Source organism: Streptomyces sp. NPDC007205 (assembly GCF_040634095.1).
Lineage (GTDB): Bacteria > Actinomycetota > Actinomycetes > Streptomycetales > Streptomycetaceae > Streptomyces.
On sequence record NZ_JBEYEW010000039.1, the window covers coordinates 1 to 53,769 of the forward strand.

43 protein-coding genes are annotated in these 53,769 nt (G+C 70.1%); 23 read left to right on the forward strand and 20 right to left on the reverse strand.

Going from position 1 to position 53,769, the window contains the following annotated elements:
• Positions 1-153: 153 nt before the first annotated feature.
• Positions 154-525: a hypothetical protein gene (locus ABZ624_RS35890; RefSeq protein WP_360098646.1), complete on the forward strand. Its 372-nt coding sequence runs from the start codon at positions 154-156 to the stop codon at positions 523-525.
• A 33-nt stretch (positions 526-558) separates the two neighbouring features.
• Here the strand turns inward: ABZ624_RS35890 and ABZ624_RS35895 are convergent, their stop codons facing one another.
• Together ABZ624_RS35895 and ABZ624_RS35900 are read right to left on the reverse strand one after the other, a co-directional pair.
• On the reverse strand, positions 559-1,680 hold the full coding sequence (locus ABZ624_RS35895) for a tyrosine-type recombinase/integrase (RefSeq protein WP_360098648.1): 1,122 nt from the start codon (positions 1,678-1,680) through the stop codon (positions 559-561).
• On the reverse strand, positions 1,677-2,648 hold the full coding sequence (locus ABZ624_RS35900; protein WP_360098650.1) for a helix-turn-helix transcriptional regulator: 972 nt from the start codon (positions 2,646-2,648) through the stop codon (positions 1,677-1,679). The genes ABZ624_RS35895 and ABZ624_RS35900 overlap by 4 nt, the downstream gene beginning before the upstream one ends.
• Before the next feature lie 113 nt (positions 2,649-2,761).
• Between ABZ624_RS35900 and ABZ624_RS35905 the strand changes: the two genes are divergently transcribed.
• From ABZ624_RS35905 to ABZ624_RS35915, 3 genes are all read left to right on the forward strand, one after another.
• On the forward strand, positions 2,762-3,142 hold the full coding sequence (locus ABZ624_RS35905) for a hypothetical protein (protein WP_360098652.1): 381 nt from the start codon (positions 2,762-2,764) through the stop codon (positions 3,140-3,142).
• Positions 3,143-3,554: 412 nt separating this feature from the next.
• Positions 3,555-4,490, forward strand: a complete 936-nt coding sequence (locus ABZ624_RS35910) for a sigma factor-like helix-turn-helix DNA-binding protein (RefSeq protein ID WP_360098654.1) — start codon at positions 3,555-3,557, stop codon at positions 4,488-4,490.
• 568 nt (positions 4,491-5,058) lie between these two features.
• Positions 5,059-6,444, forward strand: coding sequence for a hypothetical protein (locus ABZ624_RS35915; RefSeq protein ID WP_360098656.1), 1,386 nt, complete (start codon positions 5,059-5,061; stop codon positions 6,442-6,444).
• Positions 6,445-6,572: 128 nt separating this feature from the next.
• On the opposite strand, the gene ABZ624_RS35920 is transcribed toward ABZ624_RS35915, so the two are convergent.
• Together ABZ624_RS35920 and ABZ624_RS35925 are read right to left on the reverse strand one after the other, a co-directional pair.
• Positions 6,573-7,223, reverse strand: coding sequence for a helix-turn-helix domain-containing protein (locus ABZ624_RS35920; protein WP_360098658.1), 651 nt, complete (start codon positions 7,221-7,223; stop codon positions 6,573-6,575).
• Complete coding sequence (locus ABZ624_RS35925) at positions 7,220-7,522, reverse strand: hypothetical protein (protein ID WP_360098660.1); 303 nt, start codon at positions 7,520-7,522, stop codon at positions 7,220-7,222. Before ABZ624_RS35925 ends, ABZ624_RS35920 begins: the two co-directional genes overlap by 4 nt.
• Positions 7,523-8,487: 965 nt before the next feature.
• Between ABZ624_RS35925 and ABZ624_RS35930 the strand changes: the two genes are divergently transcribed.
• Both ABZ624_RS35930 and ABZ624_RS35935 read left to right on the forward strand, forming a co-directional pair.
• The gene (locus tag ABZ624_RS35930; protein WP_360098662.1) at positions 8,488-8,775 is read left to right on the forward strand and encodes a hypothetical protein; all 288 of its coding nucleotides are present in this window, start codon (positions 8,488-8,490) and stop codon (positions 8,773-8,775) included.
• Positions 8,776-8,863: 88 nt separating this feature from the next.
• Complete coding sequence (locus ABZ624_RS35935) at positions 8,864-9,088, forward strand: hypothetical protein (protein WP_360098664.1); 225 nt, start codon at positions 8,864-8,866, stop codon at positions 9,086-9,088.
• A 108-nt stretch (positions 9,089-9,196) separates the two neighbouring features.
• On the opposite strand, the gene ABZ624_RS35940 is transcribed toward ABZ624_RS35935, so the two are convergent.
• From ABZ624_RS35940 to ABZ624_RS35955, 4 genes are all read right to left on the reverse strand, one after another.
• A complete protein-coding gene (locus tag ABZ624_RS35940) occupies positions 9,197-9,403 on the reverse strand; it encodes a hypothetical protein (protein WP_360098666.1) in 207 nt (68 codons plus the stop codon).
• A 432-nt stretch (positions 9,404-9,835) separates the two neighbouring features.
• Positions 9,836-10,243, reverse strand: coding sequence for a hypothetical protein (locus ABZ624_RS35945; protein WP_360098668.1), 408 nt, complete (start codon positions 10,241-10,243; stop codon positions 9,836-9,838).
• Positions 10,244-10,415: 172 nt separating this feature from the next.
• Positions 10,416-10,976 carry a flavoprotein gene (locus ABZ624_RS35950; protein WP_360098670.1) on the reverse strand — a complete coding sequence of 187 codons (561 nt, stop codon included), beginning with the start codon at positions 10,974-10,976 and terminating at the stop codon, positions 10,416-10,418.
• Positions 10,973-12,223, reverse strand: a complete 1,251-nt coding sequence (locus ABZ624_RS35955) for a helix-turn-helix transcriptional regulator (RefSeq protein ID WP_360098672.1) — start codon at positions 12,221-12,223, stop codon at positions 10,973-10,975. The genes ABZ624_RS35950 and ABZ624_RS35955 overlap by 4 nt, the downstream gene beginning before the upstream one ends.
• 719 nt (positions 12,224-12,942) lie before the next feature.
• On the opposite strand from ABZ624_RS35955, the gene ABZ624_RS35960 reads away from it, so the two are divergent.
• The 5 genes from ABZ624_RS35960 to ABZ624_RS35980 all read left to right on the forward strand — a co-directional run bounded on the left by ABZ624_RS35960 (position 12,943) and on the right by ABZ624_RS35980 (position 27,501).
• Entirely contained in the window at positions 12,943-13,392 is a 450-nt protein-coding gene (locus tag ABZ624_RS35960) for a hypothetical protein (RefSeq protein WP_360098673.1), read from the forward strand.
• Positions 13,389-13,637 carry a hypothetical protein gene (locus ABZ624_RS35965; RefSeq protein ID WP_360098675.1) on the forward strand — a complete coding sequence of 83 codons (249 nt, stop codon included), beginning with the start codon at positions 13,389-13,391 and terminating at the stop codon, positions 13,635-13,637. The genes ABZ624_RS35960 and ABZ624_RS35965 overlap by 4 nt, the downstream gene beginning before the upstream one ends.
• Positions 13,638-13,997: 360 nt before the next feature.
• Positions 13,998-14,393, forward strand: a complete 396-nt coding sequence (locus tag ABZ624_RS35970) for a hypothetical protein (protein ID WP_360098677.1) — start codon at positions 13,998-14,000, stop codon at positions 14,391-14,393.
• 675 nt (positions 14,394-15,068) lie between these two features.
• Complete coding sequence (locus ABZ624_RS35975) at positions 15,069-27,077, forward strand: hypothetical protein (RefSeq protein WP_360098679.1); 12,009 nt, start codon at positions 15,069-15,071, stop codon at positions 27,075-27,077.
• 256 nt (positions 27,078-27,333) lie between these two features.
• Positions 27,334-27,501, forward strand: coding sequence for a hypothetical protein (locus ABZ624_RS35980; RefSeq protein ID WP_360098681.1), 168 nt, complete (start codon positions 27,334-27,336; stop codon positions 27,499-27,501).
• A gap of 93 nt (positions 27,502-27,594) precedes the next feature.
• Here ABZ624_RS35980 and ABZ624_RS35985 read toward each other — a convergent pair whose 3' ends face one another.
• Positions 27,595-28,461: a recombinase family protein gene (locus ABZ624_RS35985; protein ID WP_360098683.1), complete on the reverse strand. Its 867-nt coding sequence runs from the start codon at positions 28,459-28,461 to the stop codon at positions 27,595-27,597.
• Between the two features lie 232 nt (positions 28,462-28,693).
• Between ABZ624_RS35985 and ABZ624_RS35990 the strand changes: the two genes are divergently transcribed.
• Both ABZ624_RS35990 and ABZ624_RS35995 read left to right on the forward strand, forming a co-directional pair.
• Positions 28,694-29,560 carry a hypothetical protein gene (locus tag ABZ624_RS35990; RefSeq protein WP_360098685.1) on the forward strand — a complete coding sequence of 289 codons (867 nt, stop codon included), beginning with the start codon at positions 28,694-28,696 and terminating at the stop codon, positions 29,558-29,560.
• Positions 29,561-29,684: 124 nt separating this feature from the next.
• Positions 29,685-29,915 (forward strand): hypothetical protein, encoded by a 231-nt coding sequence (locus ABZ624_RS35995; RefSeq protein ID WP_360098687.1) that lies wholly within the window; start codon positions 29,685-29,687, stop codon positions 29,913-29,915.
• A 39-nt stretch (positions 29,916-29,954) separates the two neighbouring features.
• On the opposite strand, the gene ABZ624_RS36000 is transcribed toward ABZ624_RS35995, so the two are convergent.
• From ABZ624_RS36000 to ABZ624_RS36015, 4 genes are all read right to left on the reverse strand, one after another.
• Positions 29,955-30,719 (reverse strand): hypothetical protein, encoded by a 765-nt coding sequence (locus tag ABZ624_RS36000; RefSeq protein ID WP_360098689.1) that lies wholly within the window; start codon positions 30,717-30,719, stop codon positions 29,955-29,957.
• A gap of 337 nt (positions 30,720-31,056) precedes the next feature.
• Positions 31,057-31,758, reverse strand: coding sequence for a hypothetical protein (locus ABZ624_RS36005; RefSeq protein ID WP_360098691.1), 702 nt, complete (start codon positions 31,756-31,758; stop codon positions 31,057-31,059).
• 10 nt (positions 31,759-31,768) lie between these two features.
• Positions 31,769-32,392 carry a hypothetical protein gene (locus ABZ624_RS36010; protein ID WP_360098693.1) on the reverse strand — a complete coding sequence of 208 codons (624 nt, stop codon included), beginning with the start codon at positions 32,390-32,392 and terminating at the stop codon, positions 31,769-31,771.
• On the reverse strand, positions 32,389-33,387 hold the full coding sequence (locus ABZ624_RS36015) for an NlpC/P60 family protein (protein ID WP_360098695.1): 999 nt from the start codon (positions 33,385-33,387) through the stop codon (positions 32,389-32,391). Before ABZ624_RS36015 ends, ABZ624_RS36010 begins: the two co-directional genes overlap by 4 nt.
• Before the next feature lie 442 nt (positions 33,388-33,829).
• Between ABZ624_RS36015 and ABZ624_RS36020 the strand changes: the two genes are divergently transcribed.
• From ABZ624_RS36020 to ABZ624_RS36055, 8 genes are read left to right on the forward strand one after another with little or no spacing between them, the layout of a single operon-like run.
• A complete protein-coding gene (locus ABZ624_RS36020; RefSeq protein ID WP_360098697.1) occupies positions 33,830-34,252 on the forward strand; it encodes a DUF6668 family protein in 423 nt (140 codons plus the stop codon).
• Positions 34,245-34,556: a hypothetical protein gene (locus ABZ624_RS36025; protein ID WP_360098699.1), complete on the forward strand. Its 312-nt coding sequence runs from the start codon at positions 34,245-34,247 to the stop codon at positions 34,554-34,556. The genes ABZ624_RS36020 and ABZ624_RS36025 overlap by 8 nt, the downstream gene beginning before the upstream one ends.
• A 23-nt stretch (positions 34,557-34,579) precedes the next feature.
• Positions 34,580-35,341, forward strand: a complete 762-nt coding sequence (locus tag ABZ624_RS36030; protein ID WP_360098701.1) for a hypothetical protein — start codon at positions 34,580-34,582, stop codon at positions 35,339-35,341.
• 34 nt (positions 35,342-35,375) lie between these two features.
• Complete coding sequence (locus ABZ624_RS36035; RefSeq protein WP_360098703.1) at positions 35,376-36,785, forward strand: hypothetical protein; 1,410 nt, start codon at positions 35,376-35,378, stop codon at positions 36,783-36,785.
• Positions 36,775-38,265: an SCO6880 family protein gene (locus ABZ624_RS36040; RefSeq protein ID WP_360098705.1), complete on the forward strand. Its 1,491-nt coding sequence runs from the start codon at positions 36,775-36,777 to the stop codon at positions 38,263-38,265. Before ABZ624_RS36035 ends, ABZ624_RS36040 begins: the two co-directional genes overlap by 11 nt.
• 15 nt (positions 38,266-38,280) lie before the next feature.
• Positions 38,281-39,753 carry an ATP/GTP-binding protein gene (locus tag ABZ624_RS36045; RefSeq protein WP_360098707.1) on the forward strand — a complete coding sequence of 491 codons (1,473 nt, stop codon included), beginning with the start codon at positions 38,281-38,283 and terminating at the stop codon, positions 39,751-39,753.
• Positions 39,750-41,528: a TraM recognition domain-containing protein gene (locus ABZ624_RS36050; RefSeq protein ID WP_360098709.1), complete on the forward strand. Its 1,779-nt coding sequence runs from the start codon at positions 39,750-39,752 to the stop codon at positions 41,526-41,528. The genes ABZ624_RS36045 and ABZ624_RS36050 overlap by 4 nt, the downstream gene beginning before the upstream one ends.
• The gene (locus ABZ624_RS36055) at positions 41,515-42,042 is read left to right on the forward strand and encodes a DUF4913 domain-containing protein (RefSeq protein ID WP_360098711.1); all 528 of its coding nucleotides are present in this window, start codon (positions 41,515-41,517) and stop codon (positions 42,040-42,042) included. Before ABZ624_RS36050 ends, ABZ624_RS36055 begins: the two co-directional genes overlap by 14 nt.
• Here ABZ624_RS36055 and ABZ624_RS36060 read toward each other — a convergent pair.
• The 3 genes from ABZ624_RS36060 to ABZ624_RS36070 are packed head-to-tail and all read right to left on the reverse strand — an operon-like array spanning position 41,960 to position 45,978.
• Positions 41,960-43,954, reverse strand: coding sequence for a hypothetical protein (locus tag ABZ624_RS36060; RefSeq protein WP_360098713.1), 1,995 nt, complete (start codon positions 43,952-43,954; stop codon positions 41,960-41,962). The genes ABZ624_RS36055 and ABZ624_RS36060 overlap by 83 nt on opposite strands.
• Before the next feature lie 33 nt (positions 43,955-43,987).
• Positions 43,988-45,514 carry a relaxase/mobilization nuclease domain-containing protein gene (locus tag ABZ624_RS36065; RefSeq protein WP_360098715.1) on the reverse strand — a complete coding sequence of 509 codons (1,527 nt, stop codon included), beginning with the start codon at positions 45,512-45,514 and terminating at the stop codon, positions 43,988-43,990.
• Positions 45,511-45,978, reverse strand: coding sequence for a hypothetical protein (locus tag ABZ624_RS36070; RefSeq protein ID WP_360098717.1), 468 nt, complete (start codon positions 45,976-45,978; stop codon positions 45,511-45,513). The genes ABZ624_RS36065 and ABZ624_RS36070 overlap by 4 nt, the downstream gene beginning before the upstream one ends.
• A gap of 258 nt (positions 45,979-46,236) precedes the next feature.
• On the opposite strand from ABZ624_RS36070, the gene ABZ624_RS36075 reads away from it, so the two are divergent.
• A complete protein-coding gene (locus ABZ624_RS36075; RefSeq protein WP_360098719.1) occupies positions 46,237-46,674 on the forward strand; it encodes a hypothetical protein in 438 nt (145 codons plus the stop codon).
• A 486-nt stretch (positions 46,675-47,160) separates the two neighbouring features.
• Here the strand turns inward: ABZ624_RS36075 and ABZ624_RS36080 are convergent, their stop codons facing one another.
• Positions 47,161-47,553 (reverse strand): hypothetical protein, encoded by a 393-nt coding sequence (locus ABZ624_RS36080; protein ID WP_360098721.1) that lies wholly within the window; start codon positions 47,551-47,553, stop codon positions 47,161-47,163.
• A gap of 449 nt (positions 47,554-48,002) precedes the next feature.
• Between ABZ624_RS36080 and ABZ624_RS36085 the strand changes: the two genes are divergently transcribed.
• Positions 48,003-48,443 carry a VOC family protein gene (locus tag ABZ624_RS36085; RefSeq protein WP_360098723.1) on the forward strand — a complete coding sequence of 147 codons (441 nt, stop codon included), beginning with the start codon at positions 48,003-48,005 and terminating at the stop codon, positions 48,441-48,443.
• A 799-nt stretch (positions 48,444-49,242) separates the two neighbouring features.
• Here the strand turns inward: ABZ624_RS36085 and ABZ624_RS36090 are convergent.
• The 3 genes from ABZ624_RS36090 to ABZ624_RS36100 all read right to left on the reverse strand — a co-directional run bounded on the left by ABZ624_RS36090 (position 49,243) and on the right by ABZ624_RS36100 (position 53,370).
• The gene (locus ABZ624_RS36090) at positions 49,243-50,058 is read right to left on the reverse strand and encodes a hypothetical protein (RefSeq protein ID WP_360098725.1); all 816 of its coding nucleotides are present in this window, start codon (positions 50,056-50,058) and stop codon (positions 49,243-49,245) included.
• A gap of 1,186 nt (positions 50,059-51,244) precedes the next feature.
• Positions 51,245-51,844 carry a class IV adenylate cyclase gene (gene cyaB, locus ABZ624_RS36095; protein WP_360098727.1) on the reverse strand — a complete coding sequence of 200 codons (600 nt, stop codon included), beginning with the start codon at positions 51,842-51,844 and terminating at the stop codon, positions 51,245-51,247.
• A gap of 122 nt (positions 51,845-51,966) precedes the next feature.
• Positions 51,967-53,370: a hypothetical protein gene (locus ABZ624_RS36100; RefSeq protein ID WP_360098729.1), complete on the reverse strand. Its 1,404-nt coding sequence runs from the start codon at positions 53,368-53,370 to the stop codon at positions 51,967-51,969.
• Between the last annotated feature and the right edge of the window lie 399 nt (positions 53,371-53,769).

Sequence of the window (53,769 nt, forward strand, 5' to 3'; positions counted from 1 at the left end):
CAGATGCACGGCCGCGCCGGCTTCCCGCTCCTACGCCAGCGGATCCTGCTCCAATGATCAACACGAAGCGTTACCACCGATTACGGGCCAGAGCCCAATTCCTTACGGTCCTGGCTCAATGGAGAGAGGTTCACCGATCTGTCCACAACTGGGGTGACGAGCTTCTTCACCGACTCGGCAGCCCGGTGGGCCAACAGTCTCGGCTACGACGTCCAGCGGGAAGTCCGGCTCCCCGACAGCATCTCCCGCGCTGGGCGTCCGGGTCGGCTAGATCTGCAGCTCAGGCACCGCACAGGCAAAGGACGACTGATCAGTATCGAGATTGACCGAGGCAGCAAGCTCTGGTCCCTGGACAAACTCACCCAGGCCGCCGAACTCGGCGACCTCGCCCTGTGGATCCGCTGGAGCCGCGAGCCCGTACAGGTCCGGATTCCGCCGACTGTCCGGCTCATCCGTGCTCACGTGCTTCGCCGCCGCAGTGGTAGCCAGTACCGGTACTCACTTCAGGCCGACAATTGCGGTTGAGGGCCATGAACACGTTGGCGGACGCGCAGAAGCTCAGGCGCTGCCGTGCTCCAGGGCGCCGGCGAGGTCGGCTCCGAGGCCGTAGCCGGGGCTGTCGTCCAGCAGCTCCTTGCGCCGGTTGTATCGCTGGGTGGTGCGGGAGTCCTTGTGGTCGGCCCAGCGCTGGACCTTGTCCGGGCGGGCGTCCTTCTTGGCCAGGGCGTGGGTGACGGCATCACCCTTGGTGCCGTGCGGCCCGCGCACCGGAAGCCCAGCGCGCTTGGCCAGCGACGCGCACAGCCGCCACACGGCCGGTTCGTCCAGCTGGCCACCGGTGGCGGTGCAGAACAGCCAGCCCTCGGTGCGGCCGCCGAGGTAGTCCTGGAGCGCGTCCCAGGCCACTGGCGGGATCGGCTTCTTCTTCCGCCCGCCGCCCTTCATCTTCTCCAGCAACAGCACGCGGTGGCCCTTGTCGTACCCGAGATCCTCGACACGGGCGTTGAGCAGGGAGTCGATGCGCAGGCAGCAGGTGTAGAGCATGAGCAGCAGGGCGTAGGCGCGCTTGCGGTACGCCGCGACCCGGTGGTGGTCCCGGGCGGTGGCCAGTAGCCGGGCCCACTCCTCCTCGGTGTAGCCAGGGGTGGGTGAGTAGTCCGGGTCGATGTACGGCCGCTGCACCGCGTCGAAGGGGTTCTTCACCCCGTCGTCGCTGACCTTGTCCAGGTAGGTGAAGAAGGAGGAGGCCGCCGACAGGGCGTTCGCCCGCGAGGCTTCCGAGTACGGTTTTCCGGCCCGCACCATTTCGCCGCGCCGGCCGCCCTTGACCCGCACCCACGTCGGCGTCGTCTCCAGGTACAGCCGGAAAGTGTCGGCGAGCGGGAACTTCACCGCCATGGGGTGCGCGCCGTGCTCCCGGGCGAACTCCTCGAAGACGTGGAAGCCGCGGGCGTACGACTTCTGCGTGTTGACCGAGCGCTGGTGGGCGATCCAGGCTGCGGCCAGGGTGGGCAGCGGGTCGTCCTCGCCGTACAGCCCCACCAGGTGGTCGTAGAGCTTGCGGGCGCGCTCGGGCCAGAGGACGCGCGGATCGCGCCGCGTCGTGGCCGGTGCCGCCTGCGCCTCGGCCACCGAGACCATCGCGGACGGGACCGTCGCGGACGGGACCGTCGCGGTCATGACGCCTCCCCGGCGTTCGTCGCCGGAGAAGACCCGCTCGTGTCCTGACGGCGCACATCGCCCTCGTCGGAGTCCTCCGTCATCACATACCAGAGATCGTCTTCCTCCGGTGGGGCGCTCTGTCCTCCGGTGCCTGGGAGCTCCGGCCATGCCGATGCACTGGTATCCACAACAGCCCTACCGGTCGCGGCTGCCGCTTCGATGGTCATCTGAAGCTTCAACACCTGGACGGCGAGCTGCGGACTGAGTTCAACCTCGCCGTGCACGGCGAGGTTCCGCAGCTGCCTGAGCGCTCGCATGAACTCGGCGACCACCCGCTCCGCCCGCTGAGCCGCATCACCCTGCGCAACTTTGAACAGCGCCTCTACCGGGGCGGGGGTGCTAGGGGGCGAACCGAAGACGGCGTTGACCCGGTCCTCCCAGGTCCCGCGGCTGCGCGGCGGGATGTAGGAGAGCAGGGCCTCGGCGATGTCCGCCGCGCCGGTCGCGGACCGCCCTGTGATTGTGCGATGGACGGTGGAGCGCGGACGTCCGGACTTGTCCGCCAGCTCGCGCAGCGTGGGCCTGCCCACGGCCTCGTACAGCTCCCTCAGGGTGGCGGAACGGTTGACGGCTCGGAAGTGCTCCTTAAGCCCGGCCGTGTCGTCCAGGGCTGCGGGGTTCTTTGCTGCCCTCGTTTCTGTTCTTGCCTCCTCCCACAGCACCCTCAGCTCGGCGAGGGCTGTCGCATCGGCCTGGCAGGCGTCGGCGAAGGCGCTGACGACCTGCCAGCTCGCCAGACTCCGGCCGGAGGAGACCCGTGACAGGGTCGACGGGTTCGTAGGGATCCGGTCGGCCAACTGCTGGAGGGTCAGGCCCGACGCGGCGCGCATCTCCCGCAGACGCAGAGCCAACTCCCGCAAGGCCGACGGGCTGTCGGGCGCGATGGGCCTCTGGGGGCGGCCCGGCAGGTACTGCTGTCCCGCCATGAGCGATGACCTCCTCGTTTGTCGGAATTATTGCGCCGTCCCTATTATTGCGGGACGCCTATGTTGCGGGGGTGTCCGACCGCCCTCGCGGGTGTGCCCGCCCAGGGGGACGGATGACGGTGTTCCAGATCGAGTACTTGACCTTCGCCGTGGTTGCCGCAGCGATGGTGGCGTTCGTGGGCTTTCAACTGGCCCCGGCCGACCCCCGCGGGACCGTGCCACCCAAGCGGGCATGGAGCTGGGCCGGCGGAGGGGCCGCGGCCGTGCTGGTCGACCTTGGCATGCTGCAGGACCTGCTGGGGCTGCACGGGGGTCCGCCGGACGCTGGCCGGGCCGGTGCGGTCTTCATTGGCGTGCTGTGCGCCGGTTTCTGCGCGCTGTTCGCGTACGCTCTGGACCGTGGAGCCGAGCGCGGACCGCGCTGGCGCACTGCGGCCGCCACCTTCACCACGGCCGTGGGCGTGCTCGACGTGGTGATGCACATGGTGACCTGACGGCCACGCTGATGATCGAGTCCCCGATGCCGGGCGGAGCGGATGCTCTGCCCGGCACGTGCGTTCCTGGACTCCGCACCGTCGCACGGTGCCCCGGCCGGTGGCCGGCTGAGCGCTCACCCCCACTGGTCCCCTCCCCACGGCATCGTGGTGCGCGCGGGCCGTCCGGCAACGAACCAGCCCCGCATGTCTGTCGATTCGCCCGAAACCATCACATTCTGACGAGGTATCGGACTACGCACAGGATAACCGTAATTATCCTGTGCCTACCTGAACTGCCGTCACCCAGTGCACGGCCCCGATGCCGCCGGGCGATCCGGGTCCAGAACCTTTCGCGAATCACGCGCGATGTTTTTCCGTCTCCCCGCTACGCCGTGCCGAAGGCAACGCGATACAACAGGGGGTGGGGTTCATGACACCACAACGAATGATCGAACAGCTCAAGAGGGCTGAATCGGCGCGCATCGGCATGATTCCGGACGAGGACCCAAGGGTTCGGGCGGAGCGGCAGCGGGCCGAGGACTCCGCGCTCATCGAGCGGCTGCGCCGGACCGAGTTCAGCGGCCCGGAGATGAGCCTGACCCAGGAGCGGCTGTGGGCGTACGCCACGGTCTCGTTGAACTCCTGGTGCTCCAACAGCAAGATCGTGGAACGCGTCCGCGCGTCGGCACCCGCCCACGCGAAATTCGAGATCGACTCCCGGCACGGCGACGTCCTGCGCACCGACCCGCAGGAGCGCATCGACCTCGTCCTCACCACGGTCAGCGGCGCCTGGCCGGCCTTCGTCGAGCACGCGCTGCACGGCGGCGGATGGAACCCGCAGTGGGAACCGGAGGTCCCGGAGACCACCGGCAGGCGGCGCCCGTCGGCCGCCGGCCTGCGGACCTACTTCACCCGGGGCGTCCTGCAGTCCTTCCCGCGCCACTACTGGAGGTGGTGCCGGGACCGCGACCGGAGGCTCGCGGAACTGGGCGTGCTGGACGACTGGAGTGTGGAACTGACGCCCTGGTGGCCCGGCGTCTCTTTCTTCGAGGATGAGTCCGTGCTGGTGAACGACTGGTTGAACAGCTTCCTGGCGTCCCTGCCGGAGCACACCAGGCACATGTTCCGCATGGTCTACGACGGGTACGACTACGCGCAGATCGGCGAAACGCTCGGCATCACCGCCAAGATGGTCGCCGACCGGATCTACCGGGCCCGTCGGCGCCTGCGAGAAGACGGGGACCTCTTCCGGAAGCAGATCCGGGACCTCACGGGCCACCTCCCTTCGCCCGGCGCGGACGACCGCATGGCCGCAGCCCTTCAGCAGCGCGCACAGCAGGCGCGGCAGGCGGGGGTGCGGCGATGACCGAGCCACACGACTTCGAGCACGTCCCAACCGTGCAGACGGTCGACCGAGCAGTGAACCGACCGCGCGCACGTGTACCCGCGCGAATCACGGGCCTACTCGGGGGCGGAGCCGCGATCGGCCTCTCGGCCTTCGCCCATGCCCCCTGGTGGGTCTACCTCACTGGCGTCCTGGTCACACTCGTCCCGGCGACCCTACCGCAGGAGTCCGAGCACCGGCGCGACTTCTACCGCGACTACTTCCGTCACCGCGAGCGGATGGTGCGGATCCGACAGGAGTCGCCGCGACGCCTCCTCACTCCCCCGCCTACCAACGCGCCGGAACCGCCTGGCGATCACCGGAGCGAAAGAGTGCCCGGAGGGTAGCGGACAGAAGCTCGCCGCACCCTGGGTCACCTCGGGTAACGAGGGCTTATCCGACGTGATCACCGCTGTCCGCGATTCACGGACGCCCATCGGGCAGGTTGGCCGATTTTCGCTGCACGAAGAGGATTGGAGTGCATGTATAAGGGGAGTAGGTCAGTGCTGTACGAAGTGTGCAGCACTTGGAGCAAAACGAGGAATCAGCCTTGAGTCACGTTGTTCCGCTCGCCAACGGCCTGCGCACCGACCACCCGGTGCCGGGCCTGCCCTTCGTCGACGACTCCCACATCCCTCTCGACGACGGCCCGGAGGCGATCGAGGCCGTCGGCCGCAACCAGGGCCCGGGCATGTGGGGCCGCTTCGACAAGAACCGCACCGGCGGCGGCTGGCGCGCCTTCACCACCGACCCGCTCAACCACTCCCTCGGCTGGGCGGTGCGCCACCACCCCGAGCACGGCCGGACCGTGCTGCTCGTGCGCGACGGCGACACCTCCGGCCTGCACACCGACTGGGACGGCGAGACGCTGCTGTTCCGCGCCGGCGGCTACTGGTGGGACGGCACCACCTGGTACCGGCCCGGCCAGGTCTGGGACCCCGTCGAGCAGGAATTCGAGAAGCGCAAGGCCCGCATGGCCGTCACCGTCACCGCCTCCGACATGCTCGACGGCCGCGCCGACCCGGCCAAGGCGTACGTCGGCAAGGTGGCCACCTTCGACCCGGAGGCCGCGCGGCCGGACAACTGGCTCGACCACCTGGCGCTGTGGGCCGCCCGCCACCAGGAGCATGACAGCGCCCTGCCGCTGGAGCGGTGCGTGGTCGACGTCTCCAGCCCCGAGCTGACGGGGGCGCAGCTGATCGGCGCCCCGGAGATGGCCGAGCTGGGCGGCATCACCGCCTCGACGCTGCGGGCCTACATCTCGCGCGGCAACAGCGAGGTCCCGCGGCCGCAGGCCACCGTCGGCGGCCGCGACCAGTGGGCCCGCGCGGTGGCCGACGACTGGGTGGAGGCCCGTAAGCGCTCCTACACAGGGGTCGGGGAGGCGATGTCCGCCGGCGACCGTGACGCCCTCTCGCCCGGCGCGGCCGAGGTGCGCGACCGGTTCGCCGCCGACTTCCAGCACGCCCTGTACGACCGGCCCGACGTGCGCAAGCGGTGGGTGCTGCGTCACCGCAACAAGGAGTCCGTCACCCAGATCGCGGGCGAGCTCGCCTGGTCGGTGGGCGCTGGCCTCGACCAGATCGTCCCCACCGAACACCTCGGGCGCACCGTGCGGGCCGCGGTGCTGCACGACTTCGCCGAGAACGTCGAGATGTTCGCCGACGACGAGGACGGCAAGGCATCCCCGCAGTGGTGGCACCTCAACCTGACGCCGTCGGTGGCCAAGACGCTCGACTGGTACATCCGGTGCTTCCCCGGCGAGGCGTACGCCACCATCGGGGACATCCAGCGCCAGGCCCACACGATGTGGGCCGTGCCGGCGGCGGACACGCTGAGCGCGCTGCGGTCGGCGCTCTCGCTCGACGGCGAGCTGACCGAGCAGCAGCGCGAGACGTACTTCGCCCTGCTCGAACCGCACGCGGATACCGACTGACCCGTCCTCGCGCCGCCAGACACAGGGGGCCGGAGCCAATGCCAGTGGCTCCGGCCCCCTGCCGCGTGACTGTAGCCGCGGGCGGCAGCCGGAGCCGCCGCCGTTGGCCCGATCCCTGTCGTTGCGAGTCAGGCGCCGATCTGGTCGCGGCGCTCGAGCAGCTTCAGCCGTCGCCAGGTGAACACCCACGGGTCAAGGTTCGTGATGCCGCAGAGCTCCAGGAAGACCCGGTAGCGGTCGTACGGAGGCAGCTTCGGCCGCTTGAGCATCTCGCTGAGTGTGCTCTTGCTCAAGTAGTAGCTGGACCGCCCGCTTCGGGCTGCAAGCTCGCGCAGAGACGGCGCCCCGGCCCAGACCAGGACCTCGTTCAGGGCCTCCCGCATCTCCTCCGGCGACGAGACGGCCATCGGGTCGGGTTCGTGCAGCGCCGTGTCGTCCCGGGCCACGGGAACAAGCTGAGGTCCCCAGGGCCGCTGCAGGTGGGCGTTCGCCTGGATGGCCTTTCCGGGCGCGGTCACCACCGTGGTGATCCCCGGGTGCTCCTCGCTCGCCTTCCGCAGCAGCTCGTGCCACAGCCTGGAGTCCACCGTTACTCCCCTGCTCTGCAGCACGAGCACGAGCTTCTTCAGCTGCTCCGCGCTGGGGAGGCGGGTGGCATCCTCGATGCGGCTGAGGACGCCCGGGTTCATCTCGACCGCTTCGGCCAGCCTGCGCTGGGAGAGCTTCGCCTCCTCGCGGGCCTCGATGATGCGGCCGGCCAACCGCACCCGGGTACTCATCGGCCACCGCCCACGGTCTTGCCGTCGGCGGCCTCACCGGACCCGCGACCCAGGATCGAGCGAGCCAGGTCGACAACCGCGCCGACCAGCCAGGCGGCGAAAACTGCGCCGAGAACCTCGACCTCGTGTCCGAGGAGGTACAGCCCCACCAGGATGAGGCCCGACAGCACGCCGACCGTCCAGTACAGCGCGCGTGCGAGCCCGAACGAGCGCGGCTTTCCCCGGGTGATCACACACCCCGGGGACGATGCAAACGGCCAGGGGCGCAACACCCACTGCCCGCCGTCGTAGATCCACAACAAGTTGACCTCCGGTATGACTAGCCAGGACGGGGACGAGGGGTTCGCGGCCCCCCACGCACGTATGGAGTACGTGCGCGCCATGAGCGTCCCTTGGCCATGAAGATGCGGTCAACCCCTCCAGACGACCCCGGACACCTAAGGTCTTCGAGGCGGATTCCCTGCCATGCGCAGGCTGTTAGCGGGGTAACGGGCAGCTCATGCCGCCGCCCCGTACGGCCGCTGAGACGTCACCGTCCCACACCGTCCAGCATCGTCCGGAGCCGTCCGGACACGGGAAGGAGCTCGCGCGAGGACGCGGCTTCCAGCGGGACAAGTCCCAGTCTTCGTCCGGATCCGTCCGCAACCGTTCCGTAACACCCTGGGCAGCTAGGACCGTGGTTGAGCCGGACCTAGCCAGGACGGTTACTTAGGGTGCTCGCGTTCGCGGCGTGAGTCCCGACTGACATTTATTACATGTCATGTAAGCCCGTGTCCCCTGGACACGGGCTTCCTGGCGTTCGGGGAAGATGCCCCGGCTCCCGCCCAGACCTGCGTCGAGTCCCTGAGCGGTCTGGAGGAACCCGCCCGCCGCCGCGTCCTGCGGTACCTCAACGACCGTTTCGGCGGCTCCTGACGGCCTCTCGGTGAGCAGCGCTGCAGGCGGCCGACCGCCCGTTGGCCCTGTTGGACCTAACGGCCCTGATAGGGCATGACCTGTGACGACGGCGTCCGGACAGCTCGCATCCCCGGGTCCGGACAGCCGTCTCCCGGGGCGACGCCACCGCGCCCTGTGCTCGCGTGCGCATCCCTCCCTCACAATCCCCACCGTCTGAGCCACCCGGCACGGGCTGGGCTACGCCCAGAACGATCCTCCGGAGAAATCTCCCCGTCGCTTCCTGTGCCCTGCGGGGCTTCCACCCCGAAGGGCTGGAGGGCAGGGCGCCCTTCGCGGGCTCTGCCCGGAGGCCGAGGGAGACGCGGCGATGGAGTGGATAGACGCGGTGCGGGCGCTGGCGGAGGACCCGTTGGTGCGCCTGGTGGCGGGGGAGGTCGTCCGGGGGAGCGCCCGGCGTGTGCGGCGCGGCCGCGGGTCGGCGGCGGCGCACAGTGAGGCGGGGCCGGCCACCACGGCCCGGGACGCCGAGGGAACGGAGATAGCGGTGACGACGGTCGCGGACGACAGGACGGGCGAGCAGCTCGCGGAGGGCCTGCTGCAAGGCGTGGGCAACGAGTGGATGCGGGCCGCCACCCGGCTGCTGCAAGCACCGTGACGGGTACTGGCTGCGGCGGTTCCTGGACGAGCAGGACGCTCAGCCGGAACCCCTGCACTACGTCGACCGCAGCGGCACGCATCCCAGCGTGAACTGGATCGGCATCGCCCACCGCCTGATGAACGAGTTCCCCTTGACGGAGACCCCGCCGATCCAGGGCTCGCGCAGCGAGCTGGCCGTCCTGCGCATCGCCACCTCGCTGACCGGGGCCACGCCCCTGAACCTCAAGGCAGCGCTGGACGCGTTGGACGAGACGGAGCTCCGCCTCGTCCAGCGGGCGATCACGGAGGCAGCCACCGGCGAGGAACGCTGACCCTCCGGGCGGCGATGGCGCCGGATACGGGGTGGCAACGGGCGCGAGCTGCACGTTATCCACCCCGTATCCACCTGGCTGGTCACCGTGCGGCGGCCGTCAGCGGGGCTATCGGCGGGTGTTGCGGAGGTTCGCCGTGCCGCCGACCGTCACCGCGCCGCCAATGGTGCCGACGGCGGTCGCTGCCTCCGCGTTGTGCGTCAGCGCCAGCACGACCACCGCGACGATGGAGACGAGCGGGGTGAGGGTGGTCACCCACACGAGCAGCTGGGGGTGGCGCGGTAAGTCGTTTGGGGTACGGTCAATGGTCGTCACGGTTTCCGGTCTCCTCACAGTGAGCGGGCACCCGACATCAAGCGAGTGGGAGATCCCAGCGGAGCCAGGCCGGCAAGCATCGGCTCCGCGAGGCGGGGTCTCCCTTCGCCGTTCTGAAGGGCGTTTGGTGCCCAACCACGTTACTGGTGGTCATGTAGTGCTCCGGCCCAGCGTCGCCACGGGCATTGCTCCGGCCGCGTCCACCCGGAACACGCTTCCCCGTCCGCCTAACACGCGCGCGGGACAGGCGGACTGATCCGGTTTCAGAAAAAAGGCCAGGTCAGGGCTCATTCTGTGGATAACTCGCCCGCGCATCACTCCACGGTCTCTGCGTGACGCAGGTCACCAACTTTCCTGCGGCCGGAGCGTCCCAACCGCCTTTGACGGCTCCGTAGTTGCCTGGCATGGCACCCCTCCGGCGAAGGTCCACCGTCACCGGCGCTGTGCGTGCCGCGCGGCCTGGCGGTCGACGGCGGGGTCGCCGACGGCGAACCGCCGGACGCGCAGGAGTCCGCCGGTGCCCGGGTCTGGCCCTCCGGGCGGGAGCAGCCCGACGTCCTGGGCGACACCGTCGATCCACCGTCCGTCCGGGCTGGGGCGGCCCTGCAGCTGGCGGACGACCGGATCGGTGCCCAGGTACAGCACCCGGCGCCGCGCCTGTCCGTACGCCCGCAGGATTCGCCGGAGCGCGCTGGGGGTCTTCGCGGTGAGCTCCACCTCGACGGCGCCGATGCCCTCGCCGGGCAGCACCAGGACCAGGTCGGGCCAGTGCACCGCACGGACGCCGGCGGACACCGCGAACAGGGGTTCGCGGGGAGATCCCTCGTGCACTCCGGGCACGCCGTGGTCCGCCAGGAGTTCCGCCGCCCGGCCAGAGGCTTCGGCGCCGTCGTATCCACCCCCTCACCGCCGGTAAGCACTGGCCTGAGGGCTCCGGACGGCTACCGTCCGGAGCCCTCAGGCTCCGCTCCTCTACCCGACAGTCCAGGGCCGGAACGTCGTCAGCAGTGGGTCACGATGCTGGCGGTAGGGCGTCGAGGGCGAGTTCCCAGGGGTAGGCATCGACATTGCCCCGCTTGGGCTGGTGCGGGTGGAAGCCTTCACCGTGGCCCTGGCCGTCGTCGAGGAGGACCTGTACCCCAGCTTCGCGCAGGGTGGCCACGGCACGGGGCAGGGCAGGGTGCTTGGCCTGTGCGGCGTTGATGTACGGCAGGGCGACTATCGGCAAGCCGAGTCCGATCCCCTCGGTCAGCAGTCCAAGGGCGAGCGTGTCCGCGTGGCCGTCGGCCCACTTGGTCAACGTGTTGAGCGTGGCAGGCGCGGCGAGCAGTGCGTCAGCGTCCGGCAGCACGTCCTCCCCCGACGGGAGCTTGTAGAGGTGGCGTACGGGGTGGCCGGTGATCTTTCGAAGTTCGTCGAGTTCGCCTTCGGCGTCCTCGGTCGCCCACCTGTGCGCGGACGGCGTGAGGATCAGGCAGACGTCCCAGCCCCGCCCTTGCGCGGCGCGGATACCGGTTTCAACGCGGCGGGCGGGCGGGGCGGCGCTGGAGATCAGATACAGGGTGCTAGTCACCCGGGCAGTCCACAGCGAACGGCGAGCGCCCGCAAGCGCCCCTCTGCGCCACCGACGCCCAAAAGCCGCAGGTCGTCCACGAGTTGCCTTGTCCGGGGGCGGCAGTGGACTTCCTCCTCTGCCTCCTTCTCCGCGGCCAGGAGTGTCTCCACCGCTTTCTCCCGCTGTCCGGCCTGCGCGTACGCGCGGGCGAGATCGGCGAGGTAGTGCGCGCGCCGCTCGCGCGGGAGAGCGGCGCGGGCGTCGTCGGTGATCTCCAGCGCGACGGCGACAGCATCCGCGCCCTCCGACAGCTGCACGTGCGCCGCGACCCGGTACAGCTTAACGTTGGCCGCCGAGAATGCGGTGAACAGGGCATTGCCGTCGCCGGCGTCGCCAAGCTCGGCCGCGTGCTCGCCCGCCTGATCCAGGAGTTCGGGGACCGCGCGGGCGTCGTGGGCGGCACGGCGGTCGTCGCGTTCGGCTGCCACGGCCCGCGCCATCGAAGCCTTGAGATACAGCATCCCGAGGGTGGACAACCCCTCGGCGCCCCGGGCCCTGAGATCGGGTTCGAGACGGGCGGCGGCTGCCACGGCGAAGTCGGCGGCGGCGCGGGCCTGCCCGTCGGCCGTCATCGCGTCGGCCAGATGCCGGCAGGCCGACGCCATGATGACCGGGCAGCCCGACCGTTCGGCCGCGGTGACGGCGCGGTGGCCGGCGATCGTGGCGAGGGCGCCATCACCGAACTTGATCGAGGTGGCCTCGGTCAACTGCAACACCATGGACAGCGACCGGTACGCCGCTAGTTGGTCGTCGCCCTGGTGGCGGGCGGCGGCCCGGTTGGCGACGACGAGGAGTTCGGGCACCAGGCGGCCGAGGCTGGCGAAGTGGGAGGCCTGGAACGACGTCCAGCCGTAGCGGACCCGGGCACGCAGGACGTCGATCGGCAGGGGGTCGGCGGGGCCGGAGTCGTCGGTGCCCGTGATCACGTCGTGGCTCTGCAGGACGGTTCGGATGCGCTCCAACTCGGCCGCGTCCACGCATTCGACGGCGGGCCCATCGGTGAGGAGGACGAGCAGATCGACGCTCAGGACGCGGGCCGCGTCCTCGAGTACGGATAAGCGCGGGTCGGCGTGCCGGTCACCCGCTTCGAGGAACTGCACCCACCGTTTGCTCTTGCCGCCCATGAGGCGGCCGAACTCGGTCTGCGTGAAGCGGCGGCGCTCGCGCCAGTAGGCTATGCGGCGGCCGACGGCCCTGGTGTCCATCTGGGTCTCCGGGACGGGCGGAACAAGGCGAACAGTCTGTTCGCCTACCTTCTGTTCTACGCCCTCTACCGTGCGCATATGGCCAGTTCCGAGAACACCACCGCTTCGGGGTGGGTTGCCTCCTTCCGTGACCCGGATGCCGAGACGGAACGCCGGCTACGCGTCGGCGAGCTGTCCGCCACGGCCTTAGCCGCGGCGGGGACGTCGTGGGATGCGGTGGTGATCGCCCCGCTCGAACGCGGCCTCGCCGCGCTCGATGCCCTCGACGTCCCCCTCGACTCGGGGTATGGCGTGTACGCCGACTACCGGCGGTACGAGCTGATCGTGCACGTCGCCCCGGGGACGGCGGCCGCCGAGGTCGCCGATGTCCAGGGCGTGCGGGTGCTCTCGCGCGGATCATGGGTCCTAATGCCGACGAACGGCGACGGAACCTGGGAGGCCGCTTGCCTCAGCCGCCCAACCGGGTTCCGTCCCCGCTATGTCGACCCCGCCCGGTTGTGTGCGGCCGTCCTCGCGGTCGACGAGGAGCGCGGCGCCCACGCCTGCCCCCACAGGCAGCTCCTCCCCCCCGTGGGAGCCGCCTGTGGCCCCTCGACCCCCGGAACCTCCCGCGCCTGGTTCCGGGGGTCTGCCATGTCCGACAGAAGCACGGCGGCGGCCCGCACAAGGCGAACATTCTGTTCGTCCTCGCCGGGCCCGTCCGCTCGTACCGTCCCGTCATGGCGCATCACAACGGCAACCTGCCGCACGAACGCGGCCCCTCCGGTCACCTTCCCGCGACCCGCCCCGCAGGCGAAAGCGCGGTCGAAACGGTCCGGATCGGCAGGCCACCCCTCTTCGCTCACGATCTTGTCCGGTCCCTCGATGTGGCGACCGATGCCGTTGGCGCACTCGCTGACCACGGGCAGTCGAGCGACGTCTCCGTGTCCGCGCTGACGGCCCTGGTGTGCAACGGGTCGACCCCCGCCGACGCTCTCCAGGCGGCCGCCGACGTCGCGCGGCAGTCCACCGCCCTCGAACCGCATGGGCTGTCCCTCGCGAGGGTTCCCGGGCCGGTCGACGGCATGTGGGAGTACGTGATCACGATGACCGTGAGCGTGCGCGACCCGCAGACCGGTGAGTACGGCGGAGCCGCCCACCACGCCGACCGGCCGAGGGGTGAGCGGTGACCACTCGTACGTTCCGATTCCGGATGTTCGAGGTCTCCCGGGAGGCCGACAGGTCGGCGGAGCCTGAGTTCGAGGCGGTGTGCGTCTCGGGCGACGAGAAAGACTGTGGCGAGGCGTCCGGCCCCCTGGTGGACGCCGAACGGCTCGACACGTGGATGGCCGAGCACACTCGCGACACGGGGCACCAACGCTTCCGGCGGGCCTACTGCGAGTACGCGACTGTCGAGCCGGGGGCGTGGCTGTGATCGCGACCGAGGAGCGGCGGGCTGAACTCTGGCAGCGTGCCGAGCGAATGCGGGTGGGCGTCGACACAGTCCGCGCCACACGCGAGGCCCTCGCAGATCAGCGTGCGCGCCGACCATGTACGCGCGAGTAGGAGGGTCTTGGCCCTGGCGCAGGGAAGCCCCCGGTCGACTGTCCACCCGCAGCAGCCGGGGGCTTCCCTATGTGCCGCTCGACCATTCCTCCTGTTGGACCTACAGGTCTTATCGGCCCATGGATGGCCGCGTGGGCCCGGTCGGCTCTTCACCGTCAACCTCCGGCGTCGCCCTTACGCGTCCCGCAGTGAGGGCCATCAGGCTCCAGGCCGCTGGGATCATCCCTTCATGTCCTGCACATGCACTGAAGTCTTCATCATCCAGCTGCACGACGGCGGCGCCCGGTATCCCGTGATCCCGACCGACCGGCACAGCGAGATCTCGTACTACTTCGACGCCCGGTGCACCAAGTGCAACACCAAGTATGAGGCCCCGTTCGCGAGAGTCGGCAAAGAGGGCCAGGTCCTTGTCGACCAGATGCAGGACCTGCCGATGGTCGATCGCATCTGGTTCAGCGAGCAGTGCGGCCCCTTCACCTGTGGCTGTGATCAGGAATCACTGACGCCCGAGGGTTCGTTGCCGCACCGCTCGCCCAGCATCCAGCTAGGTGGCGCTCCGGAGGAACTTGGCGACGCCCATGCCGATGGCGAAAGCCGCAACCGCGGCACCAGTCCCGGCAACTGATGCCGCGTACGGCGTGAGGTGGCCCACAGCCCGAGCGAAGATGCCCACGATGAAGCCCCAATTGGTGGCAATCAGGGCAAGGAGCGTGACAAGGATCGCCTTCGAAAGAGCCACCGACGGCTGAAGAGGCTGAGTAGGGTCCATTACGTGGTCCTGTCTCTTCAAGGGAACACTGGGCCCGCAGGGGGTCCGCCGGAAGACCGTGGAAAGTTGTCCGGCGGGCCCTGCGAGGCTGGACCGAATCCTTCTCTACAGGTGTCCGAAAATCCCAACGCAACCGGGGATTTGTGGCGTTACTCACCACTCACCCGTTCGGGTAGTTAAGCCCAAATCCCCTGTTCAGAAGGGGAATTGAGTCGCCAAAAAATCTTGTGCCAGTACATCGGTAGGCCTACAGCCGTTCGTCGGTCCAGCCGGAGGCGTATGGCATCAAGTCGGGGTGCTGGTAAGAACCCTGCCACCAGCCCCCGCCGCTCGAACTGACCGCCGCCCTGCCGGCCGTCTGCGCCAGCACTACGACCAGACGCCCTACATCCGAGGGCGAGACGGACTCACCGAACTGGCCCCGGCGTATCTGGATCGAGGTTTTTGACCTTCGTCGGTAGTGTCCGGTGGGGACGACGTGGCGTGTGCTTGCTGGCGTGCCACGGGAGTACGTCGCACGGGGAGAAGCGCATGGGGGATGAATTCCCGGCGGTGGACACGGAAGGGGAGGCCGCGCCTGAGACAGAACCGACCGCCTCACCTGGCCCGCTGCCGCTTCCTGAAGGGGCGGAACGCGTAGAGGGGGTGACCGGCTATCACGCCCTCATCAAGGGCGGCGCGGTCACCGTGTTCGGACCGGACGGCGCCGAGATCGCCTCCGGCTCCCGCCGGGACGGCGTCGCGGTGGGCCGGGTCGGTGACACGCGGCTGGTCAGCGACGGGTTCGGAGACAGGCGGCTGACGGCATTCGCGATGTTGGCCGCGCGCCATCACCGAGCGGCGGCCGACCCGAGTGTCCGCGACCGGGTGTGGGTGCGGTGGGAGGAAGACGGCGTCGCCGCGGTGTACGGCACCGACAAGCACGACGACGACACGCGGGCGGTGAAGGCCGGGAACCTGTACTGGTCGGGGCAGCGGCAGGCACGAGTGACAGGCCGGAAGTGGAACCCGGGCACCCGCGACCGCAACCTCGCCGCGGTGCTGCAGGCGTTCGCCCGGCAGGACCGCAACATCGTCGTACTGGGGCCCGGCCAGACGCCGGAGGACCTGGCCGCCTCGCCGACAACGACGGAGGCCGCGGCCGTCCCGGCACAGCAGGCCCCGTCGGCGGCCGCAGCACCCGCCCCCGTGCCGGAGCCGGAGCCGGAGCCGGAGGACTTCACTGGCCTGTCGTACGAGGACCTGGTGGCAGCGGAGGACGCCGCCGCCATGGAGCGGGCGCGGGAGTACACCACCGCGGCGGAGGGACGGTACAGGGCGCTGCAGCAGGAGCGCTGCAGAAGGCTGCTGGACCGGGTGGCGACGTCGATTGTGGTCACCGAACTGAGTGACGAGGACCTGGCCGCCGAGAGCGAGTGGTGGCGCGAGACGATCTATAGGACGCCGTTCCACTCCGCGGATGAGGGCTACCGGACGCTGGAGCGTCGCAAGACGGCGGTAACCACTGAGCAGTACGTCCGTACCGCCCGGGCCATCCTGGCCGGTCCGGCGGTGGCGGACCTGGACGATGCGGCGCTGGAGAGCGCCTATGAGCAGATTGGGCCGGCGTGGACGCGCCTGCCGCGCGACCACGAGCTGCACGACCAGGTCACCGGCTACCGCAAGGCCCTCCAGGAGGAACGTATCGCCCGGCGGGCCCGGTCCTACGGCGAGCGGACGCCGGTGGGCGAGATGGCGCTGCAAGATCTGATCGCCGAGAGTACCGAGCTGGGGTCAGGCCTGGAGGCCCGCAATGAGCAGTCCGCCTACTCCTTCAGCGAGGCGGTCAGGGAGGCCCGAACGGAGCGCCTGAAGGCCATTGAGGCGGAGTGGTTTCAGCGGGGCCTGGAGCAGCACCCGGAGGCGGCTCGCGCGACCCTGGGATCGAACCTTGGCGGCCGCCGCAGTGTCCTGATCGACGGTTCGGAGCGCGACTACGGCTACGTGGAGCGCCAGGGACAGAAGTTCCGGGCGCTGGCCAACTACGACCAGCGCAGCAGCATCGGTGACTTCGACTCCGGTCCGGCGGCGATGGCCGCCCTGGTACAGCGCTACGACCAGGATCCGGAGACGCTGCCGAGGCGCACCTGGGGTCTCGAGCGGGAGGTGACGCTGCCGATCAGCTCCTACGACCCGCTGGCGTCGTGGCTGCGGCGCAGGCCGTCGGAACTCTCCCGCGAGTTCGATCGCATGCTGACCATCCTCACCCCCTACCAGCTGCCGACGCAGACGAAGGTGTTGAACCCGCTCACGAACCAGGTGATGCGGGCCTACCCGTTCTACTTCGAGGAGGGGCTGCTCGGGGAGCTGGCGCGGATCGCGGAGCGGACCACGGAGGACCTGCGCGAGCAGTCCCTGAACGAGAACTTGCCCAAGCGGGAGCGGGAGGCGGCCAAGCGGCGCATCCCGGCGATGGGCGCCGCGCTCATCGGCATCAACGAGGTAATCGAGGTGGTGCGCGCCGCCGGCGGTGACGTCGAGCGGCGCGGAGTGGACCAGTCCCGGCTGGCGGCGCAGATGGCGGCGCTGGCCGGTACCGTCGACGAACAGGAGGGAGGCGAGGCGGATGGCGACGATGAGCCAGTACGAGACGCTGCTGCGCAGGCACTGGGAGGAGTTCAGGCCGCGGGAGCTGGCGCAGATGCAGGACCCGGACCGCTTCTTCCGGACGCTGGGGACGCAGATGAGCGAGGCGATCGCCGCGGCGGAGGAGGACCTGGAGGAGAGCCTGGAGCCGGAGACGGACTACGAGGCGCGGGTCGGTCAGATGCGGCAGATCGCGGCGACGGCGCGGGAGCAGGTGCTGCGCGAGATGCTGCCGCCGCCGGAGGACGCGGAGGAGCAGGCGGCGCCGCTGAGTCCGGAAGCGGTGGAGCTGGCGGCGATCCGCAGGGAGCTGGAGAACCTGTAGCGACCAGGCGGTTCCGCCCTGATCCGGCGGACCTGCCGCGCGGCCCGCTGGCCCGCGCTGAGGCGAACCTTGAAGCCGTCAAGGTCCTGCGGAGGCTGGAGAGGGAGAACCGCGGCACCACCGTCGACGAGGCCCGCACCCTGGCCCGCTGGTCGGGGTGGGGTTCGGTCCCGACCGTGTTCCTGGACGAGCCGGACCCCGAAGAGCCGATCTACGCACCCGGCGGGGAATGGGAGGGCCGGTTCGAAACAGACCATGCCCGCTGGGAGTCGTACTCCCGGGTGCGTAGCGAGCTGCGAGACCTGCTGGACCCCTTCGAGTGGCGGGCGGCGTCCCGGGCCGTGCTGTCGGCCCACTACACCCCGCAGGACGTCGCCGAGTCGATGTGGCAGGGCCTGGCCGCGTACGGCTTCGACGGTGGGGAGGTCCTGGAGGCCGGGTGCGGCTCCGGCGTCTTCTTCGGGGTGGCCCCGCCGACCGCGCGGCTGACCGGTGTCGAGCTGGATCCCACCACTGCGGCGATCGCCGGACGGATCTACCCGCACGCCAACGTGCTGCCCGAGTCGTTCACCGACACCGACGTCGCCCTCGGGACGTTCGACGCGGTGATCGGGAACGTCCCCTTCGCACAGGCCCCGTTCGGCGAGCGCCGCTACCGGGCGGGTGGGCACTCCCTTCACAACGGGTTCATCATCAAGCAGCTCGCGCTGCTGCGGCCGGGCGCCTACATGGCAGTGATCACCTCGCGGTGGACGCTGGATGGCGAGGACACCGCTGCCCGCCGGGACATGTCCCGCTGGGGCGACCTGGCGGGCGCCTACCGGCTGCCGAAGGGAACCTTCGGCGAGACCGCTGACACCGACGTTGTCGCCGACGTGCTGGTCTTCCGCCGCCGCGCCGAGGGCGAGGAGCCGGGCGACCTGGGGTGGATCGAGGCGCCAGAGCGGGAGCTGGGCGGCAACACCCTGGCCGTGAACGCCTACTTCGCCGAGCACCCCGAGAACGTGCTGGGCCGCCTGACATCCGAGACGGGACCGTACGGGCCGCGGGTGACCGTGCAGGGCGACCCGGGCAAGGCCTCGCGGCTGCTGCGCGAGCGGATGGAGACCACCGCCGCCGCGGCAGTCGCCGACGGCCTGGGCTACACCCACCACGAGGACTGGCCCCACCGCGAGCCCCTCCTTCTCCAGACCGCGCGGGTCAAGCACGCCACGGACTTCACCGGCCGCCTCTACACCGACGACCAAGGGCGGATCTGGCAGCACGTCAACGGCGCGGACCCGGTCCGGGTCACCCCCGCGGACGGCGTCACGGGCACCGAACAGCTGCGGATGCTGCTGTCGCTGCGCGACGTCACCGGGGAGCTGCAGGAGCTGGACCGCACCGGCACCGACCCAGACCGTGCGAACGAGGTCCGCGGCCAGCTCGCCCGGCTGCACGCCGCTTACACCGCAGAGTACGGGCCGCTGTCGCGTCCCCGGCAGACCCGGCTGGCGCTGCCGACCGAGGAGGCCGCGGCCGCCGCCCGTGATGCCGGCGTCGACCTGGACGGCGAGGACCGGCTCCCCACCGGCTGGGGCTGGTTCCGCCAGGATCCGCACGCCGCCGTCGTCCTGGGGCTGGAGCACTGGGACCGGGCGAACAACCGGCCGGTGCCCTCCGAAGTCCTCACCCGGCGGCCGGGCGCCCGGCGCGGCGACCTGGAGCCCACCGAGGACCCGAAGACGGCGCTGACGGCCGTGATGGGCGCCACCGGCCGCGTGGACCTGCCCCTGATCGCCTCGCTGCTGGGCACCATCGTCGAAGAAGCCCGCCTGCGTCTGGGCACCGAGGTCTTCGACAACCCGGTCACCAAGAAGCTGGAGCACGCCGGGGCATATCTGTCCGGGCCGGTGCGGCAGAAGCTGGACGAGGCCCGCGAGGCGGCCACCACCGATCCGACGTACGCGGTGAACGTCGCCGCGCTGGAGGCGGTGCAGCCGACGCCGAAGCGGCTGGGGCAGTTCACCGCCCAGCTCGGCGCGCACTGGATTCCCGCACCGCTGGTGCAGGGCTTCCTGCGGGAGTACCTCGGCGACCCGACGCTCCAGGTCAGCCACAACGAGCGCTACGGCTGGTCCCTGGCCGCGGGCAAGGTGCCCGACGCGATCAACGCGCTGAAGGGCACCGAGCGCCGCTCGGCGGTGCACATCGCCAAGGCCCTGCTCGGCCGGGCGTCCATGGTCGTCAACCAGCTGGACGGCGTCGGCGTCGACGAGGACGCCACCCGCGCGATGCGTTACAAGGCCGACGCCATGCGGTCGGCGTTCGAGGACTACTGCACCGCCAGCACCGCCCGGGTCACCCTGCTCACCGACGCCTACAACCGGCAGATGAACGGGCACGTCGTACGCAACTACGACAGCCTCGCACCGACCCTGGAAGGGTTCACGACCGAGCGGACCCCGCACCCGTGGCAGCTCTCGGGCGCCGCGCGGATGCAGTTCGAGCGCGGCGTCGTCCTCGCGCACGAGGTCGGGCTCGGCAAGACCACCACGATGGTGATGGGCTCGCAGGCCCTCAAGGCCTCCGGGCAGATCGGCAAGCCCTTCGCGGTCGTCCAGCCGCACCTGGCCCGGCAGTGGCTGGACGAGGCCAGGCTGATCTACCCCAACGCCGACATCCACCTGATCACCTCCGACGACCTCGCCGACGGCAACCGGCGCCCGGTGCTGGAGTGGCTGCGCGCCAACTCCCCGGACCTGGTCATCTTCACCGAGGGAGCGTTCGGGTCGATCCGGATGAGCCCCGAGCAGCAGGAGCTGTACCTCTTCCGCGAGATCGAGTCACTGAAGGAACAGCTCAAGCGCGAGCGCGGAGTCCCGCACAACAACTTCGCGCTGATGCAGCTGGAACGGCGCCTGACCACGGTGGAGGCCCGCATCCGGCGCAACGACGCGCCGATGCGCACCCCAGGCGAGGTGTACTGGGACGACCTCGGGTTCGACTACGCCTGCATCGACGAAGCCCACCGGTTCACGGCCGTGGGGTTCCGGTCAAAGGAGGCTGGTGGCGAGACCGCGAGCGTCCGCGCGGTGGACCTGCACCAAAAGCTCAGCTGGCACCACCGGATGGCGGAGTACGACGGCGGCCGCCCCACCGTGACTCTCGGCACCGGCACGCCGATGGAGAACTCCATCTTCGAGCAGTATTCGGTCCTCGAACTGGCGACACCATGGCTGCTGGACCAGTTCGGGGTCCACGGCCCGGACCTGTGGTCGGAGACCTTCGGACAGAAGGTCCAGCGCATCGAGATGGCGCCGGACGGCAGCGGCCTGACGATCGTGGAGCGGTTCAGCCGGTTCGTGTCGAAGTCCACGATGAAGACGATGTGGGGGCTGGCCGCCGACACCAAGACCGGCGACGAGGTCGGCATCGAGCGGCCCCGGCTCGCCGGCGGCGCCCCCGAATTGGTGCTGGTGGAGCCGACCGCCGACCAGAGCGCCCGGCTCCAGTCCCTGGTGGCCCGGGGGCAGGCGATCCACGCCGGGAACGTCACCCGCGACGAGGACAACATGCTGGCCGTCTCCGGCGAGGGCCGCGCGGTCGCGCTGGACCCCCGGCTGGTGGACGCGAACGCGCCCGCGGCGAACAAGCTGGTGGAGGCGGCCGACATCATCGCGGCCGCCTACCACGCCCACAAGGACCACACCTACGCCGTCTCCAGCCGCGACGACACCCCGCACCCAGTCCCCGGCGGGCTGTTCTTCGTCTTCTGCAACTCCGGCACCCCCGGCGGCAACAACAAGGGCGGCTTCGACCTCTACGCCGAACTGCGCGACCTGCTCGCCGACCGCGGAGTCCCCCGCGACCTGGTCGAGTTCGCGCAGGACAACGCCACCCCGGAGAAGAAGGCCGCAATGTCGGCGGCCGCCAACAACGGCGGCATCGCGGTCCTCATGGGCTCCACCGAAGTCCTCGGCACGGGGTTCAACGGCCAGAACCGGGCCTACGCCCTGATGCACCTGGACCAGGACTGGACCCCGGCCAGCATGATCCAGCGCAACGGCCGCGTGATCCGGCCCGGCAACCAGCACGAGGAGGTGGACATCTACTTCCTGGCCACCAAGGGCAGCATGGACGCCTGGCAGGTCGGGCTGCTCACCTCGAAGGCGGAGGGCCTGCGCGACATCCAGCGCCCGCCTGGTGTCGGCGACGACGACAACGACACCGTCGAAGAGATCGGCGCGAGCGACTGGGACTACGCCACAATGGCCGCCGAGATCGGCGGCAACCCCTTCATGAAGCAGTTCATGGAGGCCAAGATCCACCTCCAGGGCCTGGAGTCCGACCGGCGCAACGCGGCCGCCGACCGCGTCCGCCAGGCTGAATTGCTCCTCGCCAAGGAAACCGAACTCTCCAGCACCCAGCACGCCCTTGCGGCCCGGGACGCCGCATTACCGAAGGTCACCGCCACCATCCGCGGCGACGCCTTCCGTATCCGGATCGGCAGCCGCGACTTCGACCAGCGCGGCGAGGCCGGTCCCGTTCTGCGGCAGGCCGTCGCCGACGCCCTGCGCGGCCAAAGCAGCCTCGGAATGGGGCCGTGGACAAAGCTCGGCACCTTCGGCGGACTCGACTTCGCGGTGCAGCCGGAGATCCTGAACGGCGGTGCGGAGATCCGCGCCCACGTCGGCTTCCCCGACCTTCGGCACAGCGAATCCGTCTGCTCCATCGGCGACCTGGCCAACCCCAGGTTCGGCGCCACCATCATCGGCCGCCTGGCGACCGCGCTGGAAAAGGCAGAAGACCACCAGCTCATGGACCGCGAGCGCCTGCCGGTCCTGGACGCCGAGATCACGCTGCTCACCGCCCAGCAGGCCGCGGTCGAGTACGGCCAGGCCATCGAGCACGCCCGGCGCCGAGTCGAGCTGCTGGACGCTGTCGTGGGCGCGATCACCGAGCGGGACAAGCTCCCGGAGCTGACAGAGTCCATGCTCGATCCGGAGAGGTACCGCAGCCCGGAAAGCCGTCAGAAGGCCATCCGGGAGCGCGCCGAGCAACGCGCACCCCACCAGGCCAAAGTGGACCAGGCCGCAGCCGCCCTCGCGGCGTACGACCAGACGACCCCGGCGCCCGAGCTGCCGACGGCTCCCGCGCCGGCACCGGCCCCCGCGCCCACGCCCGACGCCACGGTCTCTGAACCCACCAGCAGCTCCGTCGACCGCACCGCGAATCAGGCACAAGCACCGTCGGAACCTGATGACGACAGCACTCAGGAACCGACAGCTCAGGCCACCGAGCCCCCCGGCGACGAGTACGGGACAGCCGACCTGTACGAGACGTTCGGCCTCTCGCAGCCCGAACGCGTCCCGGCCCCGGCTCCGCAGGACGAACCCGACCCCGGAACGGAGGCGGAGGATTCCGCCGTCGTCCCGGACGGACAGATGACCGTGGAAGAGGTACAGCCCCAAGAGGAACCGGCTGTCCTGCTGGCTGCTGTCCGGGCAGACGACGCTCGCGCCTGGCGACCCGACCCGTCCGCAACTGCCGAAACAGTCCTGCTGGGCGACGTCGAGCAGTCCGCGGAAGTGCCCGCGCCGGACCGGCCGACCGACCCCACCCGCACCCAGGAAGGGGGGAGCGTGGCCTCTCAGAGTGCAGAGACGGAGCAGCTCGGGTTGTTCGGTGACCCGACCCCGGACGCGACAGACAACCAGGCGGAGCCGGATGCGGCCCGTCCAGCGGCCGCGGACAGCGAGGAAGCGGCGCCCGACAACCTCTTGCGTGCCCAGCTGGCCATGACCGAGGTGACTGGCGCGGCAGGCATCCGGTACTCGCTCTACGGGAGCCAGGTTCCCGGCGAGCCGGAGACGGTTGAGTTCCATGTCGTTCGGGTCTTCCGTGGCGTGACGGGCATCGTGGACTACTCCGGCACGCGTGAGGAGTGCCTGGCCTACATCGAGTCGGAGGCCGCCATACGGTCGGCCGCCGAGGCCGTGGGCGAGAACAGTGAGCAGCAGGCGGCCGCGCTGGCGTGGCTCCGCGAGCAGCAAGCACCCGCCCGAGATCCGGCTGTCCCGGAGGAGACGGCACTGCCGGACCTGGACATGGTGCTCCTGGACGTCGACGTGCCGGCGCTCGATCCTGCCGAGCCGTACGCCACCGACGCCGAAGCACAGGCGGACATCGACCGGTTGGACGAGGTGTTCGCGCATTGGGCCGCCCTGCCGTCCGTCCAGCGCTACTACGAGGCCGACCGGCAGCAGCGACCCGACGGCAACGGTGATCCGACCAACCCCGTCGTGCAGCTGGCCGAGGCGTATCGAGACGCCGAACGGACCCTGCGCGAGGGCCCTGTGGGCTCGCCGGACGACCTCGTGCGCCAGGTCCACACGGTGGCGGCCTGGAGCGGAGCCTTGGAACCGGTCGTCGGCGAGGACCTGCGCGGCCCGCTGGGGCAGGTACGGGATGCCGCCGGTCTCCTCGCCGCTCGCTCGCGGGCGACCGTCGAGTCCTTCGAGGCGGAGCTGGCAGCGCTCGCCGCGAACTCCGCGGGGCCGATCGCCGGTATGGAGAGCGAGGCCGCCGAGACGGAGCCCGCCGAACAGGGGGAGGCGACATCACTCCCCCCGCAGGCACCCGTGAACGCCGACGCCCAGGCGGAGACCCGGCCCGAGCCGGAGCCCGGAGAACCGGCCGCCGACACCCGTCTCGACAGGGAGTCGTCGGCGACCGGGCCGGCCGAGCCGGAGAGGCCCGCACCGGCGGCAGAGCCGCTGTTCAAGATGGGTGACCGGGTCTATCTCGACGGCGAGGAATACACGGTGTCGGTGGTGTCCGAGGACGGCACGATCCTGCGTACCCCGCTCGGCACCGAGCTGGTGGCCGCTGAGGTGACCCGCGAATACGACATGCCACCGGTGACGCGGGAGAAGCTCGCGGACGGGTGGTGGCAGTACTCCTACCGGGATCGCACGTACACCCTGGCTCGCCTGCCCGACGAGCTCGCCCGCGGCCGCCTGGCCACGCTGCCCTTTGTCATCGTCGACGAGAACAACGACCTGGTAGGGCGCAGTTTCGGGGTCCCGCCAGACAGTCGCATCATCTGGGCCTACCACCGCCCTGGCGTTCTGCACTCCGCCGTGGTCAGCTGGTGGAAGGTCGGCGGCGACACCACTCCCCTGCCCGAATACACCGCCGCCGAGCGGGCGTACATGGAGGCAGGCCCGCCGGTCACGCAGATGTCCCTGGACCTGGACGCGCCCGCGCAGACCACCACGGCCGCCGAGACGGACGCTGCCACGGACGACGATCCGGCACCGGAGCCCGGGCCGGACCCACGGGACGTACAGAAACCCGCAGCCGCTGCCACCGATGAGCCTGCCTTCGAGGCGGAGCTGGCAGCGACCTCCGCGGAGCCGACCGCCGGCACGGAGAGCACCGCCGCCGAGACGGAGCCCGCCGAACAGGACGCAGCCGCGTCGTCTCGACTACTGGAGGAGCCCCCTCCCGCAACGCAGAACAGCGCGGACGCCGACAACAAGGTGGAGAACGAGACCGGCCGTCGCGCAGCACCGGACGACGCACTCGACGTTGGCACGACGGATCCCGGGCCCGAACCCCCCGATCAGCTGGAAGCCGGCGCTGACGAGGAGCCGGACTACGAGCTGCTGTACCCCGAGGAACTCGGGCGTCCACTCACCGACGTCACGCCCGGCCGCGAGGCCGCCACGGAGTTGAGCCAGCCCGTACAACCGTTGCCTGTCCCCGGGGAGTTGGACAGTGGTGCCATATCCGGCGTGGCGGAGACACCGGAGCTGGAGGAAGACTCTGCTGTGCTGCGAGAGTCCGCTGAGGCTGACGATTCGGCAGAACCCGCCGTCGAGCAGGACGCGGCGCCGTTGAGGGAGGGCATGGCCATGGCCGAGGAGCCGCAGGAATCCGCGTTGCCACCGATACCCGAGGCCCCCGTCCTCGACCCGATCGACGACGCGGGGACCGAGGCAGCCGCTGTCCGTGCTGACGCGAGAGTAGACGGTCTGCGTGCGCTGTGGACCATGGGCCCGGTGGCTCTTGGGCTTCCGGAGAGCGTCCACGGAGCCGTCGGAGACGCCCTCCGGCAGGCTGGCGAGCGGGTCGCCGCCGAGGCAGCCCAGTACCGCGCGCAGGACGCGGCTGTGGTGAGGGACATCCTCGCGGGTGTGCCGGTGGACGACGCTCGACAGACAGAAGCCGTAGCCGTTCCTGCTGAGGAGCCGCAAGAAGCGAGCGACGCCGTAGGTGCAGCGGCAGTTGCTGCGGCGGAGCAGCCGGTCTCCGCCCCTGCCGAGCGGGCTGACCAGGATGGCCTGTCCCGGCTTATCGGTCTGCTTCAGCAGGTGCAGGCCGAGGTCGATGCCACCCTGGATTCGGAGGCCCGTCAGTGGCAGGGTCAGGACAACCCGCTGGGGGCTTTCACCCGAGGGATAGCCCAGCTCAGCAGCGAATTGGATCCGCCCGGTGTCCCGCAGCCGACGCCGGACCTCGGGCTGAACGGCTTCGGGGAGGTAGAGCAGGCATACGCCACGGCCTCCCAGCATGCCCCCGAGTTCAACGGCGCCCGGGAATGGCGCCAGCTCACCCAGCTGTGGCAGAACAGCCAACGAGTTTGGTCCAACGCCCGTGACGCCCTGTCCCGGTCCACCGCTCGGCAGGCGACCGGCATCCGGGCCGTCTGCCGGAACATCGGCGCCCGTGTCGCCGATGGTGTCGCGCGCCTCTCCCACAAGCTGGCTATGCGCCTGGCCAACGCCGGGCGCCACGGATCGCCGGGCTACCGCGCTCTGCGCTGGCTGAGCGGCACGGCGGAGAATGTCGCGTCCCACCTGCGAGGCCCCAAGCAGGCCGAGCGCATGGCACAGATTGAGGACACCCTCCGGGACCTCAGCACCCAGCTGCAGGCCGAAATGCAGAACACCCAGGCCCAGGCCGGTCAGCCGACGATGGTAGAGGCCCTCGACAACGCCGCCCGACTGGTCGACGAGTCCTTCGCAGGGGCGGAACGGCACACCCGCGAGTACAACGGTGCCCCGGAGTGGCGCCGCCTGACGAACATGTGGCCCGTGGCTCGGCGCGTGCTGGGCGAAGACCGGGCCGCCGCCGCAACTCGATACGGCACCCAATTGTCTAGCGACATCCGCTGGCAGGGGGCCCTGCGCACCGTTGGTGTCACCACCCTCGAAACGGTTGCACGCCTGTCCTACCGGATGGCCGAACGGCTGGCCAACGCCGACCGTGACAACTCCCCGGGACGGCGTGCCATCCAAGACCTCGGCCACACCGCACAGCGCGCCGTCTCCGAGGTACGCGAGGATGCTCCGGCCGACAGCGTCGCCGCCCTGGACCGGTTCGCTGAGGCGGTTCGCGACATAGACCGGGAGCTGGCCGAGATCCTGGGGGATGAGCCTGGTCACGGCGCCGGAGTCCCCTTCGGCGAACCGTCCCGCCCCGTCCTGACGGAGAGCAAGGACCAGAAGACGGACCAGAAGGTCGAGTTCCCGGCTGACGGCCGCGACACACGCTTCGTGTCAGGCAGCAGCCGGAGAGGCGGTTCCGGGGTCGGGGAGTAGGACCCACCGCCCCCACCACCCAATCCGCACCCGCCCGCCTACATCGACCGCCTCCGCAGCGTGGCCGGGGAAGCCCCGGCCACGCCGGCGCCCCGGCCTTCATTGGGGCAAGAGACCTCGCGAGAACTTGTGCAGCCGCGTGGCCTGGGAAAAGGCGGATTTTCGCGAGGGTTGCGCGGCTAACCCCCGCGTCCCTGAACCTCTCTCCACGGCTCCGGAGCCACACCCATCCCACTGCGATCCTTGGAGAGAACGCATGTACCTCAGTTCCGGCGACGCGGCCCTTGTGCTGGTCGTGCTCCTGCTCGGTGCCGCTGCGGCGTACATCACGCACCGCCACCCCGCAGCCGCCCAGCCGCTGCTGGTCGCTTTCGGCGTCTTGACCCTGGCGGTCACGGTTGCGGGTGTAGTCACCGGCTCCTGACGTCTCCGGGCCCGGGGAGTAGAAGCCCCGGGCCATAACCCGTCCGGTAGCAGGCCGTACGGCACGCAGAGGAAGATCTGACGGAGTAGCAGCCTACGAGCCAGCGGCCGCAACTCGATCGTCGTGCTCTCGCAGCATCCGCATCACGGTCGCCGGGGAAGGGTGCTGCCCCTTCTTCGCACCTTTGGTGATGACGAGCCGGGCCGCGATCTCGCGCAGGCTCAACTCCTGCTCGCGCAGGTGCAGTGCCATGGACAGCATTCCCTCATCGGTGACGGAGGCCCCGCCAATCGCCTTGCCCCGGCGGCGGGCCGACTCGTGCCCTTCGAGGGTGCGGTCGCGGATGTACTCGCGCTCCATACCGGACAGCGCGGCGAGCACGGTGAAGACGACGCCGCCCGGGTCGTGGGAGCCCTGCAGTTCTCCGGTGAGGAACTCCAGGCCGACGTCGCTGGCGCGCAGCTCCTCGGCGAGCGTGGCGAGGTCGATGCCGCGGCCGAGCCGCTTGTGCTCGTGCACGACGAGGGTCACGGCGACACCGGAAGCGCGGATCTCGCGAGCGAGGGTGACCGCCTTCTCCAACTCCGGTCGACTCGTCACGCGGGTCGAGACCTTCTCCGAGAAGACCCGGCTCACCTTGGCCGCCGCGAGGGAGTCGAGCTGGGAGTCGAGGGACTGGCGGGCGGTGGACGCTCGGGCGTAGCCGATGCGGACGTGGCCGACCGGCTCGGCGCCGGCGCCGGCCGGGCGCGGCAGCTCCACCCAGGCCGTGCCCGGCTTACGCACCGGGGGGACAGGGACGCTCAGCGCCTTCGCCAGCGAGGGCACGAGCCGGAACCGGGCGGTGTGGTACTGGATCGCCACCCGGCCCTTGGTGGTGCGGCACGGCGAGCCGGCCGGGGCGGCGCAGGTGGACATGGGGCAGTCGTGCGCTTCAACGCGCTGATAGTCCTCGGTCACGGGACCACTGTTTCATGTGTCTGTTTCAAAAGGAAAGCCATTTGAAACGACCCATGAAACAGGAAAGGTGCAGCATGATCGTCGCGTGGCGCAGCGTTTCATGAGCGACCACCTATGAAACAGACCCCCTCGAACAGTGAGTGATGGCCTGCGCGTGTGAATCCGGGAGATCCTGCCGCTCATTGTCAGGTTAGGCCTGACGCGGACCGTCTGTCAGGTCTAACCTGACGGCATGAATGAGAAGGACACACCACTCACCGACACCACCGACACCCCGCCCGGCGAGGCAGTCCAGGACTCGCCGCACCCGTACGACGAGCAGGCGCTGGCCCGCATCAAGCTGTCCGATGCCTACCGGGAGGTCGCCGAGGCTGCCCTGCACGGCGTCGCCACCTGGTACGACAAGAGCAGCTTCACCGGCCAGGGCAGCTACGTCGAAGAAGCCGCTCGCCTCGTCTCCCGGGCCGAGGATGTCCTGCGCTACGCGGTCATCTACGAGCGTGAGAGCCACAGCAGCTGGGAGGACATCGGCGGCGCCCTGGGCGTCACCCGCCAGACCGCCCACGAGCGGTTCGCCGACGTCGTCGCCCGCTGGCGCGCGCCCCTCGACAAACCCGAGCGCTACCTCCCCGACGGCACCCCCGACGACGAGCGCATCCCCTACGGCGCCCGCTACGCCGACGGCGACCTTCGCCCGCATTACGGCACCGCCGAGCAGACGGCCAAGAACCTGGAGGAGTGGCTCCAGCAGCGCACCGTCCCGGGCGACAGCTGGGCCGACGAGGAACACCCGGTCACCGGCGCCCTCACCCGGAACAGCACCGCCACCATGCTGATGCGGCTGTCGGACATCGCCCGCCGGCTGCTCGACGAGCAGATGGTGCCCGACCCCCGGGCGGAGGCCGACATGTGCGAGCGCCGGGTAGCGCTGTACGAGCGGATGATCCGCGAGGGCGAAGCCGTCCCCGCCGACGTCCGCAAATGGATCCAGCGGGACCGCGCCCGCGCCGCCGAGCTGCGCGCCACCCCCGGTACCGGCACCCCCTGGCCCACCGACGACCCCGACCGCAACCCCGCAGAAAAGGACCAGGACCAGTGACCCAGCCCAGCCGTGAGGCCGGGGCGTGATGCAGATCACGGCCCGGCCGTACTGTGCTGGGGGCGACTTCAAGGGCGAAGGCTTGAGAGCCGGGAGACTGCCCGGCGTCAGAGAACGGACGATCATGTCCCCGCTCCCCCGCCTCGCCGCACTCGCCTACGCCGTGCTCGCCCTCGTGCTGGTATTCGCCCTGGCCTGGTACGGCATCCGCCGGGCGAAGGCCTCCGACATCCCGGCCACCCTCGCCAAGGCCCTTCCCCCTCTGACGATCCTGGCCGTCGCCTCCCTCGCTCTGCTGCTCGCCGACACTGCCGACGTACCGAGCATCCTGCGAGCCGTCATGTCTCGGCTGTGAGAGCGCGGCGGGCACCCGGACTCGCTTTCCAGCGCTCCGCTATTCGCCAGCCGGAGCGGGAAGCTGGACCCTCCTGGCGCGCGAGATCCAGTGGATGCGCTGGCGCGGCGGCAGCAGGCTGTATTCCAGGGTCCGCAGGCCCGAGCCCTCGGTGATGTGCCAGGGCGCGAGCCTCCACAGACCTTCCCGGTCGGGAACCGGCTCGATGGGGCATCCGGTCAGCACCAGGTCCCAGCGGTCGGTGCTCCCGTTGTCCCGGTCGTCCTCCACTGTCACGGTGCCGCGCACCTGGTGAGGCAGTTCCTGCCCGGCCTGCCGCGCTTCGAAGTTCTCCGACAGCTCCTTGATGGTGAAGTCGCGCTGCAGGTAGATGTCCGGGCTGGTCTCGCCTGGTTCCAGGAGCAGCACGCCGGCCGCCGTGGGCCTGTTCTCGCTGACCACGATCAGGTCGCCGTCGAATCGGGCCTGGACCCGTCGGTCGCTGAGGTTCTCCAGCACCAGGACCTGCTGCAGCGCGAGGCGGTTGGATCCCTCCTGCTCCGCGGGGAAGTGCCAGGTCTTCCCCGCAGGCCAGGTGTTGCACGGCATCCCCCTGTTGGTCCACGCCAGCGGCTCCCATGGTGGAGCACTCAGCTTGAGGGTGACGTCCGGGGCCTGCGAGTCGAGCCGACTGCGTATCGCATCGGCGGTCATGAGCTGGCTGACCTTGAGCGCGCGCTGCGTGAGGTACGCCTGCCACATGACGCCGAAGAAGGCCAGCGTGCCGCCGATCGCTCCGAGGGCAGTCCAGAAGGTGTCTGACATAGCGGAGATTCTGACCGCAACGAGCTCCGCCCGTACGATGATCGCCGTGACCAGCCGCCGCACCCTTGGCACCGGCCCCGGCGCCCCTGCCCAGGGCATCCGCGCCTCAGAGGCGGACCTGCTCGACGGACTCCCCGGCGTCCACCTCCCGGACCTCACGGACTTGCGGGCCCGCGGGGTCCTCGGAGCCCACTCTGCAGCTCCGCCGTCCTCGCGACGGATCCTCGGAGCAGGCGGGACGGAGGACACAGCGCCGGACGCCTCTGGCTGACACAGCGCGGCCGCCGGACAGGCTGCACGCTCGATGGCGCGGAGGTTGCCCGCGTCATCGGCCGTCTCAGCTGGCGGCTTTGCGGCGCAGCCAGCGGCGGCGCTCGGGCCGGAGCGCGTTTCCGTTGGGGGTGGCCGTTCCGTCGGGGTGGATCAGCAGCGGCCAGACGGTGCCGTCCGGCTCAGTTGCGTTGGCTCTCACTGGGCGGGCGAGGCCGAGGCGGGTGACGTGCTCGGCGGCTGCGGCGACACCTGCGGCGCGGGGGTCGGCTCCGGCCGGTACGGGCACGGCCACGTCGTTGACCAGGACCGTGCCGTCCTGGGTCATGACGATCGTGATGAGCGGCCAGGCAGGCACGGAGCGCGGGTCAACTGTGAGTTGCGGGGCGGCGGCTGGCTGCGGGGGAACGGCATGCGGTGGGCGCTGGTGGACCGGCGGCGGCTGGTGCTGCGCGACCGGGGCGGGCTCGGTGACCACTGTCTCCTCGGCGGGGGGCGGGAGCGGGCGGTTGCCCTGAAGCACGCCACCTTCGGGGGTGATGATCAGCGGCCATGTCAGGCCCTCGGCGTCGTGGAGCCTTGCCCGGACGGCGCGGCCGATGAGCTGCGCCTGGGCGATGGCGGCATTGACGGCGACGACGCGGGGGTCGACGCCGGCGGGTACGTCGAGTGGGGTGCCGTCGAGCAGTGCCCGGTGGTCCGGGGTGGTGGTGAGGACGAACAGGGGGAGGGCGGGGATGCTGGCGGCGTCGATGCGCGGTGCGGTCATGGCGTGGTCCTCATGACGAGACGGTGATCGCGGAGACGAGCCAGGGGCCGGTGCCGGAACGGGTCATGGTGACGAAGACGACGTTGGTGACGGGGCGTCCGGTCCAGTGGTCACGGCCGTGCGGGGTGGCGGTGAGGAGCCACTGGCGGTGAGCCTGGGTCGGCGAGTCCGCCGGCCGCTGGTCGTGGAGCGCTTTGGTGGTCACGGTGGTGTAGGCGCGGTGTCCGGCCCATTCCATCCACTGGGCGCCCGGCGCGGCCATCGGTGGGGTCTTCTTGATGGTGGCGAGGTAGGACGGTTCCAGGAAGGCGGCGGATCGCAGCTCGGCGTCGTGCTGCGAGGTGTCGATGGCCGTGTCCATCGTCCACTGGATGGTGATGGCGGCCTGGCTGACCGCGTCGGGGTTGTGCATCTTGACGGCGGACGGGGCGGGCAGGGGCACCGGCGGCGTGCCCGACGCGCCGGGTGGCAGCGAGCGCGGGCTCGCGGAGCTGGTGCCGCCCGCCGCGGCGCCGGGCTGCGCGGTGCTGTCCGCCGGTTTTGCCCCAGAGTGGCTGGTGTTCGAGCACCCGGCCGTCGCCAGGGTCGCGGCAGCCGCGGCCGCTACGACGGCGCGGCGCACTGCATTGGTCATCCGAACCTCCGGACAGTCTGAGTCATACCGTCGTACTCACTGAGGGGGGCGATCCGAACATTGCGCCCTGGGCGCGGGGCCTCCAGGATCTTTCCGCCGCCGTAGTAGATGGCGACGTGGCTGTAGTCGCCCGGGGTGGTCTGGATGCCGATGATGTCGCCCGGCTGCATCTGATCCCGCGGCACCTCGGTGCCCATGGTGACCTGGACCTCCGAGGAGTGCGGCAGGCTGATCTTGCCGCCGGATGCCTGGTAGACCGCGTAGAGCACGAGTCCGGAGCAGTCGAAGCCGCCGCCGGTGGGGCCGTTGACGTCTCCGCCGCCCCAGATGTACGGCAGGTCGAGCTGCTTCTGCGCGGCGGCGATGACGCTCTGTCCGAACGCCGAGCCCGGCCCGCCCTCCCTAAGCGCCACGCTGTACTTCGCCATGGCGGCCTTGATTTTCTGGACGTACCCCTGGGTCTCGCTGATGTTGGGCACGCCGCCCGCGGCGATCACGGCCGCCGGGCCCGCGTTGTACGCGGCCAGCATGTTGTCCACGGGGTTGCCGGGGACGCTGGCGACATCCTTGGCGACGGCACAGTCGTAGCGGCCCTGGGCCGGGATGGCGTCCGCCGGGTCCATGACGTCGGCCTTGCCGTCGCCGTTCTCATCCTTGCCGTAGAGGACCCAAGTCTCCGGTATGAACTGGGAGATGCCGAACGCAATCGGATCACCGGTCTTCGGGTCGTGGGAGATCGCGTCCTTCCTCCAGGAACTCTCGGCCTCTATCTGAGCAGCAATCAGGGGCGGGCTGACCGTCTTGCACATGGCGCCGGCGCGCTTGACCAGCTCGACGTAGTCCGGGGGGACGAGCTTGGTGTTGAGTTGGAGGCCGCCGGTGGACGCTGTGGAGGTGTCGCCGCCGGCCACCATGGTCAGCAGCAGAATGAGGCCGAAAATGAACGCCACGGGGGCGGTAAGGGCATAGAAGAGGCAGCCCTTCGAGTCATTCACGCGTCACGTCCCTGCCGCAACGTGCGACTGGGTATGAGGAAGTGGCGCGTTTTACCTATGTCTGCGCGTATTTCTCCGGCCACGGCCATGCCTCCCCCTCGGTGACACACGGTTCCCCCACGTGTCACAGAAGGCGACACGGGTCTACGACCATAACGCTTAGATCTGCTGACACCACGCCATAATCCCCCGCGCTCAAGCCACTTGCATCACATAAACTCGCTGGTCCGGGAGGGGTAGGTGTCAATTGCAGGAAACGAACCCATGGGTCACTAAATCCGTACAGACTGACTCGGTCGGTCATCAGGGGGTGGATGCGGCTGCTGCTGCGCCGCCGCGCCTGACAGGGCCTCACCGCCCTCAGCCGGGGACGGTCCCGCAGCCTGTCGGCGGCCTGCCGGTTTTCGCGGTCCAGCCGGGGGTGGAGCCCGCGTTCTGGTGGGTGTCGTGCCACGGAGGTGCCGGGACGAGCACGCTCGCCACGGCGATCGGTCTGTCGGGCGCGGAGGCGGGCGGCTACTGGCCTGCGCCGCCGCGCCCGGCCCTCGCGCGGGTCGTGCTCGTCGCTCGAACGCACCACTACGGCCTGACCCGGGCGCAGCTCGCCGGGCGCCAGTGGGCCTCCGCCCAGGTGCCCGAGGGCGTGGAAGTGCTGGGCCTGGTCCAGGTCGCCGACGCCCCGGGCAAGCTGCCGCGCGAGCTGCGCGAGTTCGCTCACCTGGTGGGCGGCGGGTTCCCGCGCGTGTGGACGATCCCCTGGCTCGAAGACCTGCGACGCGGAGCCCCCCTCACCCCAGACCACCCGGCGGTCCGCCAACTCGGCCTGGACCTCCACCACATCTCTGGAGGCATTCGACATGCGTGACCTTGCGCTCTCTTCGGTCAGCCGCGCCCACATCTACCTGGCCGACAAGACGCCCGGCGATCCGGTCCCCACGCCCGGCACCGGCTCAATGCCCCCGCACACGGAGGGGTTGACGACGATCCTCTCGTGGATCGCGTGGATCGTGTGCGCTGCCTGCGTTGCCGGTCTGCTGATAGTCGCTGGCCGCATGGCCGTGATGCACCAGCGTGGTGAGGGTGGCCAGCACATGACCGGCCTCGCCTACGTCCTGGGGGCCTGCGTCCTGGTCGGCTCGGCCTCTGCACTCGTCGGCGCGCTGGTCTGACAACCCACCATGAGGGGGTACCTGTGAGCATCAACAACCTGCCTACCGGTGACGACAAGCCCGGTAGGCGCCGCAGCCGAGGTTTCATCGCCTCGGCGGTCTTCCTCGGCCTGGTGGTGATCCTCGCTGTCGCCGTCATCGCCACGAAAGGCTCCGACAGGAACGACACCCCGGCAGCCACCGGCCCCGGGTCCAGCACCGGCCCTGCGGTGACGCCCGCCAGCAGCCCGGCGACCACTGGCAACGCCTGCGGCCTGTCTGACACCAATCAGACGCCGCCGACCAGCACGCCGAAGGACGTGACCTGGCAGCTGGTCAAGGGGGACGCCTTGCCGACCTCGCCGAGCGCCGGACCGGGCAAGGTCGATGGGCCTGTCGCCCGCTGCTACGCTCACACGCCGCTCGGCGCGCTGATCGCCGTCTCGCAGATCGGCGGCCGGATCGGCGTGGGGTCCAATGCGGATGTGATCAAGATCCTCAAGGCTCAGGCTGTTCCGGGCCCGGGTGTGGACCACGGTCTGAAGGTGCTGGCCGGGTCCGAGATCGGCGATGGCAAGGTTGACGGGCAGCTGGCCGGGTTCCAGTTCGCCAGCTACACGCCCGACACGGCGGTCATCAACCTGGTCGGCCACATGAATAACGGCAGCTACAACGTCGCCACTTTCACCGTGAAGTGGCTCGACGGTGATTGGAAGATCCAGCTCCAGGACACCGGCGCGGATAGCTCGAATGTGTCCCAGGTGACCAGCACTGCGGGCTATGTCCCTTGGAGTGGCGTTTCATGAACGAAATACATGTGAGTGGAAGACGTGACCGCTGATGTGTGATTACATCTTCCACCCCTGGTCGTGCACGGTCGGATCCGCAGCGGACGGCATCATCGGGGAAGTTGCTTCTGGCATTCAGACAGCGGAAGCGGACATCGTCGGAACCCTCTCCTCGATGTGGGTTGATATCCCCACACCGAAGCTCGGCTCGACGACCACTGGGCAGCCCCTGGGCCCCGTCGCCTTCCTCTGGGAGTACACGCACTGGCTCACGGTGTTCTTCGCCGTGCTGGGGCTGCTCATCGCAGCCGGGCGGATGGCATGGGAGCGTAGGGGCGAGCCAGCCAAGGAGGCCTTGCAAGGGCTCTTCCGGCTGGTCGTCGTCACCGGCTGCTCCGTTGCCGGAGTCACCCTCGCCACCGAGTTCTGTGACTATTTCTCGACGTGGATCCTGGAAAGCGCCCTCAAGGTCAACGCCAGCGACGGCACCAACCTCACGTCAACTGGCGCATCAGAATTTGGCAAGGCGATGAAGAACCTCACCGTTCTTCAGACGAATGGCCTGGCCGCCTTCCTCATCATTGTCATGGGCCTGTTCGGCATCATCTCGTGCATCATTCAGCTGATCTTGATGCTGGTGCGCTACGCCATGCTCGGCCTGCTGGTCGGCACACTTCCCGTGGCTGCGTCCCTGTCGGGGACGGAGAACGGGAAAGCCATGTACAAGAAGGCGGTTGGCTGGCTGATCGCCTTCATCGCCTATAAACCCGTGGCTGCGACGATCTACGCCTACGCCATCGTCAGCATGAAGCAGGACGACCTCACGTCCGTCCTGGCAGGCCTCGCAATGATCATCATGGCCGTGGCCGCGCTTCCGGCACTGATGCGGTTCATCGTGCCCGCCGTCTCGCAGACCACCGGTGCCGGCACGGGCGCGGGGGCCGCGCTGGCAGGGGCGGCCGTCGCCACGGGAGCACGCATGATCGCCTCCCGCATGGGGGCGGGCGGCGGATCCGGCGGCGGCGGAGGAGGTTCCGGCGGACCCTCGGGCGGCGGTCCTACGGGGTCGAACAACGCCGCTGGTGGCCGTCCTGGCGGCGGCCAGGGCGAGCAACAGCCAGGGGCTCAGAACCCCTCGGGCGGCGCGCCGCCCGGCGGCGGCGAGGGCGGGCAGTCCCCAGCCGGTGGCGAGGGTGCTGCTTCTGTGCCTACCGGCGGGTCGCAAGGCGCAGGTGGCGGGAGCGCTGCGGGAGCCGGTGCTGGCGGTGGCGCTGGCGGTGGCGCTGGCTGTGCGACCGGCGGCGCGGCTGCAGGGGCTGGTGCGGCCGGTGGTGCGGCTGCCGCCGCAGGCCCCGCCGGTATGGGCGCCGCCGTGGCCGTGCAGAAGGTGAACGAGGCCAAGCAGGCCGCCCAGGGCGCCATCGAGGGCTCGGCGGGAGAGGACGGTCCCAGTGGCTCGTGATGCGGCAGAGCGGACCTACGGCAACTGGCGGCGCCCGACTTCGCCGGGCATCGGCAGCCTCGGGCTCGCGGGATCGATCATTCTCCTCGGCGGCTTGATCGTCGCCGTCCTGGTGATGATGTTCTCCTTCGTCGCCGGGCTGATCGTCCTCCTCCTGCTCGGACTCGCCCTCGTACCGCTGTTGTTCAAGGACCGGCACGGAAGGAACCTCTTGCAGCGCTCCCTCGCACGTTTCGCCTGGCGCCGAGGCCGCTCGGCCGGCCAGCACATCTACCGCTCGGGCCCCCTGGGGACGACCGCGCACGGGACGTTCCGCCTGCCCGGGCTTGCGGCCTCCTCCTCGGTCTACGAAGCCGAGGACTCCTACGGCCGCCCGTTCGGGTTGATCGCGATACCCAGTACCGGGCACTACACCGCCGTGTTCGAGTGCGGCGCCGACGGTGCCGCGCTGGTGGACACCGACCAGGTGGACACCTGGGTCGCCTACTGGGGCTCGTGGCTGGCCAGCCTGGCGCACGAGCCGTCGCTCGTGGCCGCCAGCGTCTGTATCGAGACGGCTCCCGACCCGGGCACCCGCCTCGCCGGCGAAGTCGATGGCCAGCTCAAGCCGGGCGCGCCCGCGCTCGCGCAGGAGGTCCTGCGCGAGGTCGTGGCCACCTACCCGGCCGGCTCCGCCCTGGTCCACGCGCGGGTGTCGGTGACGTATTCGGCGGCGCCGCGGCCCGGGGCCAAACGCCGTGACCACGCGGAGATGGCGCGGGAGATCGGCACCCGCCTGCCGGGCCTGTCCTCCCACCTGGGCATGACCGGGGCGGGCGAGGCCCGGCCGATGACCGCGCAGCAGCTCGCCGAGATGGTCCGCGTCGCCTACGACCCCACGGTGCAGGTCCTCGTCGAGCAGGCCCAGGCCACCGGCGGCACCGGGCTCACCTGGGAGGACGCCGGTCCCGTTGCCGCACAGGAGTCCTGGGGGCACTACGTGCACGACAGCGCGGCGTCCATCACCTGGGGCATGAGCGAAGCCCCCCGCGGTGAGGTGCTCTCCAGCGTCCTGACCGGCCTGCTTGGCCCGCACCGCGACATTGCCCGCAAGCGGGTGACGTTGATGTACCGGCCGCACGACCCGGCGACCGCCGCGAAACTGGTCGAACGCGACCGGCGCGATGCGCGCTTCAAGATGGGCGGCACCAAACCCGCCGCCCGCGACACGGTGGCGGTGGCCGCGGCCGAGCAATCCGCCCGCGAAGAGGCCAAGGGGGCCGGGCTGACCCGTTTCGCGATGCTCGTCACCGCGACCGTCAACAGCCTGGAGGACCTGCCGACCGCCGCGGCGGCGATCGATGTCCTCGCTCCCCCGGCACGCGTGCAGCTGCGCCGGATGTACGGCTCGCAGGCGGTCGCGTTCGCCGCGGCGCTGCCGATCGGGATCGTCCTGCCCGACCATCTGCGCGTCCCGCAGGCGATACGCGACGCCTCATAGGAGGAGGGGGAACTGATGGCGAAGCAGAAGACGACCGTCCGCGTGCGCAAGCCGGGCCTGCGCGGCTTCCCTGGCCGTGGCGGGGGCAAGGCGTCCTTGGTGGAGGCGCCCCCGGAGTGGCGCGGGACGACCGTGCAGGTCTGCGGTCTGTGGCCGTGGGCGGCGGGCAGCGGCACCCCGATGCGCGGGGTGCCGGTCGGCCGCGTCCTGGAGTCCGGCGCCACGCTGTGCATGGACCCCATCTCGTGGTTCCAGCGGGCGGGGCTGATCCACAACCCGTCCGCCCTGGTGCTCGGCAAGCCGGGCCTTGGCAAGTCCACGCTGGTGCGGCGCTGGGTGCTCGGCCTGGCCGGGTACGGCGTCTACCCGATGGTGCTGGGCGACCTCAAGCCCGACTACGTCGACCTGGTCCGCGCGATGGGCGGCCAGATCGTCAAGCTGGGCCGCGGGCTGGGCTCGCTCAACGTGCTCGATCCCGGGGAGACGGCCGCCGCGGCGGCGAAGCTTTCCGGGGCGGCCCGCGAACAGCTCCTCGCCCAGGGCCGCGGCCGCCGGCTGAACATGGTCACCGCCCTGGTGACCATCCTGCGCGGGGTGCCGGTCGTGGACCGGGAGCGCACCGTCATCAACACCGCGCTGCAGCTCCTGGAGGAGCGGCACGACGGGGTGCCGATCCTGCCGGACCTGATCCGGGTGATCGACGAAGGGCCCGAGGCCCTGCGCGCCGTCACCCTCGCCCGGGGCAGCGAAGAGCGGTACCGGACGGCGGTCGACGGGCTGCACGCCTCACTGCTCGGCCTGCTCGACGGGCCCATGGGCGAGAGCTTCGCCCGGCACACCTCCCATCCCCTCCGGCTCGACTCGCCCGGCGGGGTGTGCATCGACATCTCCGGCATCGACGACGCCGACGCCGAGCTGCAGGCCGCCGTCCTGCTGGCGTGCTGGAGCGACGGCTTCGGCGCGATCGAGGCCGCGCACGCCCTCGCGGATGCCGGTCTCGCCCCGCAGAAGCACTTCTTCGTCGTCCTGGACGAGCTGTGGCGCGTGCTGCGGGCGGGCAAGGGCCTGGTCGACCGCGTCGACGCCCTCACCCGCCTCAACCGGCAGTACGGCCTGGGACAAGCAATGATCACGCACACCATGGCCGACCTCCTCGCCCTGCCTGACGAGGCCGACCGGCTCAAGGCCCGCGGCTTCGCCGAGCGCGCGGGCATGGTCGTGTGCGGTGGCCTGCCACAGGCCGAAATGGCGTCGCTGACGCAGGTGGTGAACATGTCGCAGCGCGAGCAGCGCATGATCGTGGACTGGTCGACCCCGCCCTCCTGGGACTCCCTGCGCGGCCGCGAAGCCGACCCGCCCGGCCGCGGAAAGTTCCTGACGAAGGTGGGCGGGCGGCCAGGCATCCCGTTCCACGTCGAGCTGACCAAGGCGGAACTAGAGGTCAACAACACCAACAAGCGGTGGGACATGACAGGGGGCGGCCGGTGAGTGTCACCCGTAATCGGCGCGGTCCCTCGGACTTCACGCCGTACATCATGGTGGCCGTCCTGGGCACGGTCATCGCGCTCGTGCTCGGGACGTGGCTGGCGGTACTCGCCGGCGCAGCCCTCGACGACAAGCCCACGCCGAGCGGCAACCCGTTCGCCCTCGTCATCAACCTGCTGGCGGGCAAGGTGTCGTGGCCGGGCACGGCCGCGACCGTCGTCGCGGCCGCCGAGGCGGTCGGCATCCCGGCTCTGGCCCTCCTCGCATGGCGGCTGGTATGGCGCTCCCGGCAGCCACGGCTGAGCGTGGACGCCGCCGCCCGGCACCTGGCCAACCGCCGTGAACAGACCGCACTCTCCCGCGAGGGCGCGGCCGCCACGGCGGCCCGGCTCGGCGCCCCGGCCACCCACCCCGGCGTGCGCATCGGCCGGGCCCGCGGCACCGGACAGCCGTTGTACGGCTCGTGGGAGGACATGCACGTCGACATCTGGGGCCCGCGCACCGGTAAGACAACCTCCCGCGCGATCCCCGCGATCCTCGACGCGCCCGGCGCGGTGCTGGTGACGAGCAACAAGCGGGACATCGTCGACGCCACCCGACTGGCCCGCAACCAGGCGGGCCCGGTGTGGGTTTTCGACCCGCAGCGGGTCGCCGAGGAGCCCCCCACCTGGTGGTGGAATCCCCTGACCTACGTCACCGACATCGAGAAGGCGGTCAAACTGGCCGCCGTCTTCGCCGCGTACAGCAAAGAGCCTGACGCCAAGACCGACGCCTTCTTCGACCCGGAGGGGCAGGCGCTGCTGTCCTTCCTCATCCTGGCCGCGACCGAGGGACGGGAGCCCATCACCCGGTTGTATTCGTGGGTGTCCGACCCGACGGACACCACACCGGTGGACATCCTGCGCGCCGCCGGGCACGACCTTCCCGCCGACGGCGTCCAAGGCGTCATCAACAGCCCGGACAAGCAGCGCGCCGGCGTGTACGGCACGGCGAAGAAGTCGATCGGCTTCCTGGTGAACCCGGCCATCACCCGATGGGTCACCTACGACCCCCACAACCCCGACCGGCCGCAGTTCGACCCCCATGACTTCGTCCGGGGCAGCGGGACGTTGTACTCGCTCTCCCGCGAGGGCCAAGGCACCGCCGGCCCGCTGGTGACCGCGCTGACAGTGGCGACGATCGAGGCCGCTGAAGAGCTCGCGACCCGAAGCCCCGGCGGCCGTCTGCGCACCCCGATGCTGGGTGTCCTCGACGAGGCCGCCAACGTCTGCCGGTGGAAGGACCTGCCGGACCTCTACAGCCACTACGGCTCGCGCGGCATCCCGCTGATGACGATCCTGCAGTCCTGGGCCCAGGGCGTCGTCGTCTGGGGCGAGTACGGCATGAAGAAGCTCTGGTCCGCGTCCAACATCCGCATGTACGGCGGCGGCGTGAGCGAGACGCAGTTCCTCGGCGATCTGTCCCAGCTCGTCGGGGACTTCGAGCCCGAAACCCACAGCATCAGCATTCAGCGCGGCTCCATGGCCTCGCGCTCCACCTCGATCTCCACCCGCACGGAGAAGATTCTCGAAGTGGCCGACCTGGCCGCCCTGCCGCGCGGCCGCGCGCTGCTGTTCGCCTCCGGCACCAGGCCGGTCCTGATCGAGACTGAGCCGTGGCAGAACGGCCCCCACGCGCAGAGCGTGCGCGCCTCTCTCGCCAGGTACGCGCCGGCGGAGGAGATGCCCTTACACGAGCTGATCGCCCCCGACGCGGAGGGTTTCGATGCTGGACGATGACGACAGCTGGGAGCCCGGCCCCGCCCTCGACGAGGACGAGACCGGCCCCGTTTCGGTGACGGCTCAAGCGGACGCCAAAGCCGGCGCGAAGGAGTCACCGAAGCCGGTCTACGGCGACCTGGAGAGCTGGCTGCGCAAGCACCTCGCCCAGGTCATCCGCCGCCGCTTCGGCGGCTCCCTGACCTGGTGTTCACAGTGGTACCGCCACGGCGAAGCCGTCAGCCGACTCAACGCCATGTGGCAGGAGTGGGAGAAGGCGGTCGTGGAAGGCACCATGTCCAGCTGGTGGCTGTACCACTGCGACCCGCACCTCAACGTCTTGATGTCGAAGGACAGCGGTCCGTTCATGGCGTGCAAGCCCGGCGAGCACCGCCAGCTCGAACCGATGCCGCTCGCCGACTCCGACCCGGGCCTGTGGCTCGGCACGGCGTTCAGCGACCCCCGCGACCCCGCTCCTGATCGCGGGACTGACGCGGCGGCCGCGGCCGCCTGGACCGCTTCTTTCCCTGGCTAGCAGCAAGCCGAGACGACGGGGTCCCGGAGAACCCCTGCGCGGCGGCCGCGACGGCATCCGCCGCTTCGCGGTCGCCCACGTCGGCCAACGCGGCGGTCGCCTGACGGTCCTGCTCCGCGGCCGCTCGCATGGCAGCGGCCTGCTCGGCTTCCGCCCGCACGTCCTCCACCGGCTCGCCCACTGTGGCCATTCCCTCGGCACGCTCCCCCGACGCAGTCGCGGCGGCTTCCTCGTCCTGGGACTGCTGCCGCAGCCGCTCGTCCTGGCGGTCCTCGGGCAGGTTCCGGCCCTGGACGTCGAGCGCCTTCTCCAGCGCGGCGGCGACATCACCCGCACTCGCTCCGGGCGGCACCGTGACGCCGTGCGTGCGCTGCACACCCGCCCCCAGTTGGGCCTGGGCAGCGGTCTTCGTCGCGCCGTCGGGCCACGTGCCCACGTGCTCCCACACGCCGACGATTTCCGTCGGGTTGGCCGTCTCCCACCACCCCTCATCCAGGTCCTGACGAAGGCGCTCCGCCCACATGACCGGTTCGTCGCTCTCGCCTCGTAGCCGCGCCTCGGCCATCTCCCTGCGCAGCCGCAGGTCACCCATCCGCTCCCGCGCCGCCGCTGTGATTGTGGCGAGTTCGCCCTGCGCCTGCTCCACGGCCCGAACGTCCACGCCGGCCCCTGCTGCACGCGCTGCCTCGTAAACGGGCAGCTGCGCCGCACGGATCGCCTCCACCTGCTCACCGCGAATGTCGGCAAGCTGAGCGGCGCCATCCTCAGCCCGGACCACGAGGATGCTGTACGAACCCGGCACCCGCCCCTCGACACCGACCCGGTGCATCAGCCGCTCGGCCGCGAACAGCTCCGGTGACATACCTGGTGGCACCACGTCCGTGCCCGTGGCCACCTGCCGGGTGATGTCGCTCTCCTTCACGAAGTCGCTCTGATAGATGCTCCACGTCACCTGCTCTTCGGGCTCGCGCCCGGCCGCGGCCGCCCGCGCCTGCTCGTACCGCAGGTCCTCGCGCGTCGCGCGTTCCTCCAGCGCAATGGCCGCGAGAACCTCCTCGTCGGACGCCTCGCTCTGGCCGTCGATGACGCGCTGCCGCTCAGCCCGCCGCTCCGCCCGCACCTCCTCCATCCGCACGCCCTCCAGGGAGTACAGCGGAGTGCTGAGGCCTCTCCCACCCTGGCCCGCCGGGTAGACGTCGATGACCACGTTGCTCAAGTCACGAGCCGGACTGACGCGCCCGTACGCGACATCGAAGAGACGGTCTAGTCGCTCCTCCCGCGTCGCCCCTCGATCCGGCCCGCCCTGCGCGTACTCGCGCAGCCCCTGCACCGCGGCGTCCGCCGGCGCAGCACCCGGATCGGCCGCCAGGCGTCCCTGTGCGAGCAGCGGCGCATCCGGGTTCGCGGCGTCGCGCACCACGTACTCGAACTGCCCCTCCACGCCCTCTTGGAACTCCGGCTCGGCGCCCGCGCCGGGGCCGGTCTGCTCTGCCTGCGGACGGGGCGTCAGCAGCAAGGCCAGCTCTTTGTCCGGCACCGGCTGATCCGGCACGCTCACGCCGTACCGCTGCTGAATCTGACGTCGCATGTGCTCCAGCGTGGTCCGCGCATACGGGTCGTCGGTCGCCGCCCAGCCAGCGGTGACCTGCCACACGTGGGCGATCTCCTGCGGCTCCGCGCGGCGCCACCACGCGGTATCCCACGGTTGCCGCATCACCGGCATCGCACCATCGCGTTCAGCTCGCAGCCTCGCCGCGATCTCGGCCCGCTGCGCCTCGGATGCCGCCTGCGCTTCGCGGGCCTTGTCCATCCGGTGACGGGCGACCACTTCGGCGATTTCGCTCACCACCGTGATGGCCGTACGCACCTTCTCGCCGAGCGCCTGTAGCACTTCGTCTGTCTGCTCGCTCATCGTGTGCTCCCCTCCCACAGTGGGTGCGTGATCTTAACGGTCGAGATCCTGGTCGTCGCGGCCGATCGGACGCTGCTGCCAAGGCGCATCCGGCTGCGCGAAGCCCAGCTGCTCCGGGCTCACCGCTTGCGGCAAACCGCCACCGATCAGCGCCCGGTGAAGCTCCGTCAAGTCGTTCTGGGCCAGCGCGGCCAGGCGCGCGGCCTGCGTGGCCTCGCCCCGCGCGACATGGGTGTCGTGGAGGATGCCCACGATGCGGAACATGCTGCGGATCAGCATCTCTTCACCCTGCGTGCTGCGGCCCATCGGCCGCGCCTGGATGGCAATCATCTGCACGCCGCGCAGTGCGCTCGCCGCGTTGCCGCTGCGGCGCGCCCGCGGCTGCCCGTGCCGACTCTGCGCCGACCTCGACAGTGCCTCGGCGGCGCGAGCCAGCGGCCCGGGATACCGGCCCTCCAGGCGGGCGGAGAGAGCGCCGTAGATGCCGGCTGCCTCGCGCGCGACACCGGCCCACGTCTCCCAGTCGTCGACGTCCACCTCGGCGAGCCGGGCGAGCACGCCGTTGATCTGCTCCTCGGCCTCCGCCCATGCCTCGGCGCGCAGCACGCGCGCCTCTCGGCCGGTGAGCTCCGATGACTGACCGCCCCACTCCTCGACCGCCGCGCGGAGGGCCTCCGCATCCTGCTTCCAGTGCGCGCGGAGCCGCGGGAGTGTGAGGTCCGGAGCGAGTTTTCCGCCGCCGAACCAGAGAGGATCAGAGCCGTCTTCGGGGCGCAGGGCGACGGAGTAGCCGTCGACTCCCGTGCGTCCGCCGGAGGTGTACCGCGGCCGCGCGAGGACCCTGGACTGGCGTAGCCGGCGAACGAACTCCGCCTCGCTCGCAGACGCCACGGCAGCGGCCCGCACGGCGCGCGCGAGACGAGTGCGAGGTGGCTCCGGCTGACCGGTGCGGGCGGCGATCTCCTTCTCGGCCCGGGTGACCGCGGGCAGGCCGGCGCCGGACCGCCCTTCGATCACGGTCAGCCCGTACCGCTGCTCCATCTCGGCCGCGAACTTCTGAATGCGCGGACGGTCGTTCCAGATGGACGCCTTCGTGCCGTCCTCGCGGATGAGGTTCACCGCAATGTGGATGTGATCGTTGCCCTCGATCGACAGACCGTGCCGGACCGCGAACCACCGGCACGGCGCCTTGCCGGACGCCTCGGTGAAGTTCATGCGGTCCATCGCACTGCGCGCGATCTCGGCCCACTCCTCGTCCGTCAGCAGCCGGTCGTCCGGCCCGTTCGACAGCACCAGGTGGTAGATGTGTCCGCCGGGGAACTCGGTCCCGAAGAGTTTGTGGGGGCCGTCCAGGTCCTGCCCCAGATCGATGATGTCGCGCCGGTCGGTGAACCGGTGTCCGTCCTCCAGGCCGAGGGTCACGTCCGCTGCCACGATGTGCGGGTCCGTGTGTTCGTTGAACTTGCCCGGACCGAACAGATAGAGGGCCAGCCCGACAGGTTCGCGGCCGCGGACACGACGGCCGTCCGGCAGCTTCTTGTCGATGGCCTTGGCGATCACTCGTCGCCGCCTTCGTCCACGTCCTCAGCTTCCGCCTTGGAGCGATCCGGCGGTGGTGTCATCGTGGCGAGCAGATCCTCCAGCCGCTCCAGGACACGGGTGGAGACGCGCAGCGCGGCCGGTATCTCAGGGGGAAGCTCCCCCGTCGCATTGCCTATGCGCGTGAGCTGGTTGACGTTGCTGAGGTACCCCGCCACCTGGCGCCGAAGCGCTGTCAGTTCGCGATGACGCGCATGCCTCTCGCTGACCGTCGCGGAGTCGCCGTGCAGTGCACTCTCCACCAGCAACCGAGGAACGCTCACGCCGAGACTGATGGCACGCGCCTGTATCTGTATCGCTTCCTCGTCGGACATCTTCACGTCCGCTCGATGCTTCCGGCCGCCCTTGGCACGCTGCTGTCGGCCCGGACTACGGCGGCGCGCTTTCGGCACGGCCTGGTCGGCGGTGTTCTCGTCGGCCGTCACGTACTGAATTCCCCTCCCAGCGAAGCGACCCCCGATCTTGGGGGACCACACGCAGTGTGCGCCGCTGGCCGCCCGCCGGGCCAGCACAAATCGATCAGCCCGGCTGATCTAATATCTTGCTCCCGCCTAGTGGCCGCAGACTCTCAACTGCGGGTCGCGGGACGGCCTGACGAGTACCCCTCGACGGCAGTTCGTCGGCTGCCGCGAGCGGTCGTGTTAAGGCGTTCGCGCGGCGGCGTTGATCGCTAGTCTGCCGATATGACTGACACGACTGGCATCGACGCCGCCGAGGCGGCGGCCCGCTCCCTCCTCGACACACGCCTCGAGCCGATCCGCGACCTCGCGGCCGCACGCGAAGACATCCGGGCCGCGCTCGACCAACTGACCGCAGCCGTGCAGTCCTACGCCGCGGCACACACCGCATCAACCGCGGTCGGCTGGAGCGGCGCGGAACTGCGCAAGCTCGACTACGACGACCCCACGAAGCTCGCCGAGATCGCCTCCAAGACGGTCACCCAGGCGACGGGCCGTAAGGCAGCGCGGAGCAACTCCACTGCGTCGCGCACCCGGACTCAGAAGACCAACGGACAGGCGCCCGGGAGCTCCCTGGATTGCGGCTCGCCGGCGGGAAGCATCCCGACGCAGGACCGCTCATCCGTGGCCGACGGCGCGACGCTGGGCGCCGCCTCCAGCTGACCGTTCCAGACGCAGAGAAACGGCCCCGCTGCGCGGGGCCCTTCGTCGTGGTCACTCCCTCCCCGGCCGATCCAGTGTCCGGCCGGACTCCTCCGCGTCAAGGTCGTACGTCCGCTCCTCGCCGTGTCCGCTCGTTCCTCACGAACACGCCTGCGGTGCGGGCCCCCGGGCTGGAAAGATCCGCTGCACACGGCCATCTGTAGGAGCATCTGCCCGCCCTCCTCGACCTCCGCCGGGCGGTACAGCTCCTCGACGTACGCCCGAGTCTTGACCTCCCACTTGAGGCCTCCGAGGATGCGCTCGAACAGCGCGGCTGGCACCATCGGGCAGACGGCATCGGCTGCTTGCCGGTCCTTGTTCCGCACGCCGCCGCCGCGGCCGACGTGGCCCATGGGTAGTCGGCCGGGAAGCCGACCAGGCGGCCGATGTCCTGCTGCCTGATCCGCTCGCCGGTCTCGGTGCACGTCCAGCCGTAGGCGGTCGCTGTCACGCACGTCGACGGAAGGTCGGCGCTGCGGGCGCTGCCGCCATTGGTGCGGCCGGTGGCCGGGCCCAGGGGCCGTTCCCACGCGTCAGGTAGGTGCGGCCGGTGGGCCACCCGACGCACTCGGCGAACGTCGTCGCGGAGAACGGCGCGGCGGGTGTCAGGTCGACGAACGGGCGCTCGCCACGGTGGGCGGCCATCAGCCTGCGCTTGCAGTGGGAGGTGGCGCCGTAGTCGGCAGCGTCCAGCGTGAACGCCTCGGTGGTGTGCCACCCGGCCTCGCTCAGCCTGCCCATCAGCGCGGCCTCGATCCAGGCAGGCAGGACGCTCGACTGTTCGACGGCGACCCACTCCACGCTGCCGCCGCGGGCGAGCATCGCCAGGGGCCAGATCACGACCTCCGCCAGCAGCCCGGCCCGCGCGTCCTCCAGCTATTCCAGCGGCTCGCGAACCCCCTCCCACGTCATCTTCAGACGGGCGCGTAGCCGTCCTCGCAACCGGGCGCCACGTCTCCACCCTCCGGGGTGAACACGGGGTGAAACCCGGCGGCCGTGGCGGCCTCCAGGACCGTGTGGCTATGTACGTGAGTAGCGATGTCGTTTCGACACGGAACGGGGAGCCACACGTCTACGCGAATAGGCCATGTACGCGAGAACGGGAGTAACCAGCTCGCCGGCCAGCGGCTGTCCTGTGCCACCGAACCCTGAGCGTGTGCCGGACGGCATGTGAGCGGCGCGGGCCGCTCGCCTGAGATCCGTGGCGCAGGATGTCGAGAACGTGCCACCGGCTCCGTCCCAGGGGCACCAGCGACCACCGGCCGCACGCGGAAGAGGGAGAAACCAGCATGGCCATTGAGCGGATGGACAACGTCGGCATCGTCGTCGAGAACATGGATGCCGCCATCGCGTTCTTCGTGGAACTCGGTATGGAGCTGGAGGGGAGGGCGGAGGTCGAGGGTCTCGTCGCCGACCAGTGCACTGGACTCGACGGCGTCCGCTGTGACATCGCGATGCTCCGGACCCCGGACGGTCACAGCCGGCTCGAGCTGGCGAAGTACCGCAGCCCCGCGGCGATCAGCGCCGGGCCGCGCAACAGGCCGCACAACGTTCTGGGCACGCACCGCGTCATGTTCGCCGTCGACGACATCGAGGACAGCGTTGCCCGCCTGCGCACTCACGGCGCCGAACTCGTTGGCGAGTTGGCACAGTGCGAGGACAGCTACCGGCTGTGCTACGTCCGCGGCCCCGAGGGCATCATCGTCGGACTGGCCGAGCAGCTCGGCTGAAGGCCGGCGGGGATCCGATCGCGCCCGCAAGCCTTCCGGCCACCATCCTTGACGGCCAAATCCCCGTGCCACCCAGCTTCGTTGGCACACGCCCTTCGTTGCGGCGTGCGGCGCTCTGGGCCGTTCCCTCGATGGCTGCGGACCCTTGCCGTCGGCGAAGCCGCTGGTCCAGGTGGAGCGCCCCGAGCGGAGCGAGGGCGAACGACCTGGAGGAGCGGGGAGCGACGGCCACACTCGGTCCGCGAGGAAGGCGGCAGTGACTCCCGAATTCATCGACATTGATCATGCGACGGAGCCGGGGAGCGCCTCCCGAAGTTACGTCGAACGACTCCCGCTTCCGCGTGCACAGCCAACCGTGTGCTCGATCAGCTCGATCGCACCCGCGTAGTGCCCCTTGCGCCGACCCGACGGGTTGAACGCCTGGCACGGCAGGGTGAGCGCGATCCCCGGTGACGTCCTGCAGGCTCCCCATGGAGGGGGGCTGCCGTGCCGCAGGGCACCGTCCACGGTCGGGTGGTCCGGTGGCCCCGGACGGAGCGTCGGCATTGGCGGATCCCATTGGCAGCTACCCCCGAAGGCTGCGCCGTTTGACGGGGCTCGCATGGGCCGTTGGAGCGGTGGTTTGAAGGCTCGGCCTTGAGCACGATCGCGCTCGATTCACCGCACTCTGTCCCTGCCCCTGGCAGGGGCAGGGACAGGGGCAGCTGCTTCTTGGGCTGCGGCCGGGGCCGGCTCGCTGGTGAAGGCAGGAGCAGAGGGATGCTGACGGCGTAAGTACAGCTCTTCTGATCGCCGCGGGTCAGTCCTCGGGGTGCTGTCGCGCGCTGCGGACGATGTGGGACCAGGTACCTGCGGTGCCGCCGTGCTCGTGCGCCAGCTGGCCGGCGAGTTGGGCCGCAGGAACTCCGGGGTTTGCCTTGACCGCGGCGCGGGCCTGGTCGAGGCGCGGATCGCCGTCGTACGGGTAGCGGCGATCCGTTTTGGTCGTTCCGGCTGGGCGGCCGCCACCACGCTCGCGGCGCTCGGCGTAGGTCCAGATGTCGCCGCGCCGGTACTTTCGCTTGACGAAGCCCTTGGCCGTCGTCGTTTCCTCGGCCGGTGCCGGCCAATGCTTCGGCGGCCTCACCGGGTACTTCGTGATGCTGGTCGGATCCATGCCCAGGACGCGGGCGGCCTCGGACAGGGAGATCAGATCCTCGGCGTTTCCGCTGAGGTCGACGTTCGTGCGCCACTGCTGACCAGCTTTGTAGCCCTCGTACCAGGTGTCCCAGGTTTTCGGGTCCCAGTACATGGTGCTGCCGATCGTCTTCTCCGGCTCGGGATGCCCGTTGGACTTCCTGTCCCGCCACAGCAGTTGGAGGGTGCTCAGGCCCAGGCCTGTACGGGCGTGCAGGCCTGCCCGGCTCTCCAGGCCGGAGACGTCGGTGTGGCGCTTGTACCACTCGTGCCAGTCGGCGGCGTACCAGACCAGCGCGCGGCTGATCGTGCCCGCGGCTTCGGGGTGGCCGTTGGCCTCGCGCTCCCGGTACAGCTTCTCGAGGTGGGTGATGCTGAGCCCGTATGTGTCGGCCAGCTCCTTGCGAGTCAGTACGGGGCGTCCGTCCAGCGTGGCCATGGGGTGTCCTTCGTGATCTGTGGTTCCCCGCGGCAGGGCCTCGCGTGTCATCTTCGGCTTCCTCCTCGGGACGGTCGTTGTGGTCGGCGGGCTGCGGCGGGAGCATCGCGCCGGTCTCGGTGAGCGCGTGCTCGGCATCACGCTCCGCACGGCTCGTGACGCTGTGCCGCTGCGGCCTGTGCTCCCACCGCACCATGCCGGACTTGGTCACTCGTGACCGTTGCGATGTCGCTGTCCTTGATCGTCGCTGTCCAGTCCGGAGCACCGTGCTCTGCTCGTCGGCGAGCAGAATGAACCACAGCGGGGTCGGCACCGGCCCAGTCGCCGGCGCGGAAGGTCACGAGGTCGTCAGGGGCAAGGGGTGTGTCGAGCTCTGCGTCGTTTACCATCGTGTGCAGATGCCTTCCTGGAAATGGGCTTGTTGAAGGGCCTGGGGCCAGGGGGCATAGGACGGCCAGTACTACTCCTATTGGGCTGGCCGTCCGCCCCCATCTTCCGCCGGTTACGCGGTTGCGACGGAGAGCCTAAGCCTCCCCGTTTCACTAATCTTGCCTTAATTATTTCTTGGTGTCCAGCAAGTCCGCCCGATCCGTGTCGGCAGACGCCAGCCGATGACTTACTGCTTCTGAAGCCTGGTCGGCACCCTTCGGCGGACAGGCAGCTGGTGATCTTGCTGGAGGTTCGCGGTCCCTCCAGGAGAAGGTGGCCCTTCGACCACGGCGGTGCGAAGCGCCGCCCCGCCGCGGAGCGGCGCACTGCCACAGGTTCCGCGGAGCGGAACCCACCGGCGCGAAGCGCCGCACAGTCCGCGGAGCGGATTGCCTGCGGAGCAGGTATCCCCGGCTGCGCCGTAGGCGCCCCGAAAATGCGTCCGCCGTAGGCGGTCCATGCCGCCCGACGAAGGAGGGCGGCCGGCCGGCGACGAAGGAGCCGGCCCAGCGACACAGTCACGCCGGCAGGCGTGTCCTTTGGCATGGTCGGCCGGGTTGGTGCCGCAGCCCGGTGCCGGCATTGCCCTTTCCGGACCGACTCGGCTCGGTCCGCGTCAGCGGACCCGGCCCCGAAGGGGCCAGATGGGGCTGCCGCCCCGTAGGGGTGTCCTTTTCCCGGGCCCGGGGTCAGCCTCTGTGGATAGTGTGAGCCGCGCCGCCCCTGCGGAGGAGCGGCGCGGCATTCAGCGGGAAGATCACCTGTGTGCCGTGTGTGTCGCGGGCTGTTCGTACTGCCTGAGTACAAGATCGCGGTAGGGGAGCGCGACCGTGGGGTGCCCGATGATGCCGAGTTGCTTTTCGATGTGCTCGACGAGCTCGGCGGCACCGTCGGCGGTGGGTCGGTTGACCTCGGTTTCGATGAAAGTACCGGCGCCGTGGACGGTGTCGATGCTGATTGTCACGCCGGGGATCTCCGGGTGGCGGTAGGTGATGCGGGTCTTCTCGACGCGGACGAGTTCACGCATACCGATCGAAGTCAGCAGCCTCTCAGCCGTGCGTGCCTGCTCGCCTTCGTGGAGGATGACGTTCGTCTCGGCTTTGGACACGACGTCGTCGGCTGCGTGGGTCGTCGGGGTGGAGGCTGGCTTGTACGTGATCTCTGCGAAGTCGCCGCGACGGCGGACGCGCAGGCACTCGACGGTCTGCATGTAGTCGACATCGGGGCGGCTGTAGTAGGTGTCAACCTCGGTGATGGGGGCGGATGCGACGTAGCCGAGCTGGGCGAGCAGGGGCGTAAGGGTGCTGCCGTCGTCGGACAGCTCGCGCTTGCGCTCCACTTCGATGGTGTCGGTCATGGGGTCATCCTCCTGTGTTGATTGCGGCGTGCGTGCGGGCGGGTGCCCGGGGGCGGGGCCCTCGGTCGTGGTCCGAGGGCCCCGCGCCTGTGGTCGTTACCTGGTGGCTGTGGGTGGGCGGGTCACATCATCTGGGTGAGTGCGGAGTGGAGTCGGGCCATGGCCGCGCGGCTGCACAGCGGTCGGAGGGTCTCGATACCGGCCGTGAGTGCGTCGGTGTCATGGGCGGGGATGTTGGTGAAGAGAACCAACTGCTTGCCGTCGGGGAGGGGGTTGGGCAGGTGCTTTTGGAGGTAGCGGGTGTAGTAGGCACGTTCGGGGGTGACGACGTCGCGGGCCGTCCGGGGCATCATCACGGTGTTGGTGTTCGCCTCTGCCGACGAGATCGCGAACTCGGTGAGGAGTTCGTTCAAGGTGAGGTAGACGTAGGTCTCGTGGCCTTCGCGCTCGATCCACTCGCGCCACACGGCCGCGCACTGCTCGTTGCCGGTCTCGGCGGAAGTAAGTAGTTCGATGAGGGCGGCGTCGGTGCACTCGTCGAAGATGTCGCCGTCCGTGACGTAGTGGTCTCCGTACGGTTCGCTGACGGTCTTCAGCAGCGCTCGCTGTCGGGGGGAGATCCATTCGGCCTCGGTGAGGGTGAAGTGGACTCGCTTGTGACCGGCTGCCGCGTCGATCCAGTCGGCGGAGAGCTGTCCGTCGAGGCGGGGGAGGAATCCGAGGGCACCGGAGCGCCACGCGTAGTCGCGGAAGGTGATGTAGTGGCGCTGGATCTCGCGGAACAGGCCTATCGGTCCTGTGATGACGGCGCTGGTCCGGGGGTCGATGTTCTCAAGGGCGATGCGGCGGGAGTCCTGACGGACGGTCGGGTCGTCGCCGGAGTGGTGGTAGGGGTGGAGGCTGTCCCGCAGGTACTGCGGGGTGAACATGCGGATGAACTGAAGCCATCCGCGATGCGTGTAGGTGTGGGTGACCGTTTCGTGGAGGGTCGCGGCGTTGACGGTGCGGACGTCGCGGTAGGCGAAGTGGCCGCCGGGCTTCACGATGGTGGGCAGGGTCTGCATCATCTCGTGGATGCCCCGGTACCCGCTGCCGTAGGAATAGACCTCGTGCATCAGGGCGGACGCGGCGACGATGTCGACGGGGCGGTCGAGGATGGTGCCGAGGTCCTGCGCCAGACCGAAGGTAAGGGAGCAGGTTCCCAAGTCGGCCGCGTTGTAGCCGTCGATGGCGCGTGCGAGAGCCTGCGAGAGGACGCCGGGGGCCTCGATCAGGGTGACGTCCAGGGTGCGGGGCCGGTTGGCGGTGCAGGTGAGGCTGTCGGTGAGGTACTGGAGGGCGGCGCCGCCGCCGGGTCCGATCTCCACGAGATGCGGTGCGTCGGTCTCGGTTCGCGCGAGCGCGTTGAGAACCATCTGAACCTTCTCGCGGCCGTGCGAGTTGGCGGCCTCGTCAAGGTAGCCAGCGGCGGACTTCGCGGCGGTGGCGAACGCGTGCCCCGCTGCGGTTTCGGTCTGCACGGTCATTCTGTTCTCCGTGGTGTTGAAGGTTTGGGGTCGTGCGTGTCGTCCGGGGCTCCTATCCCCTTCCGACACCTCTAATTCTGCCTTATTTTTTGGTTGGTGTCATCCTCAGTAGGCCCTCGGTGTAGGTGACTTGGGTCACAGAATCCGCAGGTTAAGGCCGGTCTCGTCCCGGTCCGGCTGTCGGCGGCGGGTCTCCGCCACACCCCACCCCGGTGGGCGGGGGCTCCCCTCGGTTGGCCGGGCAGCTCCGCCATACCGCCGGTTCTGCGGGGGCCACCAGGACAAGCCGCTTCGCGGTCGCGCAAGCGCGAGCCCCCAACGGCGAGTTCGGGTGGGCCCCCCCGGGGAGGGGGGTGGCCCGCGGGGGGCCCGGCAGCCCGCGGGGGGCCCCCCCCCCCC

Coding starts and splice junctions, on each gene's coding strand:
- cyaB (WP_360098727.1), bottom strand. CDS start 51,844: ATGACCGACACCATCGAAGTGGAGCGCAAGCGCGAGCTGTCCGACGAC.
- ABZ624_RS36055 (WP_360098711.1), top strand. CDS start 41,515: ATGCTGGACGATGACGACAGCTGGGAGCCCGGCCCCGCCCTCGACGAG.
- ABZ624_RS36005 (WP_360098691.1), bottom strand. CDS start 31,758: ATGACCGCACCGCGCATCGACGCCGCCAGCATCCCCGCCCTCCCCCTG.
- ABZ624_RS36045 (WP_360098707.1), top strand. CDS start 38,281: ATGGCGAAGCAGAAGACGACCGTCCGCGTGCGCAAGCCGGGCCTGCGC.
- ABZ624_RS36000 (WP_360098689.1), bottom strand. CDS start 30,719: ATGTCAGACACCTTCTGGACTGCCCTCGGAGCGATCGGCGGCACGCTG.
- ABZ624_RS35990 (WP_360098685.1), top strand. CDS start 28,694: ATGAATGAGAAGGACACACCACTCACCGACACCACCGACACCCCGCCC.
- ABZ624_RS36025 (WP_360098699.1), top strand. CDS start 34,245: ATGCGTGACCTTGCGCTCTCTTCGGTCAGCCGCGCCCACATCTACCTG.
- ABZ624_RS35930 (WP_360098662.1), top strand. CDS start 8,488: ATGGAGTGGATAGACGCGGTGCGGGCGCTGGCGGAGGACCCGTTGGTG.
- ABZ624_RS36090 (WP_360098725.1), bottom strand. CDS start 50,058: ATGGCCACGCTGGACGGACGCCCCGTACTGACTCGCAAGGAGCTGGCC.
- ABZ624_RS35905 (WP_360098652.1), top strand. CDS start 2,762: ATGACGGTGTTCCAGATCGAGTACTTGACCTTCGCCGTGGTTGCCGCA.
- ABZ624_RS36085 (WP_360098723.1), top strand. CDS start 48,003: ATGGCCATTGAGCGGATGGACAACGTCGGCATCGTCGTCGAGAACATG.
- ABZ624_RS35995 (WP_360098687.1), top strand. CDS start 29,685: ATGTCCCCGCTCCCCCGCCTCGCCGCACTCGCCTACGCCGTGCTCGCC.
- ABZ624_RS36035 (WP_360098703.1), top strand. CDS start 35,376: ATGTGTGATTACATCTTCCACCCCTGGTCGTGCACGGTCGGATCCGCA.
- ABZ624_RS36010 (WP_360098693.1), bottom strand. CDS start 32,392: ATGACCAATGCAGTGCGCCGCGCCGTCGTAGCGGCCGCGGCTGCCGCG.
- ABZ624_RS36060 (WP_360098713.1), bottom strand. CDS start 43,954: ATGAGCGAGCAGACAGACGAAGTGCTACAGGCGCTCGGCGAGAAGGTG.
- ABZ624_RS35970 (WP_360098677.1), top strand. CDS start 13,998: ATGTCCTGCACATGCACTGAAGTCTTCATCATCCAGCTGCACGACGGC.
- ABZ624_RS35975 (WP_360098679.1), top strand. CDS start 15,069: ATGGGGGATGAATTCCCGGCGGTGGACACGGAAGGGGAGGCCGCGCCT.
- ABZ624_RS36100 (WP_360098729.1), bottom strand. CDS start 53,370: ATGACCGTGCAGACCGAAACCGCAGCGGGGCACGCGTTCGCCACCGCC.
- ABZ624_RS35980 (WP_360098681.1), top strand. CDS start 27,334: ATGTACCTCAGTTCCGGCGACGCGGCCCTTGTGCTGGTCGTGCTCCTG.
- ABZ624_RS35900 (WP_360098650.1), bottom strand. CDS start 2,648: ATGGCGGGACAGCAGTACCTGCCGGGCCGCCCCCAGAGGCCCATCGCG.
- ABZ624_RS35895 (WP_360098648.1), bottom strand. CDS start 1,680: ATGACCGCGACGGTCCCGTCCGCGACGGTCCCGTCCGCGATGGTCTCG.
- ABZ624_RS35960 (WP_360098673.1), top strand. CDS start 12,943: ATGGCGCATCACAACGGCAACCTGCCGCACGAACGCGGCCCCTCCGGT.
- ABZ624_RS35920 (WP_360098658.1), bottom strand. CDS start 7,223: ATGAGTACCCGGGTGCGGTTGGCCGGCCGCATCATCGAGGCCCGCGAG.
- ABZ624_RS35910 (WP_360098654.1), top strand. CDS start 3,555: ATGACACCACAACGAATGATCGAACAGCTCAAGAGGGCTGAATCGGCG.
- ABZ624_RS35955 (WP_360098672.1), bottom strand. CDS start 12,223: ATGGACACCAGGGCCGTCGGCCGCCGCATAGCCTACTGGCGCGAGCGC.
- ABZ624_RS36075 (WP_360098719.1), top strand. CDS start 46,237: ATGACTGACACGACTGGCATCGACGCCGCCGAGGCGGCGGCCCGCTCC.